This is a genomic window from Paraburkholderia silvatlantica, from assembly GCF_003096715.1.
GTDB classification, from domain to species: Bacteria; Pseudomonadota; Gammaproteobacteria; order Burkholderiales; family Burkholderiaceae; genus Paraburkholderia; species Paraburkholderia silvatlantica.
This window is the reverse complement of record NZ_QEOL01000023.1, coordinates 57672-115342: the sequence shown is the minus strand read 5'-3', so window position 1 is coordinate 115342 and position 57671 is coordinate 57672. Positions and strand designations below refer to the sequence as shown.

The window sequence follows — 57671 nt, the reverse complement described above, 5'->3', positions numbered from 1 at the left end:
GCGCGCACGACGCCGCAAGCCTGCCGACCGTGATGACCGCTTGCTCGATTTCCGGCGACCATGGCGTACTGTAGTTGAGCCGTATGAAGTTGCGATAGTTGTCCGACACGGAAAACATATAACCGGGCCCAATCGTGATACCGCGCGCCAGAGCGAGTTGGTAGAGCTTCATCGAATCCGCCTTCTCCGGCAACTCGATCCATAGCACGTACCCGCCCATCGGAGTCGACGTGCGCGTGCCTGCCGGAAAAAACCGCGTGACCATCGACTTCATCAAATTGGCCTGTTGTGCGTAATTCTTGCGAATACGCCTCAAGTGATGCTCGTAGCCATCGCGCTCGAGGTATTCGGCAATGGCCAGTTGAGGAATCACCGAAGTCGTCAGCGTGTTCAGAAACTTCAGCTTTTCCACCTCGTCGCGATAGCGTCCCGGCAACGCCCAGCCGATGCGATACGCCGCGGTCAGACTCTTCGAAAACGAACCGCAGTGCAGCACCATGCCTTTCTGGTCATACGATTTGAGCGTGGTGGGATGCGAATCGCCGAAATACAGTTCGTTATAAACGCCGTTTTCGATTACCGGAATCCCGGCCTTCGCGAGCAGGTCAACGAGTTCGCGCTTGCGCTCATCGGGCATCTGAAATCCGAGTGGATTCTGAAAATTCGGCATCACCATGCAAGCGGCAATCGGCCCTGATTCGATGATCTTCGCAAGCGCTTCGACTTCGATACCGTACTCGGGATGCGTCGCGACTTCGATCGCCTTCATGCCCGAGCGCTCGATAGCGTGCAGCATCGCGTAGAACGTGGGCGACTCCACGGCGATCACGTCGCCCGGTTTGGCGACTGCCTGCAAACACAGATTGATCGCCTCCGTCGCACCCACTGTCACGATGATCTCGTTGGGGTCCACGGCCATGCCGTTCTCGAGGTAGCGCCGGGCAATCTGGCGAACCAGTTCCGGGGTGCCCGGCGGCAACGCGTTGGTCACGCCCCACAGCGCCTTTCTGCGGCCCGCGGCCGCTGCATAGCGGTTGAGCTTTTCGTAAGGAAAAAACTGGGGGTCGGGATACGGCGAACCGAGTGGCACGGCGTCGTCGGTGCCAATGGAGCGCAAGGTAGACAGCACGAGGCGACTCACGTCCACCGTTGCCGAGACGGCGATCGGCCGGCTCGTGCGCAGTTCTTCCGACCGCACGTTGCCTGCACCCACGCGCACGCTCACGAAATAGCCGGACTGCGGGCGGCTCTCCAGCACCCCGCGGCTTTCCAGCAGCAAATACGCCCGAATGACGGTGGTAATGCTGATGCGGTGTTGCTGGCTGGCCTGTCGCACGGACGGCACGCGGTCGCCTGGGCGGTAGACACCCTTACGAATCAGCGTCTCGATGTCGTCCGCGAGCTTTTCATAAAGTTTCATTGTCTTCCCCCCGGTTACCGCTCACAGCACAGTTGATGCAGTGTACTGCGGCGCGCGAAACTGTACCCCAGGTTGCCGGCGGATTCGCCGCTGCCGCATGAAGGATGAGTAACCGATAGCTAATATCGGATCGCCGATAGTTCACGGCAACGCGCCGCATCCCTAGAATGAGGGGCAGAATTTTCGAACCACCTCAATTCGCTCTTCGTCTCAATGGCCTTTACGGGAATGCGCATACTTAAAATCGGAGATCGACATATTCTGATATACATAACGAAAAAATAAAAATTCGAACTTGAAAATTTAATTCTTGTTCAGCATTCGCGATTGCCTAGAATCAACCGTGACACGCCAGACAGAAGTCCTCAGACCCGTGCAGTCCCGGTGCAGCGTTGCTCCGGCCTTGCGTTGCACGCGTAGAAAACCCAATGGAGTTTCCCATGACGAAACTACGTGATGTGCCCGGCGTCCATCCCTACACCGGCCCCGCCGGCGGATGGGGCGCGCTCAAAGCCACCGCGCAGGCGATTCACGATCAAATGGAAAGCATCGAGGCGCCCATTACGTTGATGCGGACCAATCAACCCGACGGTTTCGATTGCCCCGGCTGCGCGTGGCCTGACAAGGAGCATCGTTCCACCTTCCAGTTCTGCGAGAACGGTGCGAAGGCCGTGACCTGGGAAGCCACAACGAAGCGTGTGACACCGGAATTCTTCGCGGCAAACACGGTCGCCTCGCTCCTGCAGAAGACGGACTATGAGCTCGAAGATTTGGGACGGCTCACGCATCCGCTCGTATACGACCGCGCCAGCGACAAGTTTCGCGCCGTCGATTGGGAGGACGCGTTTGCGCGCATCGGCGAAATCCTGCGCTCGCTCTCACCGGATCAGGTCGAGTTCTACACCTCGGGGCGCGCATCCAACGAAGCTGCGTTTTTGTATCAACTTTTCGCGCGCGAGTACGGAACGAACAATTTCCCCGATTGCTCGAACATGTGCCACGAGCCGACCAGTGTCGGTCTGCCGCAATCGATCGGTATCGGGAAAGGCACCGTCTCGCTCGAAGATTTCGATTCGACTGAGCTGATTATTTCCATTGGCCACAACCCGGGCACGAATCATCCGCGCATGATGGGCACATTGCACGAAGCTTCGCGACGCAACGTGCCCATCATCGTCTTCAATCCATTGCGCGAGCGAGCGCTCGAACGCTTTGCCGATCCGCAGAGCATGATTGAAATGGCGACGTTCGGTTCGACCCGTATCGCCTCCACCTACTTCCAGCTGGACGCAGGTGGCGACGCGGCCGCGCTCAAGGGCGTCATGAAAGCGTTGCTGCAAATGGAGGCGGAGCAAGGCGGCGTACTCGACAACGCATTCATCGCGCAGCATACCGAAGGCTTCGACGCTTTCGCCGCGGATCTCGAAGCGACGTCATGGGAAGACATCGAGAAAGCCAGCGGCCTCACGCGCCCCGACCTCGAGCATGTGGCGATCGCCTACGCGAAATCGAATGCAACGATCGTCACGTACGGCATGGGCGTCACCCAGCACAATAAAGGCACGGCCAACGTGCGCCTGATCGCCGATCTGCTGTTGCTGCGTGGAAATTTCGGCAAGCCCGGCGCCGGCATTTGTCCGTTGCGCGGGCATTCGAACGTTCAGGGCAATCGCACCGTTGGCATCACCGAGAAGCCGTCGAAGGCGTTCCTCAAGCTCATCGAAAATGCCTGCGGATTCACGCCGCCGGACGCACACGGTCACGATGCGGTGCAAGCCATGCAAGCGATGATCGACGGCAACGCCAAGGCGCTGCTCTGCCTGGGAGGCAATTTCGCGGTTGCGCTTCCCGACTCCGGGCAGTCGTTTCCCGCGATGGCTGCGCTCGACTTGAGCGTCCACATCGGCACGAAGCTCAATCGTACGCATCTGCTCGTTTCAAAGGAAACGTATCTTTTTCCGTGCCTCGGCCGCACGGAACTCGACATGCAGAGCAGCGGACGCCAATCCATCACGGTGGAGGATTCGATGTCCATGGTTCATGCATCGGCCGGCAAGCTCACGCCCGCTTCAGACCAGCTGCGCTCCGAACCCGCTATCGTTGCAGGCATCGCGCGCGCCACGCTGCCCGATACAAAAGTGTCGTGGATGGAGCTCGTCGCCGACTACGACAAGATTCGCGATCTGATCGAGCAGACCGTACCCGGCTTCGAGGACTTCAACCGGCGCATTCGTGTTCCGGGCGGATTCCGTTTGCCGCTTCCGCCAACCGAGCGCCAATGGCACACGCCATCGGGCAAGGCCGAATTCTCCGTCTATGGGGGCGTGAAGGAAGACGCCGACGTGTTGGGCGCAGAGAACGTGCTGCGGCTCATCACGATTCGCAGCCACGACCAGTACAACACGACAATTTACGCGATGGATGACCGCTACCGCGGCGTGTTTGGCCGGCGCGACGTGCTCTTCATGAACGCGGACGACATGGCCGCGTATGGTATCGAGCACGGCGATCTTGTCGATATTGAAACGGTCGTGTCAGGCCGTACGCTGCGCCTGAAAAACATCACCGCAATCGTGTACAGCATCGCACGCGGTTCCGTAGCGGCTTATTACCCGGAAGCCAACGTGCTTGTTCCGCTCGACTATATCGACAAGGAGAGTGGCACACCCTCATACAAGTCCGTGCCCGTGCGCGTGGTGCGCGCAGCGGGGACATAGGGCCTGGTCGTATGCAATTTCGGTAGTCCGGCCGGGCGCGCCCCGCCTTCCCGGCCGGCATGTCTCTGGTGTGCAAATGCAGTCGTCACCCAGGAGCGCAAAAGAATCATGGACATCTTCGACGCATTTCATCTGGCCAGGCTGCAGTTCGCATTTACCGTCTCGTTTCATATCGTGTTTCCGGCGATCAGCATCGGCATGGCGAGCTTTCTCGCCGTACTCGAATGGCGTCTTCTGCTCACGGGCGATGCGGCCTACAAGGACATGTACCGCTTCTGGTCGAAAATCTTCGCGGTGGGATTCGGCATGGGCGTGGTCTCGGGCGTCGTCATGGCGTACGAGTTCGGCACCAACTGGAGCGGATTCTCGACGATTGCAGGCAATATCACGGGTCCGCTGCTGACTTATGAAGTCCTGACTGCGTTCTTCCTCGAGGCGGGTTTTCTCGGCGTCATGCTGTTCGGCTGGACTCGCGTGAGCCCGAAAGCCCACTTCTTCGCCACGCTCATGGTCGCGGTCGGCACGCTCATCTCGACATTCTGGATTCTCTCGTCGAACAGCTTCATGCAAACACCGCAGGGTTACGCGATCCAGAACGGCCGCATCGTACCCGTGGACTGGTTCAAGGTGATCTTCAATCCCTCGTTCCCGTTCCGTCTCGCACACATGACCATCGCGGCCTTTATCGTCGCCGCCTTTATCGTGGCCGCCTGCGGCGCGTGGCATTTGCTCCACGGTCGGCGCGACGTGCCGGTAAAACGCAGCTTTTCGATGGCGTTGTGGATACTGCTCGTTCTCGCGCCCATCCAGATTCTGGTCGGTGATGCGCACGGTCTCAATACGCGCGAGTACCAGCCGGCGAAAATCGCCGCCATTGAAGGACTCTGGGAAACCGAGCGTGGCGGCACCGCGCTCAATCTGGTCGGCTTTCCCGACATGAATGCGGAAGTGACACGTTACGCGATCAGGGTACCGCATCTCGGCAGCCTGATTCTCACACATAGCTGGAACGGCGAAATTCGCGGACTCAAGGAGTTTCCACCTGGGGATCGCCCATTCTCGCCAATTGTGTTCTGGACGTTCCGGATCATGGCCGGCCTTGGCATGCTGATGTTGTTGACCGCCGTGATCGGACTCCTGCTTCGGCGCGGCGGCCGGCTTTATGAAGCACGCTGGTTTCAGTGGTTCGTATTCTGCATGGGGCCATCGGGCATTCTGGCACTCCTGGCAGGCTGGATCACGACCGAGGTGGGCAGGCAACCGTGGACCGTGTACGGCATCGTACGTACCGTCGACTCGGTGTCACCCATCGGAGCACAACAGGCTGGCGTTTCGTTGCTCATCTTCGTGATTGTCTATTTTCTCGTCTTTGGAACAGGCGTCTATTACATGCTCAAGATGATGAAAAAAGGTCCGGCGATGGGCGTCGAAAGTGTCGAATCGCTCAAGTATCCCGGATTGCACAATCGTGCGCTCGACGCCGTCGTGGGGGACTGAGGCCATGCAAATCGATCTTCCCGTGATCTGGGCCGCCATCATCGGACTCGGCGTTTTTATCTACGTGATGCTCGACGGCTTCGATCTGGGCATCGGCCTGCTGTTTCCGTTCTTCGAAGAAAAAGCCGAACGCGAGGTGATGCTCAATACCGTCGCACCGGTGTGGGACGGGAACGAAACATTTCTCGTGCTGGGCGGCGCCGGTCTTTATGGCGCCTTTCCCGTGGTCTACTCGACGCTGCTGCCCGCCAACTACATGCCGCTTATTCTCATGGTAGTCGGCCTGATTTTTCGCGGCGCGGCCTTCGAGTTGCGCGCGAAGGCCACGCGTACGCAACATGCCTGGGATCTCGCGTTCATTGGCGGCTCGGCGCTCGCCGCAATGTGCCAGGGCATCACGCTCGGATCGCTCTTGCAGGGCATCAAGATTGTCGACGACAAGTTCGCGGGCGACCCCTTCGACTGGTTCTCGCCGTTTAGCGTGTTCTGCGGTTTCGGCGTATTGCTCACGTATGCGACGCTCGGTTGCGGCTGGCTGATTCTGAAGACCGACGGCGAACTGCAGCGCAAGATGCGCCAGATCATGCGTCCGCTCCTTGCTGTGCTGCTTCTGGCGATCGCCATCGTTAGCCTGTGGACCGTGTTAGGCCTGCCCGCCGTGCGACAGCGCTGGTTCTTCAGCGGCAATCTCGGCTGGTTCCTGCCAGTGCCGATTCTCGTGGTGCTGTGCACGCTGGGTATCTACCGCTCGCTGAACCGCAGCCACGAAGCGATGCCCTTCCTGCTCTCGCTCGCAATCTGCTTTCTCGGCTATACCGGACTGATCATCAGCATCTGGCCATACATCGTGCCACCGTCGCTCACGATCTGGGACGCGTCGTCCAGCCGTTCGAGCCAGCTGTTCGCTCTCGTCGGCACGGTCATCGTGCTGCCGGTCATTATCGTCTACAACGCCATGCAATATCGCGTGTTCCGGGGCAAGGTACGCGAAGGAGACCACGGCTATCACTGAAGCGCAGCGAGAAAACACGAACTGAACACGCACGCTTTACGAGCTGGCGACAGTACTTCAATACTCCAGATAATAAAAGGCCATCATGATCGTCCGGCCGCGGGAAAACTGGTTCCGGCTGTTGTTCGTCTGGAACGGATCGGTTCTGTCATCAATCATTCCCCAACTGTGCTTCATGGCAGTTGTGAGTACGCTCGCGGTCTTCACGCACGGGCGAGTGTTTGGCGAAAAGATTCCGCTCAACACCGCGCCCTTCACCCTGTTCGGCGTCGCACTGGCAATCTTCCTCGCATTTCGAAACAACGCCAGTTATGAGCGATTCAACGAAGCGCGGCATCTCTGGGGCAATTTGCTGATCGCTTCGCGCACGCTGACTTCGCAGATGCTTTGCTACATTCCGGAGCGCGCGGATACCTTGCGCATTGCACAGCAGATAATCGCATTCGTTTACGCCCTCAAGCACGAGTTGCGTGGCACCGATCCCACGAAAGACCTTCAGCGTCTTGTTGGCCGCGAGCAGGCCGAGATGGTATGCAGCCAGATATATAGACCGATGTCCGTTCTCAACGAAATACGACGCGAACTCTCGATCCCGAAGCAGCGTGTTCATACATCCGATACGAAGCTGTGGATGCTGGACACACAACTCGACGAGCTGGGCAAGGCATTGGGCGGCTGCGAGCGTATCGCCTCGACGCCGATTCCGTTTGCCTATAATGTGCTGCTGCATCGTACCGTCTATGCCTATTGCGTTTTGCTGCCTTTTGGGCTTGTCGATTCCACGGAGTTCTTTACACCGCTGCTGTGCGTTTTCATTGCCTATACGCTGATCGCGCTCGAAGCGATCGCGAGTGAAGTCGCCGATCCGTTCAGCGTAGCACCCAACGCGCTCGCACTCGACGCAATGTCGCGCAATATTGAACGCTCCGTTCTCGAGCTATGTGGATGCCCCGTTCCCGACCCCGTTGCGCCCGCTCGCCCCTATCAGCTTACTTGAGCTGCCGCTCGCGCCCGACTGATTTCCCGCGTCGTTTTGTGCCCGGCCTGGCTTCCATAACAGTTCGGCTCTCGCCTGAGCGCCAACTGTTATCTATATTCTCCCGCAGTTCTTGCCCCAGCAAAACTGTACTCTACTCAGTGAGCGCGATTTGTGCGCTCCGCGCATGAGTCAGCCCTCTTACTCTTGTTCCATCGCCACGTCGCCTCTTCGAGACGCGACGCAAGAATCGGAGTGATAGAAATGAGAGGAATCGTATGTCAACGCCACTTACTGAAGGACGCACCGCGAATATCGCTGGCCACGGCAAGGAACGTAATGTGAACCTTTTGGAGGCCATGCGGATATACGTGAGAGTAGTCGAAAGAGGCAGCATCTCGGGCGCGGCAAGAGATCTGGACATCGGGCAGCCGGCCGTGAGTGAGCGCATCGAGCGGCTCGAGAAGTACCTCGGATGTCGCCTGCTGCAGCGCAACGCACGCGCCTTCAAATGCACACCTGAGGGAATCATCTTCCACGAGCGCAGCAAAGCTGTTCTGGGCGCCGTGGAGCAAGCCGTGGCCGAAGTTTCGAATGACGAACAGGCCGTGAAGGGCTCGATCCGCATTGCTGCGCCGCACTGTTTCGGTGAAACACTTCTGCCGGAGGGGGTGAAGCGGATCCGTGAAAGCTATCCGCGCATCGACATCGAACTCGTGCTCAATGACAAGGTCACCGATCTTGTGACCGAGGGCGTCGACATCTCGTTTCGTCTCGGACAGTTAGGCGACGGTGCGTACATCGCCTGGCCGCTGGGGGAGATCGGACGCGTGCTCGTAGCGGCGCCGGATTATCTGAAACGGCACGAGGCAATCGACAATCTGGCGGACCTCGCAAGACACAATCTGATTCGCGTGAAAGGTTCCTTCGACGCGGACCTGCTACCCCTCTCGCGAGATGGCGCACTCATCGACAGCGTTCCGATTCGGACGATCATCAAGACTACGCACTGGCGACCGATGTATGAAATGGTTCTGGCGGGACTCGGGCTCGGTGTGCTCGAAACACCCGCCGTAAAGGACGCTCTCGAAACGGGCGACCTGGTGCGGGTACTCCCGCAGCATGAAGTGCCTGCGCTCGCGCTGAGTCTGCTTATCCAGCCGCAACGTCCAATTCCCCTGAGGGTTCGAAAAATTGTCGACACGCTCAGGAGTTACCTCTCCGAGGCGTTGTCCCAATAGCCAATATCGGAGCACCGATCTCAGCTTCCTGCGTGCATTCAAGTCTGAAGAACCAGCGCTCAGCGTGCTCGCGAACAGCAACCCACGAGCGATCCTGAAGGTCATTCCTGACACGGCCGATGAACTTGCAGCCTCGCTCCAGACCATCACGATTGGCCTCTGCCTCCGCAGCCATTCCGGCTGCACGGTGTCCGGGCTACAGGTCGCAAACAAACGGCCATCGTGACGGATCTCCACGTGCGCGATCCAGCCGCCCCGCTCATTGTCTCGGGATTGCGTCGTTATCTGAAACCCGAAGCAAGTCACACCGTCGGTTCGAGCCATCCACTGTCTCCATTAACATTCAGGTTGATGGCCGTGAATCCCCCGCCGCGGAGCCCTGTCCGGTCGTCGAGCCTTGCCTTTCCAGCACGGCGCGATGGATTGCCTCCGTCAGCGCATTGTTGACTTCAATGAGCCTGCGCATTTCGTCCTGCAACTTCAGGAGCGTTTCGGCGTCTTTATAGGTTTGCAGCGCCTGTTTATCGGATGACGCGGCCGCCACCTTCTGGCCGACCATGATTACGGAAAGCAAGACGAGCTGCAAAAACGTCTGTGCGATCCACGCAACGAGAGTTGAAACACCACCTTGAATAGCCGACGGTAAGCTCACAAGCGCAATGGCTGCAAAAACGTAGGCACACCACATGGTGCCGACGACATTGGTGATAGCCACAGCAATCTTGCCGTTGAGCCCCACGTGCTCATGCGTGGTCAGGTGCGGCCCGGTCTTTTTGCGTTCTTCAACACGCACACTGGCATCGTTATTCATGTTCATTATTGAACCCGATAGAAAAAACGATTTTATCCGCGGCGGATATCGACGATCGCATTATCGTCTCCCAACACCGTGTTGAGCAACAATTGCGCGCCGCGATATCGCACACACCATAAGATCGATCCGCCACTCCCCGATATAAAGTATCGGATGGTCAGAGGTTCACATCCGCTGAATCCAACCATAGAATTCAGTCGTCAAATTGTCCCTTTTTGGCTTCCATCGCGCTCTCGTCTAATGTCTGCGGTGCTTGCGCACAGCACAACCCAAACGGTTAGAGGTGCTTCGATCATGCCTACACTCTGTGATATTTGCCACGCTCGTCCCGCTGTCGCGCGAGCCGTTGTGACCGAAAACGGCGAACGCAAGTCGCTGTCGATCTGCGACTATCACTATCGACAGTTGATGCGCCATCAAAGCATGCTCAACCCATTCGATTCGCTGCTCGGCGGTGGAGGCGGCCTCCCGGGTTTGCTCGGGGATTTCGGCGACGAATCCGCAATGAGTGCAAGCGTGCCTCGGGAGTCTGTCGACGCCACTGATGCGTTCGGCGAGCAAACCATGGAGCTGCTGCAACGCGCCGCCGAGAAGGCTCACGAATTGCACCGCACCGAGCTCGACACCGAGCATCTGCTCTACGTGCTTGCGGATACCGACGTATGTGCAGCACTACTCAAAGAGTTGAAGCTCTCGCCTCAGGATATCAAGGGCTATATCGACGAGCACGCAAAGCACGGCACGGCCAGCGACGACGAATCGCTCGAGAGAATGACCGTATCGCCGCGGCTGAAAAAGGCTTTTCAGTTCGCATTCCAGGCGTCTCGCGATCTCGGCCATTCGTACGTTGGTCCAGAGCATCTGCTAGTTGGCCTCGCCGCCGTGCCGGAAAGCCTGGCTGGCACGCTGCTAAAGAAGTATGGCGTGACGCCCGAGGCACTGCGCCAGAAAGTGGTAAAGGTTGTCGGCAAGGGCGCGGAAGACGGGCGCGTCGAAACGCCCACGGGTACGCCGAACCTCGACAAGTTCGGCCGGGACCTCACTGCGCTCGCGCGCCAAGGCAAGCTCGACCCGGTGCTCGGCCGTGCGCAGGAAATCGAAAGCACGATTGAGGTACTGGCGCGCCGCAAGAAGAACAACCCTGTGCTCATCGGCGAACCGGGTGTGGGCAAGACCGCGATTGTTGAAGGACTCGCGCAGCGCGTGGTCAACGGTGATGTCCCTGAGGTGTTGCGCGGCAAACGCCTGGTCGAAGTCAATATCAATTCGATGGTCGCCGGCGCGAAGTATCGCGGTGAATTCGAGGAACGCGCAAAGCAGTTGATCGACGAGGTGACGGCCAGGCAGGATGAACTCATCTTGTTCATCGACGAACTGCATACGATCGTTGGCGCCGGGCAAGGTGGCGGCGAGGGCGGACTCGACATAGCGAATGTGCTAAAACCCGCACTCGCGCGCGGCGAGCTGAGTCTTATCGGCGCGACGACACTGAACGAGTATCAGAAGTACATCGAAAAAGATGCGGCGCTGGAGCGTCGTTTCCAGCCCGTGCTCGTTCCCGAGCCAAGCGTCGAGCAAACCATCGTTATCCTGCGCGGCCTGCGCGACAAACTCGAAGCGCACCATCAGGTAACGTTTTCCGATGATGCATTCGTCGCCGCTGCAGAATTCGCCGACCGCTATATCACCTCGCGTTTTCTTCCGGATAAGGCCATCGACCTGATCGACCAGGCTGCCGCGCGCGTGCGCATCGGCGCTACGTCGCGGCCAGCCGACATCCAGGAGCTGGAGGCGGAAGTTGCCCAGCTCAAGCGTGAGCAGGACTACGCATCCTCGCGCAAGCGTTACGACGAAGCGAAGGCTTTTGAGGAACGCATCAACGAGAAGCAGAAGCAGCTCGATGAGAAGATGGAGGCATGGCAACGCAAGACCGGCACGGAAACGCTGGAAGTGACAGTGGCTTCCGTCGCAGAGGTCGTCTCGCGCCTGACCGGCATTCCTGTTGCCGAGCTCACGCAGGAAGAGCGCCAAAAGCTGCTAAAGATGGAGGACAAGCTGAGGGAGCGCGTGGTTGGCCAGGACGATGCCGTTATCGCCGTGAGCGATGCCGTGCGTTTGTCGCGCGCAGGCCTCGGCCAGGAGCACCGGCCCATTGCGAATTTCCTGTTCCTCGGACCGACGGGTGTTGGAAAAACCGAACTCGCGAAGGCGCTTGCGGAAAGCGTCTTTGGAGACGAACAGGCGATCATCCGGATCGACATGAGCGAGTATATGGAGCGCCATGCCGTCGCGCGGCTGATCGGCGCGCCGCCGGGATACGTGGGTTATGACGAAGGCGGACAGCTCACCGAGCGCGTGCGGCGGCGCCCGTACAGCGTGATCCTCCTCGACGAGATCGAGAAAGCGCACCCGGACGTCTACAACGTGCTCCTGCAGGTGTTCGACGACGGGCGTCTCACCGATGGCAAGGGCCGCGTCGTCGATTTCAGCAATACGATCATCATCGCCACGAGCAATCTTGGCGCTTCGATCATCATGGAGAACCTCGAACAGCCAGAGGCGAAGCGCAAGAGCGAAAACGCAGTGCGCGACGAGTTAATGAAGGTACTCAAGAGTCACTTCCGGCCAGAGTTTCTCAACCGCATCGACGATATCATCGTGTTCCACTCCCTATCAAAGGAAAATATCCGCGCGATCGTACAGATTCAGCTCGATCGTGTCGTTCGGACTGCGGCCGCGCAGGACATCACGCTGAAGGTAGGCGAGTCGCTGGTCGACCATCTGGTCGAAGTCGGTTATCAACCGGAGTTCGGCGCTCGCGAGCTGAAACGGCAAATCCGCCAGGAAGTGGAAACCCGCCTTGCGAAGGAAATACTCGGCGACGCGCTCAAATCCGGCGATAGCGTGGAAATCGACTATGACAAGAAAAATGAGGAAGTGAAATTCAACAAGGTGCAGTCCTCCGCCACAGCCGAATCGGCGAAAGGCAATGGCGCGGACGCCAGAACAGACGCCGGGACAACCGCGCCTTCGGGGGGAACCGTGACTGGCAAGGGACGCAAAAAGCGCAGTGAAAACGAGCCTCGTCCGAACGCCAGCTAAATCGTTCGGATCGAAGCGGCGCCCTGAGGTAATTAAGCCGATATTTTTAATCCGTGGCGCCGCGAACGTTTATTTCCATCCAAAAGTCACGCTCACGCTCTTGCTACGCGTCGTCTTTCCGGCTTTCTTTCATCCAGTTGACCATTTCAAGCCGCTGCCCGCGTTTGCCTACGCCTCGATAACTCGAACATGCAATACATCAACAATCGACCGGCTTGCGGAGGCCGCCTGTGAATTTGCTGGAGGCCATGCGCATTTACACCCTCGCAGTCGAACGTGGAAGCATCTCCGGTGCGGCAAGAGACGCCAATATCGGCCAGCCGGCAGCCAGCGAGCGGATCGAACGGCTCGAAAAATACCTCGGTTGCCGCCTCCTGCTACGCAACGCGCGCACCTTCAAGTGCACGCCGGAAGGTGAAATATTCTATGCGCGCAGCAGGAAAATCCTTGCCGCCGCTGAACAGGCCGTTGCCGAGGTGCGAAGCGATGGACATACCCTCAGGGGAACCATTCGCATCGGGGCGCCGCATTGCCTTGGCGAAGTGCTCCTGCCCTCCGCGTTGGGGTTCGTGCGCGAGGCATACCCGCAGTTGGACATCGACCTCGCGCTGAATGACAGGATCGTCGACCTCTTCGCCGAGGGAATCGACATCTCGTTTCGTCAAGGCCCGGTGGATGAGGGTACGTTTCACGCGTACCACCTCGGCCAGGTCAAACGTCTTCTTGTTGCTTCGTCGGAATATCTCGCGCAGCATGCACCGATAGCGGAGCCCTCGGACCTCGTCGAGCATGCATTCATCCGCATCAGGTCGATGTTCGCCACCGGTCACCTGCCGCTCGTCGACGAGTCCGCAAAGCGCGATAACGTCGCTATCCGTACCACCATTACGACGAATCACTGGAACGCAATGTATCAGATGATCAAGGATGGACTCGGGATCGGAGTGGTCGAAGCCTTCGCATGTGTCGACGCGATCGCCAGCGGAGAACTCGTGCCACTGCTGTCACAACACTGCGTTCCATCCCAGGATCTGCATCTGCTGGTTCGAGCACATCGGCCGACTCCGATGCGCGTGCGCACAGTCACCGAGATCATGAAACAGTGTGTGCCAGAGTTGCTTGGCACATTGACAGTGAATGGCTCCGATCGGGAATCGCATCCTTGATATGGAAAATCGTTTCACCGCGAGCGCCCGCCCCATGCCACGCCTTCAATGTGCGAACATCGCAGCTTGTCTCGCGCACACCATTCACCCATGCCGAAGAACCGAAAAACACGCGCCACGTTGTTATGCATCACACTCGCCGCGGGCAGCGCCGTAGCGCAACCCGCGCAGAAGCCGCCGGGGCCGGCCATGATGGTCCATTTCGATTACTACCCGAAAGACCGCCCACAAATTCATGCGCTCGAACAGCGGCTGGCCAGCGCCATCAAGCGCGCGAACGCTGGCGAACTCGGCGAAACCGAAATCCACATCGACGGCAACGACGGCTATCTCTACCTGTACGGGCCCGACCCGGACCGCCTGTATCGCGTCACGAGCCCTATCCTGAAGTCCTCCCGGCTGACCGCCCATTCCGAAGTCACGAAATGGTATGGGCCGCGCAGGGAGACATTGGTGATTCGCTGAAGGCGAGCGCCTCAAAGCTTCGGATGGCACTCGAAGCGGATCGTGGAACCTTGCTGCTGAAGCGCCTCGATACCGTCCATTTGTTCGATGCCGAGGCTCGCCTGCATGCCGCGGCTCTCGCAATAGTCCGATGCCGCGGATACGGCGCGCTTGTGAGCGCGCGCCCAGGCGAGGCGTCCGCCGGATGCGGAGGCCGAAACAACGAACGTATCCTGCCGGTCCGCCGCGGTGACATTGCCAGCCGACGCGCACCCGGCCAGCACCGTGCAGGCGGCGGCAAGTGAAACGAACGCCCCGGACAACGAGTGGGGGATGCCCGGCAACTTCATGAGGCCGCCAGACCGTTTCGACGCGTTCATGAACACAGGACCTTCGCGCCGCGCTGCGCCGCCGTCTTGCGGGACTCCATCGCCGTACGCAACTTCGCATGCTGCACGAGCTTCTGCGTCGTCACGCGCCCGGCCGAGCGAAGCACCCGCTTCGCCGCGCGCGGCAGACGACGCTCGACGCTGCCGCTGTGCGCCCAGGCGCGCGCTGCGAACCAGCCAACGATCGTCCAGCCGAGCAGGATATTGACGATCGTGATCGCAAACGCATCCTTGTGCCCGCGCGCGTCGGCTTCAATGGACGGAATCAGATACAGGCTCACGGCCGCAATGACCGAGGCACCTTCGAGAATTTGCAGCATCGCACCACCTCATGTTCGAGCGTCGAAACTGGGCGAAACGCCTGTGCGTCGCAGGGGCAAGATCGTGCGCGATCGCGCGCCGGATTGTCCATGTCCGCCAGCTTCAAAAGCTGTTTCGCTTTGCCTGCACCGCGGCCGTCGAGGCCGCCGTGACATGAGGTAGCAGTATAGGATCGTTCTATCGTAAGTAAATCCTAATAGAACGAATTCAGTGTTGCGGCTGCCTTAACAATCGCGAGAGAGAGTTGGTGGGTGGCAACCGACTGACACGCGGTCGAGAGCATCAACCGCTACTCGACGTTTTGCACAGTGAACAGCCGTCCGAACTGAGGTAGTTCATCCTTCACGCCTCCCAACCGCAAGGCATGCCAGGCCATTGCATGATTGCTGGACGTCACCGGCTTACCGAGCTCGCGCTCAATTGTGACGACCTGATCTGCCAGGCGCACAGAGGTGCAGGAGACAAACACCGCATCGATGTCGTCATTTCGCCCAAGCTCGAGAACCGCATTGCGAACTGACTGTGCGTCGATTCGCGCAACCTCGTTGTCGTCGGAGTGCTCAAACGAGCCCATTCGGATAATGTTCATGCCGCGAGCGGTCAGGTAGTCCTTCATGGACTCAGTAATCTCGCGCAGGTAAGGAGTGAGCAGCGCGACCCGCTTTGCGCCCAGCGAATTGAGCGCGACTCTGGCAGCAGTGATAGGTGTCGTGCATGCAGCATTGGGCCGGGACTCCCTGATTCGCGCCATGACGTGACCTTCGCCGAGCACCATCGATGCCGACGTGCACCCAAACGCTACGACGTCGAGCCTCTCTCCGGGACGGATGACGGCAACGCCCGGAGCAATCAGGCTATCCATCTCCCTGAGCGTCGTCGGCGTGATTTCTGCAGAATTCGAAATTCGACTTTCATAGAATCCCACGCCTTCGACGGCGAGCAGCTTGCGCCATTCGTATTCGATGGTGTGGTCGGTCGCGAGGACGACCAGGCCGATTGCGGCGCGATGTGAAATCCCATCGTCAAGGGTGAAGTTGAGCTTCACATAGCGCTCTGCTGTTTCAAGGGTTTCCATTCTGTACCTGCCCCTTCAACGTTGTCGGTTCATGCTGGCATCAAGTTAAATCGCGCTCACCGGCGCTTCGCTCATACACCCCAAATCAGACTGCTGCGATGACTCCGATTTCGACGGTGTATTGGGGAAACGCAAGCCTGGATTCAACGCAAGCGCGAGCAGGAGCCTCGCCCTCGGGCACCCACGCGTCCCACACTACATTCATGTCGTTAAACGTCGTGTAATCGGCAAGCCAGATGCTCGCGGTCAGAACCCGGGTTTTGTCCGAGCCGACCTGCTGGAGCAGGCGGTCAATCTTCGCGAGTATCTGCTCGGTCTGCCCCTTTACGTCCTGGCCCGGATCATCGGCGACCTGTCCTGCAAGAAATGCGAAACCACCGTAGACAACGGCCTGACTCATTCGCTTACCACTCTCGTAACGCTTGATTTGCATAAGTTCCTCCGTCTGGTCATGTGAAGCGCAGCACATAGATTAGCCCACATCACACACAATTGTCGACACTTTTATCGACACATATAGGTAGATTCTCCTGTAATCGATAGCTCTCGTTGCGTTTCTCTTTTGTTTGTAATATACATTTGTGTCGACACTTGGAGAGCGACAGGCGGCTCGACACGAAGTTATTCAACCTTTGAGATTGAGGGCATCATGAAGGTAATTGTGCTTGGCGGTGGCGTAGTCGGCGTTACCACCGCATACCAGTTGCAAGCGGATGGGCACGACGTGACAGTCATTGACAGGCAGCCAGTGGTCGCCGGCGAAACCAGCTGGGGTAATGCCGGAATGGTTGCGCCAGGCCACTCATTCGTGTGGTCCTCGCCGAAAGCGCCCATGATTCTGCTTAAGTCGCTAGTGCGCAAGGACCAGGCTCTGCGCTTCAAATTCTCCACCGACCCGAGGCTTTACAGCTGGTCATGGCTCTTTCTGATGGAATGCAACCCGGAAAAGGCACAGCGCAATACGCTGCTGAAACATCGGCTCGCCGCATATTCGCAGTCCGTTCTCCAGAACGTCATCAAGACTGAATCCGTGAGCTACGACCGCAACGACAAGGGCATCCTCTATTTCCATCGGAGTCAGGAGGCACTGGACCGTGGCGTGGCGCAGATGAAGCTTCTCGAGTCAGACGGCCAAATTATTAAGGTATTGACGCGCGAGGAAATCGTCGCTCTTGACCCTTCGCTCTCGTCGGCTCAGGACGGCATCGTCGGCGCGATTCATTGCCCGACAGACGAAACGGGCGACCCGGCGAAATTCACTCGCGCATTGGCTGATATCGCGACCTCCCGGGGCGCCACGATTCTGAACAGCACGAACATCGAAGCGCTTGAGGTGTCAGGCGGGGAGATTTCCGGAGTGCGCACGGACCGCGGCACTGTGAAAGGCGATGCGTACGTGCTGGCCCTGGGCAGCTACAGCCCGATTCTTGCGCGTCGGATTGGTATAAATCTGCCTATCTACCCGGTCAAGGGATACTCGCTTACTATCCCGATTGAAGGGCATGCTCAACCGCCCAATGTGGCGGCTGTCGACGAACACAACCTGGTCGCCATTTCGAGATTTGGAGACCGGATTCGCGTCACGGCCACCGCGGAGTTTGCTGGGTACGACACCGCACACAAGCCGTCGGACTTCGAGTTCATGAAGCGAGTCACGCAGGAACTCTATCCCGACGGGGGGAACTACGAGCGTGCGGAGATGTGGGCAGGCCTGCGACCAATGACTCCCAACAACCTGCCCTTCTTTGGTCAACGCAAATATAGGAATCTCTACCTCAACACCGGTCACGGTCACATCGGCTGGACGATGTCTCATGGCTCGGCGCGCATCACTGCTGACCTGATTGCGGGACGTGCGCCGGAAATCCCGATGGAGGGTCTTGCCTCTTGATTTCCCTTCGCATCTCAAATGGCTCACGCGCAAGTAAATCGTGTGTCGCCGACATTGCGGTGTTGGATGGGTTGGTGGCGCGCCCCTCCATTCATTCATCGAATCACACCACGGGGGTCAACAACACGGATAGTGCCGCGTTGCGTCGTCCATCTGCCAGACGGAAACGTGCGGGGACAGAGAGACTGCCGGGCGGCTCACACCCGCCCAGTAACGATACGAGGCGATGGGTGTTGTAGAATACAGTATTGCCTACACTTTCAGTCCGCAAAGACGGGAGACGTCTGAGTCGCACCTCTCGAGCAACCCACATGCGTAAGTCCCCAACGAAGGCGCGTGCCTCCCCGTAAAACGCATATCGGGTGATGAAAGACCGTCGAGGGCGAGGGGCTCTTAAAGAGAATTACAAATAGCGTAATGCATTAGAAAGGAACAACCAATGGCAGGCTACACTTCGCTCATTCGTGATTCTAAACCGCGCGTTCGGGAGACGAGCGCTCCAAAGCGGGCCGGACTCACGGTCAATGACCTTTATGAGCATTTGAAGCAGATGGCCGTCCTGTACACGATTCGGCCAGGCGAGCGGGTAAACGAACTCGAACTCTCAGAGAAGTTCGATGTGAGTCGCACTCCCCTTCGAGAGGCGCTCAACCGACTTGTTGCCGAAAACCTGCTGAACTTTGTCCCCAACCGTGGGTTCTTCATCCGGGAGCTGAATCGTCAGGACATCTTTGACCTGTTCGAACTCCGGCGCAGCATCGAAGCATCGGCCGTTCAGCTCGCAGTCGAGCGCGCAGACGCCAAGGACGTGCGCGCCTTGCGCAAGTTCTGGAAAGACGTGATGAAGAACAAGGCCGCGCAGGCGCCCGCAGCTCAACTGGTCGCGCGAGACGAAGAATTTCATGTACGGCTAGTGGCGCTATCTGGAAATAACGAAATGGTTCGCGCGCTCTATAACATCAACGCGCGCATCCATTTCGTACGTTGGGTCGACCTTGAACAACGCGGCCACGATGCATTCGCGGAACACCTGGACATCCTCGACGCCATTGAGGCTCGCGACGCGCGGCGTTGCCGGGAGTTAACCGAGAAGCACATCACCTGGCGTATGGAGGAAATTGCCAAGGTTGTGGATGCCGGCGTTGTGAAGCTTTACTCACAATAGGCAAAGCATGCAAGCCGGTTCCCTCGCAGCACACCGCCTGTTTCAAGGCTTCGATGACGGAATCGCATAACATGCCAGATTCCGTCATCGCCGCCAGTTGCGGTCTTCGCGCCTTTCAAGCGACCTGCCTGACTTCAATCACGGTGGGCTTCGACAGCTGAGCAACGGCGTTCGTCCATTCGACGTCCACGGACTTCAGGTTGCGCTCCTTGACGTGTCCATACCCACGGATCTTCTCCACCATGCCCGCTGCACGCACAGCGGTTTGATAATTGCGCGCGGTGCCATGACGGAGAATCTCGTCGACCGTTTGCTCGTAGCGATATATCAGGCCTCGCTCCAACCGACGCTCGACCGTATAGCCAAACACGTCGAATGCGGTTCCCCGCAGCACCTTCATCTTTGCGAGCATGCGGAACGCGGGCAAAATCCAGGCCCCATATTCCTTCTTGCGCGGCTCGCCGCTCAACTCGTCCTTGCGCGCGAAAAGGGGTGGGGCCAGATTGAATGCGATACGGAAGTCGCCCTCAAACTGCTGTTTGATGCTCTCGACGAACTCGGGCGAAGCGTGGAGCCTTGCTACCTCATACTCATCCTTATAGGCGAGGACCTTAAAATAGCCGCTTGCTACAGTACGGGTGACGGTCTCCTGACGCGGCATAACGGTGCGCTCCCAGTCGCGAACCTTGCCAACGAGCCTGCGGAAGCGTTCACCGTATGCGGCATTCTGATAGGCGGTCAGGAATTTGACCTTGCGTTCGATAAACTCGTCGAGCGATGACGAAATACGGACGGACTCGTTCACCGGCTTTGCCGCGGCGAGTACCCGCTCGGCCGAAGCGGGCGATTGAGCCGCACGGCGCCCCCACAGAAACGCTTCCTTGTTCATCTTGACGCCCGCGCCATTGAGCTCGATGGCGGCATTGATTGCCTCCGAGCCAATCGGGATGAGACCGCGCTGGTAGGCATAGCCAAGCATGAACATATTGCCCGCAATCGTGTCACCGAAGATGTTGAGGGCGTACTTCGTCGCATCGACAAACTCGACACGGTCCCTGCCGACGGCATCTGCGATGCCCTTGCGCAGTTCCGGCGCTGGGAACGTAAGGTCGGGGTGTCGCGTGAACTCACCCGTCATAACCTCATGCGTGTTGATGAGCATGCGCGTTGCGCCCTTTCGCGTCGCAGCGAGCGTCTTTCGGCTCGCGGCCACGACCATGTCGCAGCCCAGTACTGCATCGGCACCGCCAACAGCGATACGGATGGCCTTGATAGCGCTCGGGCTCTTGCCGAACCGCAGATGTGACCATACCGAGCCGCCCTTTTGAGCAAGACCGGCCATGTCAAGAATTCCGCAACCTTTGCCTTCAAGATGAGCCGCCATGCCGAGAATGGCTCCGATGGTCACAACTCCGGTGCCGCCAACACCCGTCACGATGATGGAATAGACCCCGTTCTCGACCGAGGGCAGTTCAGGTTCGACCAGTGCCGGGAACAACTCGATGTTCGGTCTGATGGTTCCAGCCTTTCGCAGACTCCCGCCGAGTACCGTGACAAAGCTCGGACAAAAGCCGTTGTTGCACGAAAAGTCCTTGTTGCATGCCGACTGGTCGATGGCGCGTTTGCGCCCATGCTCCGTCTCGAGCGGCACAAGCGAAACGCAGTTTGACTTCACGCCGCAGTCGCCACAGCCTTCACAGACGAGGTCGTTGATGACAAGGCGCTTCGCTGGGTCGGGAAACTGGTTGCGCTTGCGACGACGACGGTTTTCGGCCGCGCAAGTCTGGTCGTAAACCAGTACCGTGACCCCCGGAACGTCGCGAAGCTGCTCCTGAACCTTTTGCAACTCGGAGCGATGATGGATCGTAACGCCCCGTGCCCAGCCGGCATCTGCCGGGTACTTCGACGGGTCGTCCGAAACGACGGCGATGCGGCTAACGCCTTCAGAATGCACCTGCGTCGTGATGGTCATCGGACTAAGTTGACCATCGTGCCGTTGGCCACCGGTCATCGCCACGGCGTCGTTGTACAGAATCTTGAACGTGATGTTGGTCCTGGCAGCGACCGCCGCACGCACGGCTAGCAGGCCCGAATGAAAGTAGGTACCGTCGCCCATGTTCTGGAACATGTGCCCGCGCCTGGAGAAAGGCGCCTCGCCAACCCATGCCATCCCCTCGGCGCCCATTTGCGTGTAACCCATCGTGTTGCGGTCCATCGTCTGCGCCATCCAGCTGCAACCGATTCCGGCGTAGGCTTTGCTTCCTTCCGGGATGACCGTCGAGGAGTTATGCGGGCAGCCACTGCAGAAGTAGAAGCTGCGCAGCATCGCTTCGGGGGCAAATTCAACCTTGCCCAGTTCCATCAGCAACTCGAGACGTTCTGCGATGCCTTTGCCGTCTGCGTGCTGCACCAGACGCTGGCCCAACGCGATAGCAATCTGGAGTGAATTCAGCGACATCTCGACGGCGAAGAGCTTCTTGCCGCTCTCGTCATGCTTCCCGATGACCACTGGCGCGTGCGGCTCGCGATACAGAATGTCCTTAATCTGGGACTCAAGCAGACTCCGCTTCTCCTCAACGACCATGAGAAGGTCAAGCCCGGAAGCGAACGCCTGGATGCCCTGAGGCTCGAGTGGCCATGTGCACGCAACCTTGTAGATGGCTACACCCACGGACTCCAGGTCTGCTTCGGTGACGTTCAGGTCGTCGATAGCCTGCAAAAGGTCCAGATAGCTCTTGCCGTGCGTAACGATGCCGAGTCGCGCACCAGGTTTGCCCAGCGTGACCCGGTCGAGCCCGTTGACCCGAACGAAGGCGCGCACTGCATCAAGCTTGTAGTTGTGAAGCCGGAATTCCTGCTCCTGTGGCGTGTCAGGATGCCGGAGGTTGAGTCCGCCCGCAGGCATTTCCATGCTGGTGGGAAGTTGCGGTGTAACGCGGTCGAGGTCGACATCGATTGCCGCCGATGCATCGGCGGTGTCTTTCACACACTTGAGACCGACCCAGCATCCCGAGTACCGCGACATCGCCCAACCGTACAGACCGTAGTCAATAATTTCCTGCACGCCACTCGGGCTCAGGATGGGAATCGACGCGTCGACCAACGCAAATTCCGACTGATGGCAAGTGGTTGACGACTCGCACGTATGGTCATCGCCCATGAGCAAAAGCACGCCGCCTTGCTTCGAGCTCCCGGCAAGATTGGCGTGACGAAAGGCGTCGCCGCTTCGGTCGACGCCTGGACCTTTGCCATACCAAATGGAGAAAACGCCGTCGTACTTCCCTTCTCCGCCTACTTCGGCCTGCTGCGTGCCCCAAACTGCCGTGGCCGCCAGATCCTCATTGACACCCGGTACGAATACGACATTCGCCGCCTTGAGAAACTTGCTTGCCTTACCCAACTCGGCGTCGTAAGTGCCGAGAGGGGACCCTCGGTAGCCTGAAACGTAGCCGGCTGTATTCAGGCCGTTGGCCTTGTCACGCCGATGCTGCATCAATGGAAGGCGAACGAGCGCCTGCACACCGGTCAGGAAAATACGCCCGCTGTCGAGGGTGTACTTGTCGTCGAGAGTTACGGTTCGTAGCGTCATGGTCACTCCTTCGAAGCGGCATGTTCAGCGGGATGGGACATCCAGTCCCACAATTCGCTCCCACTGAACCAGCATTCCTGCCACCGTTTATTCTACACAAGTGTCGACAATCAAATATCAGTGTTGGCGTCCCTTTTTCATTGGAACGCTTGCCGTCATGGCAAACGCAGAGCACCCGCTTGCTGACGCACAGCCGGTATGTCTTGCCGACCTGGAGGATGCCCGCAGGGTCGTTTATCGCGCCAACATGCCGATTCGCCGCCTGCTCGAGCGCGAGTTCCACGAAGCCGGCCTCCGGCCGCCGCTGCATCTCGTCGAAACCACGTCGGCCTTCACGACGATGTCACGCTTGCAGAAAGACCCTCAATACGTTGCGATGTTGCCAGTCGCGGTTGTGGACTTCTGCACGAGTCAAGGTTGGGCCAGGAAACGCGCACTCCATGTTGCGTCCCGCAGCGAGCCGTACGAACTCGTGACGCGCCGTGGAGCGCCTCTATCTCCTGGCGCGGGTGCTGATTAGCGCATTGACGACTGAACGCCATGCCGGTCTGCCTTCATCTGCTGGCCAGGGCCTGTTCACATTCATAACGGGCTTGCGAGCGCACCTTGCCGGTCGCAGTGCAAGGAGCGCCAGCAGCATGCTCAACGCGGGAACGAATTATCAGTGTGGTCGACCTCCCAGGTAGAGACGACGCATCTCATCGCTTTCGAGCAGGTCGGAGGATTTTCCCTCCAGGGCGACCTGCCCCATCGAAAGAACATAGGTTCGGTCGGAAATGCGTAACGCCTCCGTGGCATTCTGTTCCACCATCAAGACGCCGATACGCTCGGTGTTACGTAGCTCGATGATTGCATCGAACACCTCGCCGAGCATTTTGGGCGACAATCCCGCCGAAGGCTCGTCAAGCAAAAGGAAGCGAGGCCTTGGCATCAATGCACGTGCGAGAGACAGAATCTGCCGTTCGCCACCTGACAAACTCGACGCCCGTGCCCGAAGTTTCCGTTTGAGCACCGCGTAAGCGTCGCACAAAGCGTCGAGCCTTTCCCTCCTGTCGTTTTCCCGCATGAACTGCCCGCCGAGCATGAGGTTTTCCCAGACGGACAACGCCCCGAACACATTGTCCGTCTGGGGCACGAAACCGATTTCGTGCTTTCTGACCTTTCCATGTACGGGTACCTGCCCGATGTCTGCATCGCCTAATGTAACCGTACCTCGCCGGGGCAGAAGAAACCCGGCGACCGTCTTCAGCAGCGTCGACTTACCGCAACCATTGGGGCCCAGGATGGTCACAATCTCCAGTTGACGCGCGTTGATAGAGATATCGCGAAGAATGTCGACTTCGCGCGTGTAGCCAGCGACGACGTTGTTGACCGATATCATGCGACTGCTCCCGCGACCTGGTATTGCCTGCCGGGCTTCTTGCCGAGGTAGGCCTCGACGACGCTCTCGTGGGTTTCAAGTTCCGAGGGAAGACAGTCAGCAACCGTCCTGCCCTTGTCGAGTACGATACAGCGGCTGCACGTTTCGGAAATGAAGTGCATATCGTGCTCGATGATGACCAGCGTAATACCCTGACTGTTTATTCGCTTTAGCGTAGTGACGAGTTCTGCGCGCAGGTTCGGGTGAACGCCAGCCATAGGCTCGTCGAGCAGCAACAGCAAGGGCTGTTCCATCATTGCGCAAGCAATGCCAAGGAGTTTCTTCTGCCCACCAGAAATGGACGCAGCGGGAAGATGTGCGACCTTTGTGAGCAGTAACTCTTCGAGAAGTTGACGCGCGCGTTCACGCGTCTCCTGCTCAAGTCGCCTTACTTTGGCGGACCGCCAAAGTGTGCTGAATAGACCGTGACTTCGCGTTGACGCAGCCATCACGACTTCTTCCACCGTCATTCGGCCTGGCATAGACGGCAACTGGAAAGTGCGTCGCACACTTTTTGCAGCAATCTGGTGCGCAGCCAGACCACTCACGCGCTCTCCACGGACCTCCACCGCACCGCGGTCTATGGAGCAGTATCCCGTTATAACGTTCAACACGGTACTCTTTCCGCAACCATTCGGCCCAAGCAGACCAACGATTTCGCCCTGGCGCACGTTGAAATTGAGGCCGGTCAATACGTGGTTCCCACCAAAGGCCTTATAGACGTCTTGCAGACGAAGTATCGTGCTCATCATGCGCTCCGAATTCTTTCGGGGACCAAGCCACCCGGGCGGGCCAGGAGGCACGCGAGCAAGATGACGCCGATTGCTCCGAGCCGAACCGCACCAGCGATGTCGCTACTGATGTCGAGGTAGTCTTTGACGAATGGGACGGCGCTGTAGATTGCTTCGACGAGTACTGCACCAAGTACGACTCCAAGGTTGTTGCCTAGCCCGCCAATCATGACCATCGTCCAGATGACGAAGGTCTCCGACGCCAGCATGTAGTCCGGCCCAACGAAGCTCATATAGTGAGCGAGCAGTGAACCGCCCACAGACGCAATTGCAGCACCCGTGACCGTAGCCTTCACCTTGAGCGGTACAAGCTGGTATCCAAGGCTGGTCGCCAATGCCGGTTCTTCACGCATCAAACGGATTGCCCGGCCGAACCGACCACGCGTGAGCCGCATACAAGCAAGAAACGCAATCACCACCATCGCCAGAGCAAGCGCAAAAAACGCAAGATCGCTCTCCACGCTCGCAGCGGTTCGGAAGAGTTCCGGGACTCCGCTGATTCCCTGTGCACCTCCTGTGAGCCAGGTCTCATTTAGCGCCACAGTTCTGATGAGCTCAGCGATCGCGAGAGTCGCAATCGCCCAGTAGTCCGATGCGAGATTCCGTCCTAGTCGTGCCATGGCGAAACCCACAAACAATGCGGCCACAACGCCGACCAAAATTCCGACGGGAGCGGGATATCCGAGCGATGCCGTGATGGCAGACGCATAGGCGCCCACTCCGGCGAACGCGATAAAGCCGAAATTCAGGAGCCCAGCAAATCCCGCCTGAAGGTTCAGCCCTAGCGCGAGAAGCGCGTAAATGCAACTGAGCGTCGCTACGTGCAAAAGAAAGCTATACACGGCGCACCTCCCGGTCAAAGATGCCGTATGGCTTGAACAGCAGTGCGATAAGGAGTATCAGGAACGACGCAGCGCCAATATAGGTAATCGGAACATAGACATCAGACGTCCCGAACAGCCAGCCGAAGTCCAGGTTCGTGACGAGTGTTTCCGCGATTGATATCAGCAGCGCGCCAGCTGCTGCACCAAGTGGATTTCCCAGTCCGCCAAGAATCGCTGCGGCGAAGACGGGCAGTAGCAGATTCGTGCCAAGTCCAACGTGGACTGTCTCGGTCAGACCGAGCATGGTTCCGCCAAGCGCAGCAAGCGCTCCGCTAAGGAAGGTAATCCCGTTCACCACTCGAGTACCGTCAACGCCAGTCGCGGCGGCGAGAGCCGGATTCGAAGACATCGCGCGCATTGAACGTCCAACGCCTGTCTTGAAGAGCAACACGGCCAACAGCGCTACGCAGCCAAAACCACATCCAATCGACACAAGCTGGTCAATCGAGATGGTTGTCGACCCCAGTGAGATGGGGCGGGGAAGCCCCGACGAGTAGCGGAACGGGCGAGACCCAGCGACGCCCAGGACGACCGCAATGATAATCATCGAGATGGCAAGCGAGCCAATCATCGCGATTGAACTGCCTGAGCGGAGTAACCGCTTGAATACCAGCACGTTAAGCAACACGGCAAGCATGCCCATCCCAACGCAGGAGCCGAATAGTGCGAGCGGAAGCGGCATGCCCACGCGAGTCAGCCCAAGCGTACCGAACGCGCCTAGCATGGCGTACTGCACATGTGCGATGTTGGGGAACTTGACCAGCGAGTACACGACGCTGAGCCCCACAGCAACCAGCATGATGTCCGACGTGCGTATCAGGGCGTCGACGATAAATTGCAGCATGGAACTCTCCAAGGGCTTCCGCGCTGCGAGGCAGCGCGGCGAAGCTTATCGGGAAACGACCTTGCTATCGAACTTCACCTTGTCGTATGGCTGCTCCTTGCGCTGACCGCCATCATCAAACGCTACCGTCCCCGTAGCGCCGCTGTAAGGTGGCATCGCCCTCATCGCAGCGCGGATTTTGGCGGGGTCGGCACTGCCCGCCTTATTGATGGCGGCCGCAGCGACCATTACGCCGTCGTACGCATAGCTACCGAAAGAGGACTTGGGCGCCTCCTTGTACTTCGCCCGATACGCCAGCTCGTACGCCTTGCCGCCATCGCCAATCGACGCGACTTCCAGACCTTCCTGCCCCTGTGCAGCTTGCGGCGCGGTATCGCTCGTGCACATCGTCAAATAGATGCCGTACCACTTCTGCTTGTTCAGCCCGAGTTCGTAGGCCTCGCGATTGATAGTTGCCGCCTCCTGCCCATAAGCGCTGTACACATAAGCCTGAGGCGACGACCGGGACATCTGCTGCAACTCGCGACGGTAGGTCGATTGCCCCTCGCTGTAGAGCACCACGGAGGACACCTTGCCTCCGAGCGATTCGAAGCGCTTCTTGAATTCGTTCGCAACCCCTTGTCCATACGAATTGTTAGGCGCGATGAACGCAACGTCCTTCAGGTTTTGCCCAAAAACATCTCCCGCCGCGAAACGCGCCGACAGGTCGTCCAGTCCGATAACGCTAAACGAGCCGCTCCCAATCTTGCGAATCTGCGGACTGGACGAGCCGATGTTGATATGAACGTCACCCTGCTGGACCACGTATTCCCCGACGGGAATCGTAATTCCTGACGAGAACTCGCCGAGCACCACTGGAACCTTGTTGACCGACACCAACTTGCGAGCAGAACTCAACGCTGTTGCCGCAGCACCGCCTGAATCCTCAACGATAACTTGCAGCTTTTTCCCGAGCACACCGTTGTGCGCATTGATCTGTTCGACGGCAAGCTCAATCCCCCGCCGCTGGTCATCGCCGACCGAAGCACTCGCTCCCGTCAAGGGCAGCACTGCGCCAAGCGACACAGTCTGCGCGAGCGCCCCGCCCGCCATGGAAAATAACGCACACGCGGCAACGCCGATGGACAAATCTTTCGCAAACTTCATGGTGCCACCCCTTTAGTCGATGAGGATGTTAGACTACACAAGTGTCGACACTATATTGCAAAAAAAATGGCGTCAATAACAGCATCGACACCTGGAAACAACATCGCGGCGAACCCGAAATCTACGCACACTCCGCGTTCAGAAAGCCATGAACTTTCGTTCCCGCCCGACTCGAACGCCGCTTCTCGCTGCTAGCGACTCGTGAAAGCAATCGCGCTTTCGCCACTCAAAGTGAAATCAGACTAGCGGATTGTCTACACTTTTGTATTCTAGTTTTCCCCAGTTTCTCTCGGCTTACTTCAACCAACGTTTGTGTCACTCCGGAGTACGGCACGGCTTCCCCACGGACGCAAGCGTCGCTTGACCTCCGACATGAGGCCCCCTCGCGAGGCCGTTGAGCCGTAGGGCAATAAACTCCGCCTGGCCGCTGCGCGCTTGCTCAGAAATTCTTCAACGAGTGAGCTAGCGAATGTCGCTCACCAACATGAAAAGCAACGCCGCCGTCACTCTCGCCGTATCAACCTGGCGGGCTTCCGCATTTCGGACTCTGCCTTCACTTTCAACCATCGCGCCGCTGCAAAGGTATGCGGTTGAAGAGGCCGCGGCTCATGGGCGAACTCTCAGAGTCACCTGAACCGGACGAGTAAAATTGGCCACACATCTGTCTACACTTTTACTCGAAAAAAAATGAATGTCAACACTGGCAATTCCTGGAACGCGCGCGGAGAGCGCCATAGCGCCCTGTGGTCCGAACAGGGTGTCACCGCGCCTCGCTCCTGGATGCTGCTTGAGGCTAACGGGCTAAGTGAAGGCTCGGTCAGTGGTCGACCAGCAACGAGGCCAAACGCCATTTAATCGCCGCGTTCGCCGACGAACCGCGCCATGTTGCACTGCTTGTCGTGCTCTACCAGCAGACTTATGCGCCGATGCCGCTGGGGCCGATCCCGGCCTCAGCGGATTGTGGCCATGGCACTGTCATGTGAAAGGCCAGGCGCCTTTTACCCCTCGCGCCCTAACGCTTGAATGCTCTCCATGCAGGACTGGAACCCGCGGTTGTCGTCCAGCTTCATCTGCTTGAGGTCCGCCAAAACTGCCTCGAATCGTTCTTTCCGACTGTCCCTCTTGATGTCAGCGATTTTCTCACGCATCTTCGAGAACTCCTTGAACGCTTCGTCCTCTGGAGGAGCCCTCTTGATGATTGCATCAACAGCGTCCTCGATGCGACCCAATTGCTGTCCATAGCTGACTTCGCTCACAATCGCCCGCTCGGCCGACGGATTCCTGGAATTCTTCTCATTGATGACAAACCCGTTAAACGTCCAGGGATTGATAGATTGCTGAAGGTGCCTGGGCGCGTAGCAAAAGGAATCAGCAACCTCCTTCATCCAAACAAGGAAAAACATAGGCCAGGCGGCTCCGTTCTCCGGCTTCATTGCAGTCATAAAACCTCCTGGGTCGTTGCAGAACCGAACATGTGTGCTTGCGAGCCGACGCGGTCCTCGGCCCGTAAGGAACCATAAGAGGCAGAGGCAGGTTTTCACGCCTGCTGCAGGCTTCGGCTATTTGAATCGGCTGAATAACCGGAAACCGTTCGGTACCGCACATTCAACTGGCGCCATTGGAATGCATTCACGCTTCCACGTTGAACGTAAACCAACGTTCCGGCGCCGTAACGCGACCTTAAAATACTCAGTCTGACCCGCGGCGTCCTTGACTCTTTAACGGTCCCTCCTCAAAGATACTTTCCCTTCGCCTCGCCGTAGAGCACTACAACTGCTTACAAAACTCACAATCCTCCGGTGCACCGCTATGTCGACTGCGGCGTTCTTGCTGACACACATCAACGGAGCGCGACATGAGCACCAACCTGACTTCCAGTTCATCCCCGCGTAGTCGCATTCACCCTTTGGTGGCGGGCGCAGCCGTGGCCGTCATCCTCGCGAGCGCCACGGGTATCGCGGCAATGACAGGCGTGCTTCCCACGTCCCGAGCCGTGACAGTTCCCCCGACGCAAGCTGCACCAGTCGCCGCACAAATTGCCAGCGCACCGGCCGCTTCGCCGCAACCGAACGTGGAGCAGCGCGTGACGCGGGAGGAAGCACCCGCCCAGCCGCGTGTCCGTCATCCTCATAGCGTGTCTGCCGGGCAGCCCCCGAGATATGCGAACAGCGGCGACGCATATCAATCGTCGGCACAACCCGCTCGGGGACCAGTCGCCGTTGACCCGAACGCCGGCGAAGTCGTTGCCGTCAATACGGTCCAGGAACCCGAGCCGACAACGGGTCTCGGAGCCGTAGGCGGGGCAGTCGCAGGTGGCCTGTTGGGAAATCAGATCGGCGGTGGGCGCGGTCGCGTTCTGGCAACGATTGCCGGCGCCGTTGGGGGTGGCCTTGCGGGCAACGGCATTGAGCATGCTGTACGCAAGGCGACGAGCTACCAGGTGCAGGTCAGGATGCAGGACGGTAGCTACCGAAATTTTAACTATTCGTCACAGCCGCCGGTCCAGGTCGGCGAGCGCGTTCATGTATCGGGCGACTCCCTGAGCGCGTCGTAATCAGCCTCCAAAACACGCGGGCCTTTAGCCGTTCTGTCAAAGAGGTACTAAGCTCCGGATACGGGTCGCACGCCCTGGTCTTTGACTGGGGCGTTTCCATGTTCGCGGAGAGATCTTCTTCAGGAGCCAGGCATGGCGGGAACCGAACAGACCGACAACGTTGCGCACGCTCCGAAGATGCAAGCGGTAGACGTGGTGCCTTTGAAAGCGCATTCATCTCCGCTCTCCATCATTTGATGGAGGCAAATCGCAATCCAGCACAATATAGTTGACGTGCGGCGGCAATGACTGCCGCCCCTCCTTTGCGGTAGTCGGAAACCCTCTCGCCGATACCCATACATCAATTGATCTTGGCCAAACGATAACCTGGCCTGCTTCGCGCGGTCGCTCGCCACGCCACCGACCGCGAATCAGCTTGATAACAAGAAACACACTGATTTCAGCGTTTACGTGAACAGCCGCCCGCATCCATCGGCGAGCCGCAGCCTTTCTGTCGTCCGGTCTCTTCGCTTAGGCCGTACCGCACCTACGGTCCGCGCGTACGCAGCACCACGCTAGATTCTCAGTAAGACTTGAACACGGAGAAGTCCCATGGTTACGCCAACTTCCATCTTCACGCGTTGGAGCTTGCCTTGCCGAAAGCCCTCGCCGATGCCTCTCCGCCGCTTTCGCTCTAGCCTGGTTTCAATACTGTTCAGCGTGGCGGCGATTTCGGTCAACCTATCCGCGCGTGCCCAAGAGCTATTTATCGGAGATGCCGGCAACAGCACCATCCAGGAGTTCAATGGTTCGAGTGGCGCATACCGTGGCACCTTTGTGACGTCAGGAAGTTCCGGGCTTAGCGGACCCGCCGGCATGATTTATACGGATGGCGAACTCGTGGTCGTCAACCAGAACGTGAACCTTCCGCTTTCCGGTGAGATTTTCCGGTTCGACGGAAAAACCGGAATGTTTCTTGGAAAACTCGTCTCGGCAAGTGACGTCAACGCCCCTTACGCGCCTCGCGGCATCGTGCGCGGAGGGCCGGACAACGTCTTCTATGTCGCCGATGTCGGCAGCGACTGCTCGAGCCAGGGCGACATCAAGCTATACAACGACGCAGGAGCATTTCTCGGCAATCTCGACCGGTCCAAATTTACTGGCGGGTTTTTCCCACGTGGCCTGGTGTTCGGACCAGACGGTCTCCTGTACGTTTCCGTATTTGGATGCCCCTACGCGGACAGCCCGAATAGACTTGTCGGCTACGTTTTGCGATTCAATGCAACTACGAAAGCTTTCGTTGATGTGTTCGCATCCAATCAATCGATTCCTGACTTGCATCGTCCAGAAGGACTGGTCTTTGACAAGGAAGGCAATCTTTGGGTTACGGGCTTCCGCGCGACTACCAGCGACAGCGACAAGGTTCTGAAACTTAACGGCAAAACCGGTGCTCTTCTCGATGAACTCGTGCTGTCCACGCCGCCCGCACCGCGAGCCTATGCGCAGGCAATCATCTTCGGGCCCGGGAACAGGCTGTACGTCCCGATTATGGGTGGAGATGCAACGACGGCGGGGGAACTGCGCCGCTGCAACGTCAAGACGAAAGTCTGTGACGTTGTGGCGCCGGCCGGTAATCCGCTTCAGGGTCCCTTCTACTTGATCTTCAAGAATTCCAATCCCGCAATGCTTGGCTATGGAGGGAGTGACTAGCTCAATGACACTATGGAACGAATCACCCGTTCCAGCGAAAAGTCCCAGGATTGCTGCCCGATTGCATAAAGCCAGGCTCACGCCGGCACACCCTCCATGGCGCGCCCGGAACGTCCCCACGCCACCACGACGCCGAGACCGAGCACCGCGAGACACACGATCGGCACGATCATCGGCCCGAACGCGGTGCCCGTGAGCTTGCCCGCGAGCGGCATGAGGTTCTGGCCGAAGAAGCCGCCGAGATTGCCGATCGAGTTGATCGCCGCGACGCTCGCCGCCGCCCGCGCGCCGGTGAAGTAGCGCGGCGGCATCGACCAGAAGCACGGGTACAGCAACGGGATGCACGCGCCGCCGAACACGAGCGCAACAAAACGCAGCGGCGTGGAAGGCAGCAGCAGACTCAGCAGGAAGCCCAGCGTGCCGAGCGCCGCGACGATCGCCATCGCACGCAAAATGCTTTTCGCGCGGCGCAGCTTCGAAGGCAGCCACAGCAGCAGCAGCACCGCCAGCGCCCACGGCAGCATGCTCAGCAGCCCGTTCACGCTGCTGGACACGCCAAACGACTTCACGAGCGTGGGCAGCCAGTAGGTTACACCGTAGAGCGACGTCGACATCAGCATATAGGTCGCCGCGAACAGCATCACGCGCGGATCGAGGAGCGCCTTCCAGGGCTGTGCGTGTTCGGCGTGCGCGGGCTTCTCGCGCTCGTGCGCGGCAGCCACGATCTGCTTTTCGCTCGCGCTCAGAAAGCGCGCTTCCTGGTACGACGCCGGCAGCAGCCTGAACACGGCGATGCCGACCAGCACGGCGGGCAGGCCCGTGGCGATGAACACCCACTGCCAGCCGGCGAGGCCCCATACGCCATTGAGGCTCAGCAGCCAGCCGCCCACGAGCGAGCCCAGCATGTTCGCAAGCGCGCTGCCCAGCGTGAAGATGCCGAGCACGCGCGCGCGGTAGCTTTGCGGAAACCACAGCGTGAGGTAGTAAATGACGCCCGGATAGAAGCCGGCTTCGGCCACTCCCAGCGCAAGGCGCAGGCCGCAGAACACCTGCATCGAGGTGGTGAAGCCCATCAGCACCGTAATCACGCCCCAGGTGAGCATGATGCGCGCGAGCCACACGCGCGCGCCGAAGCGATGCAGCGCAAGCGTGCTAGGCACTTCGAACAGCAGATAGCCGATGAAGAACAGCGAGGAAGCCAGACCGAACGCCGTTTCGGTCATGTTGAGGCTGTGCACCATCTGCAGTTTCGCGAAGCCGACGTTTTGCCTGTCGATGAACGAGATCAGAAACATCACGACGAGGATCGGCATGAGACGGCGCGCGATCTTCGACATGACATGCCGTTCTTCGGCGGACTGACGATCGACGGTTGAGTTTGTATTCACCAGGTTCTCCTACGTTTATTTGTATGTTGCCCATGCATGTACCTGCCTGCACGCACTATGGGTGAAAATCCGCGAGCATCGCCACGAACATGTCGGTCCATGTGCGCGGCTTCGCCTTGATCGTGCCCACCATGTACAGAAAGTCCACGTACTCCATCAACTGCTCGGGCCAGACCGAAAAGCGCGACTCCGGCGCGCGGAGCGTTTGCACCACATGCTCGCGCGACGCGCCGAAGCCCGACGAATCGACATAGATCTGCGCCGCGGCCGCTTTGTCCTGCGCGATCATCCGGTTCGCCTCGTCGAGCGCGTGAAGGAATGCTTTTGCCAGCGCCGGCTCGGTGTCGACGAGGCGCCTGGGCGCGAACACCACGTCGAGCGTGAGCGGCCCGAGCACGTCGACCGAATTGACCACGCGGTGGATGCCCGGCTGCTGCAATTCGAGCGTCGAAAATGGCGGCGACGCGAAATGCGCGGTGATGCCGCCCTCGCGCCGGATCAGCGACTGCATGGCCTGCGGATGCGGCAGGCCGACGGTGATCGAATCGAGCTGCGCGAAGTGCTGCGCTCCGAGCAGCTTGCTCGCCACCATCTGCAGCACCACGGCCGAAAGCGACGTGCGAATGCCCGGCACCGCAATCCGGTCGGCGCTCGTGAAATCGCGCAGCGTCGCAATCTCCGGCCGGTTCGTGTTGAGCGAGAGCGCCGTGGCCGAAAGACCGCTGACGCCGATTACCTCGACGTTCGGTATGCCGCGCGCCCGCGCCCACAGCTCGATGAAGCCGGGCGCGCCCACCGCGGCGAAGTCGAGCGTACCGGCCATCATGGCGTCGTCGACCGAATTGCCGCCGTCGAGCCTGACCCACTCCACGCTCACGTCCGCGAGCCCCTGGCGGGCCGCATGGCGCTCGAAGAGCCGCGCCTTTTCCATCACGAGCAGCGGCAGATACAGCAGGCCATAGCCCTTCGAAATGCGCACCGTGCGCGGCGTGGCCCGGACCCACGCAGGCGCGAGCGCCGCGGCAACAGCGGCCGCGCCCAGGCCCGCCGCAACGAGCGCGCGCCGCCGCGTTGAAGCCCGCGGCGACTTCACGCGCATCTTGCCGTCTCCGTTGGTTCGTGTCGTAATCACGTCTCTGCACCTTCCATGGTTCGCGAGATTACCGGGCGAGTCTGAGAAAATGCTGAGAAACACGCAGCGTCAACCTCGGGGAAAACCCGCAATCGCACCCATGAAGATTTTGGCAGGAACGGCACCATGCGCATTCTGGTGGTAGAGGACGACGCGGAAATCGGCGCGGCTGTCCGCAGCCGCCTCGCGCGCCTCGGTCACGCGGTGGACCTCGAAGCGAACGGCGCCACGGCGAACGGCCTGCTAGGCGTGGAGCGCTTCGATCTGGTCGTGCTCGACGTGATGCTGCCTGCCATGGACGGCTTCGAGATTCTGCGCCATCTGCGCGCGGCGGGCTCGACCACGCCGGTGCTGCTCCTCACCGCACGCTCGGCCATCGACGATCGCGTGAGCGGCCTTGGCCTCGGTGCCGACGACTACCTCGTCAAGCCGTTCGACTACCGCGAACTCGAAGCGCGCGTGCAGGCGCTCCTGCGCCGCAACAGCGGGCACGCGAACGACGTGGTGAGGCTGGGCGGTCTCGCCATCGACCGCAGCAGCCGGCTCGCCGAACTCGACGGCAAACCGCTTTCGCTCTCCCGCCAGGAATTCGCGCTGCTCGAAATCCTCGCCAGCCGTCCGCAGCGTATCTTCCCGAAGGAAGAGCTGCTGAATCAGTTGTTCAGCTACGGCAACGAACCGAGCGCGAACGCCGTCGAACAATATGTCACGCGCGTGCGCAAAAAGCTGCAGGGCAGTTCAGTCGAAATCCGCACGGCGCGCGGCATGGGATATCAAATTGCCGCGCTTTGACTGGTTCCCGAAAACGCTGCTCGGCCGCACGCTGCTCTTCATTGCGCTCGTCGTGGCGTCGGGTGCGGCGGCGCTCGCAGGCATCGCGCGCTATTACGCGGGCGTCGCATCCGAGCGCGCCTACGATCAGCTGCTTGCGGGCGCAACCATCCAGGTCGCCGAAAACCTCTACGTGCAGGGCGGCGTGCTCGCGCTCAATCCGCCGGTGGCCGCGCTCTCCACGCTCTCGCGATATGACGTCGTCTACTACAAGGTGGTCGACGCGCGCGGCCTCGTCGTCGCGGGCTATGGCGACCTTCCCGGTCCGGCCAATACGTTGAGCGCGATGCGCGCGCGCCAGGGTCCGACTTTCGCGAACGCCCGCTATCAGGGCGAGCGCGTGCGCACGGCGACCATCGGGCGCTACATGCCGGACGCGCGGCCGCCCGGCTGGGCCCTCGTCACGGTTGCGCAGACCACGCACGCGCGCCAGCAGCTCACGAACGACATGAGCATCAAGGTCTGGACGCTCATTTTGCTGATGAGCGTGCTCGCCATCGGCGCGAGCGGACTTGCGATCCGGCGCGGCCTGCGTCCGCTCGCGCAGATCGAGAGAATCATCGCCGCGCGCGACCCGGCCGACCTGCGGCCCGTGGCGCACGACACGCCGAGCGAAATCAATGCGCTGATCGGCGCCATCAACGGGCTGATCGGGCGCCTGGCCGAACGCATGACGGCCATGCAGCGTTTCATCGCCGACGCCGCGCATCAGATGCGCACGCCGATTGCGCGGCTCGACGCACAGATCGAGTTGCTCAGCACCGAGTCCGATCCCGTGCGTCACGCCGCTCGGCTCGAAGCGTTGCGGGCCACCTGCTCGGACGTGGGCCGGCTCACCGGCCAGTTGCTCAATCACGCGATGGTGATCCATCGCACCGAAGTGGTGCCGCTGCAGCGCGTGGAACTCGCGAAGCTCGCGAGAGAAGTGCTCGGCCGCACCATTCCGCTCGCCGACGAACGCGACGTGAAAGTGGCGTTCGAAAGCAGCGCGCCGCAGGTCTGGATCGCGGGCGACCCCGTGAGCCTGCAGGAAGCGCTGTCGAACGTGCTGCACAACGCGCTGCTGCACGGCAAGGCGGACGATATCGTCGTCACCGTGAACGCCTCGCATGAGGCCGTCACGCTGACCGTGACCGACAACGGACGAGGCATTGCACGCGAACACTGGGACGCCGCGCTGCGTCCGTTCGAGCGCATCGGCCAGCAAGGCGCGGAGCGCACGACGGGCTCGGGCCTTGGGCTCGCCATCGTGCAGGCGGTGATGAAGGCGCACGGCGGGCGCGTGAACTTTGCGTTTCCCGCCGGCGGCGGGTTTGCCGTGGTGCTGACGTTCCCTCCCCCTGAAGCCGGTACGCCTCCCGCTACGCCAATGTGAACACGACGCGAAAGGGCCGAAGCCCGAGTCCGGCGGCGCGCGCAGTCCATCAATGCTCAGCAGGATGCACCCGCGCGTACATGCGCAATGCGAACCAGCACACGCCAGCCGCGAGCCCCCCGACCACGCCGCCGAAGCTGCCGACCCACGACACGCCAAAGCCGCTGGCAATATGGTTGCCAAGCAGCGCACCCGCGCCGATCCCCACGTTATAGAGGCCGGAATAGATCGAGACCGCGAGGTCCGCGGCTTCGGGCGCGAGCTTGAGCACCCATGCCTGCATGGCAAGGCCAAAGGAAACGATCGCGCCGCCCCACACCAGCGTGTGAACCGACAACGTGACAATGGAGAGCGCGGCGGGAAACAGCACGAGCAGGCACACGCACACGGCAACCACAGCCGCTTGCAGGAATTGCGCCGGGTCGCGCGGGTAAACACGATTGAAGAACACGGCCGCGGGAATGCCGGCACTGCCGAACAGGATCAGGATATAGGTGATGCGTTGACTGCTTTCGTGGCCGACGGTGTGAATGAAGGGTTCGATATATGTATACGACGTGAAGTGCGCCGTAACGACGAGTATCGTGAGCAGATAAAGCGAGGCCAGCATCGGCTTTCTGAACAGCACGGGCACGCTGCTGAACGAGCCCGTTTGCTGGCTCGGCAATACGGGCAGCATCACGCGCAGCATGAGCAGCGCAAACGCCGCCGCGCCCGCGATGACGAAGAAGGTCTGCCGCCAGCCGAGCGTCTCGCCAATCACGCGCCCAAGCGGAATGCCCGCCACCATGGCGATCGAGGTGCCCATGCCGAGCATGGCGAGCGCCCGGCTCTTGTTGCCGGGCGGCGCGAGCCTCACCACCAGAGAAACGGAAATCGACCAGAAGACGGCGTGTGCAAAGGCAATGCCGATCCGGCCCACCATCAGCACCGTAAAGTTCCATGCCACGCCGGTCACGATATGGCTGACCACGAAGAGCGCGAATATCCAGGTCAGCAGCTTGCGGCGTTCGACGTTGCGCGTCAGCAGCATCAGGGGCAGCGACGCCACGGCCACCGTCCACGCGTAAATCGTCAGCATGAGGCCGACGTCGGTCGGCTTCATGTGCAGGCTGTCGCCAATGGCGCTCAGCAGCGCAACGGGCACGAATTCGGTCGTGTTGAAGATGAAGGCAGAGAGCGCCAATACGAGCACACCCCACCAGGCGTGCCCGGAAGAGTCCGGTTCAGGCGTCGACATACGAGAGAGGCGGGAATCGGCAAAGGCCGATTATCGCGTATCGCGCCGTATGCGATACCTGAACCGTGCAGCGCCTCTTCTGGCCCCCGCCGCGAGCAGCGCGGCGCTGACGAAATAGAGCCCTCGCGAATAGCCGCCGCTCAGGCCGTACACCTTCGAGTCATCGCTCAGGCGTTCTCTCTATACTGACCCGCGTGCCTCCTGCGGCTTTCCGTGACGCGCAGGTGCCGGCACGTTCCACCCGCATCGCCCATCCCTGGACGCCGCCACACAGCGCCGCGCGAAGCACGACCGCGCGCACCGATGCGCCGGCGCCTGCCTGCCTTGTGATGCTGTAAAAGAAACTGGAGCGTTTCCTATGAGCACCTTCACCACCCGCGATGGCACGTCGATCTATTACAAGGACTGGGGCAGCGGCAAGCCCGTCGTTTTCTCCCACGGCTGGCCGCTCACGGCCGACGCCTGGGACGCCCAAATGCTCTTTCTCGTGCAAAACGGCTTTCGCACGATCGCGCACGACCGCCGCGGCCACGGCCGCTCCGATCAGCCCGCCAAGGGCAACGACATGGACACCTGGGCCGACGACCTCGCCGACCTGCTCGACAAGCTCGACGTGCACGACGCTACGCTCGTTGGCCACTCCACGGGCGGCGGCGAAGTCGCGCGCTACATCGGCCGCCACGGCACGCAGCGCGTCTCGGGCGCTGTGCTGATCGGCGCGGTGCCGCCCATCATGATCAAGAGCGAGAAGAATCCGGGCGGCCTGCCCAAGGATGTGTTCGACGGCATCCGCAAGGGCGTGATCGACGACCGCTCGCAGTTCTTCAAGGACCTGGCCGTGCCGTTCTACGGTTACAACCGCAGCGGCGCGAAGGTCTCACAGGGCGTGATCGACTCGTTCTGGCAGCAGGGCATGTGGGGCGGCATCCTCGCGCTGCACGAGTGCGTGCACGAGTTCTCCGAAGTCGACTACACGGAAGACCTCAGGAAGATCGACGTGCCCACGCTGATCCTGCACGGCGACGACGACCAGATCGTGCCGATCGACGACGCCGGCAAGCTCTCCGCGAAGATCGTCAAGGACGCGACGCTCAAGATCTACCCGGGCGGCCCGCACGGCATGTGCACGACGATGGCCGGGCAGGTCAACGCCGACCTACTCGCGTTCCTGAACCGGAAGTAACGGAGTTACGCGCGGCGTGCCCGTTCAACGCGCGCACGCCGCGATCGCCTCGACGTATTGCGCCTGCCACGCCGGGTCTTGCGCGAACGCGGCAAGATCCGTGTGCAGATCGCTGGCGTAGGCCGCCATGCACGCGCGGTGGTTCGCTTCGACAGCGCGCGGCATCACGAAGATTGCCGCGACCACGCCGCCCACAGCCAGCGCGACGATTGCCACGCCGATCGCCCACCGCCAGGCTTCCTCCCCCGCCCCCTTTAGCGCCGCTTCGTTCATCGTTCTTCTCCTTATTGATTAGCAAGACAATCATTTAACTTTTAAAAAAGGGGGCAGGCGCCTTACGCGAGCCCCTTGCGTATCTTGCGCATGCCGGTGACCGTCGACTCGAACAGGTCCGGGCCCACCTGCACACGCAGGCGCCGCGCGACTTCGGCGCTCGCGCCGTTGATCGGGCCGTCGAGCGCCGTGCCGCCCGCCGTGGGAAAGAGTCCCCATTCGCGGCCATCGGCCTCGCCCTGGCGGCGCTCGAGCAAATCCTTCTCGCAGAGGTTGTCGACGAGACGCGTCGCAGTGGGCCGGGCGATGCCGAGCGTTTGCGCGACATCGCTCGACAGGCACCCAGGCTTCGCGAGCACCACGCGCAGCACGAAGCCTTGCGCGGGCGTGAGGCCGAACGGCGCATAGGCGGCGCTCCATTCGCGCTCGACGAGCCGCGCGAGTGCCGACGAATTGAAGTAAAGGCAGTGATCGAACATGGGGCCAATGAGACCACAAATTGATTAGCAAGGCAACTGTTTTAATGGTCTTCGATGAGCCTTGCTGGACAAAATTCTTATATAAGACTCCCCGATTCACTTCTGTTTTCACAAGGGTCTTTACCAGCTTGACACCCTATCGGAGGTGCGATCCACAAACCCCATGAACCGTGGCTGCATTACCGGCATCGCTCCGAAAAGCCTTACGGGACGGGGCTCCGGAGCGGAAACGTTTTCAGCGCGCGGCCCGCGGATCAAGGCAAACTCGCTGACTTTCTGGTCAATTAACATTGCGCAAGCGCTTTCCACGATATGAAATACCTGCGCGGTTGCGCCCCTGCCCGCTGCAAATTGAGGCAAAATTCAGGTGTTTCGCCGACTGCGCGCAGCCGGTGGTGTTATCACCCCGTTTTTGAACCCCGCCAAGAAGCCGATGAGTACCCAGCAACCCACCATCATCTATACCCTGACCGATGAAGCGCCGCTGCTCGCCACCAGCGCGTTTCTGCCGATCATCCGCACTTTCGCTGCGCCGGCCGGCGTGAACGTCGAGACCAGCGATATCTCCGTTGCGGCCCGTATCCTCGGCGAGTTCCCGGAATTCCTCACGGAAGAACAGCGCGTGCCGGACAATCTGGCCGAACTGGGCCGTCTCACGCAGTTGCCGGAAACGAACATCATCAAGCTGCCGAACATCAGCGCATCGGTGCCGCAGCTCGTCGCCGCGATCAAGGAGCTCCAGGGCAAGGGCTACAAGGTCCCTGACTTCCCCGAAGATCCGAAGACCGACGAAGAAAAGGCGATCCAGAAGCGCTATTCGAAGTGCCTCGGTTCCGCCGTGAACCCGGTGCTGCGCGAAGGCAACTCGGACCGCCGCGCACCGCTCGCGGTCAAGAATTTCGCGAAGAAGCACCCGCACAGCATGGGCGAGTGGAGCATGGCGTCGCGCACTCACGTCGCGCACATGAAGCACGGCGACTTCTACCACGGCGAAAAGTCGATTACGAACGACAAGGACCGTGAAGTCCGCATGGAGCTCGTGACGAAGGCCGGCGAAACCATCGTGCTCAAGCCGAAGGTCAAGCTGCTGGCCGGCGAGATCGTCGACAGCATGTTCATGAGCAAGAAGGCGCTGCTCGCCTTCTACGAAGACCAGATGGAAGACGCGCGCAAGACCGGCATCATGCTCTCGCTGCACGTGAAGGCGACCATGATGAAGGTTTCGCACCCCATCGTGTTCGGCCACGCCGTGCGCGTGTTCTACAAGGACGCGTTCGCCAAGCACGCGAAGCTTTTCGAAGAACTCGGCGTGAACGTGAACAACGGCCTCGTCGACCTGTACACGAAAATCGAAAAGCTGCCGGAATCGCAGCGCGAAGAAGTCATCCGCGACATGCACGCGTGCCACGAGCACCGTCCGGCGCTCGCCATGGTCGACTCGGCCAAGGGCATCTCGAACCTGCACGCACCGAACGACGTGATCGTCGACGCTTCGATGCCGGCCATGATCCGCGCAGGCGGCAAGATGTGGGGCGCCGACGGCCGCCCGGCCGACACGAAGTGCCTGATTCCGGAAAGCACGTTCGCGCGCATCTACCAGGAAATCATCAACTTCTGCAAGACCAACGGCGCATTCGACCCGCGCACGATGGGCACGGTGCCGAACGTCGGCCTGATGGCGCAGAAGGCTGAAGAGTACGGTTCGCACGACAAGACGTACGAAATCACGCAGGACGGCACGGCGCGCATCGTCGACAACGCCACGGGCGAAGTGCTCGAAGCGCTCACCCAGCAAGTCGAGCAAGGCGACATCTGGCGTATGTGCCTCGTGAAGGACGAGCCGATCCGCGACTGGGTCAAGCTCGCCGTCACGCGCGCGAAGAACTCGGGCACGCCGGCCGTGTTCTGGCTCGACCCGTACCGTCCGCACGAAAACGAGCTGATCAAGAAGGTCGAAGCCTACCTCAAGGACTACGACCTGACCGGCCTCGACATCCAGATCATGTCGCAGGTGCGCGCCATGCGCTACACGCTCGAGCGCGTGATCCGCGGTCTGGACACGATCTCGGTCACGGGCAACATCCTGCGCGACTACCTCACCGACCTGTTCCCGATCATGGAACTGGGCACCTCGGCGAAGATGCTCTCGATCGTTCCGCTGATGGCCGGCGGCGGCATGTACGAAACGGGCGCAGGCGGTTCGGCGCCGAAGCACGTGCAGCAGCTGGTGCAGGAAGACCACCTGCGCTGGGACTCGCTCGGCGAATTCCTCGCGCTGGCCGTCTCGCTCGAAGACCTCGGCATCAAGACGAACAACGCGCGCGCCAAGCTGCTCGCGAAGACGCTCGACGCCGCCACGGGCAAACTGCTCGACAACGCCAAGGGTCCGTCGCCGAAGACCGGCGAGCTGGACAACCGCGGCAGCCAGTTCTACCTCGCGATGTACTGGGCGCAGGAACTGGCCGCGCAGAAGGAAGACGCGGAACTCGCCGCTCACTTCGCGCCGCTCGCGAAGACGCTGGCCGAGAACGAGCAGAAGATCGTGGGCGAGCTGGCCGCGGTCCAGGGCAAGCCGGTCGACATCGGCGGCTACTACAAGCCGGACTTCGCGAAGCTCGCTGAAGTCATGCGCCCGAGCGCGACGTTCAACGCCGCACTGGCAGCCGCTGCGAAGTAACGGTGAAGCCCGCCCCCGTGCGCTCGCGCGGGGGACGTTCCACCCAACGAATCGAGCCTCCCACGTCGCCGTGGGAGGCTCGATTTTTTTGCCCTGCTTGTTGTGTTTGAGGCGAGGCGAGCCGCGCGGCCCGCCTCGTCCTTGAAAGGCTCAGTCGTCGAGCAGCGAGAGATCGCGCACGGCGCCCTTGTCGGCCGACATCACGAGCCTGGCGTAGGCCTTCAAAGCCGCCGACACCTTGCGGGCACGCGCCTTCGCCGGCTTCCAGCCACGGGCGTTCTGCTCTTCGCGGCGGCGCGCGAGTTCCTCGTCCGAGACCAGCACGTCGATCGTGCGGTTCGGAATGTCGATGCGGATCTTGTCGCCGTCGCGCACGAGGCCGATTGCGCCGCCCGCCGCCGCTTCCGGCGAGCAGTGGCCGATCGAGAGGCCCGAGGTGCCGCCCGAGAAGCGGCCGTCGGTCAGGAGCGCGCACGCCTTGCCGAGGCCCTTTGACTTGATGTAGCTCGTCGGGTAGAGCATTTCCTGCATGCCGGGGCCGCCCTTCGGGCCTTCATAGCGCACGATCACCACGTCGCCGGCCTTGACCTTGTCGGCGAGGATGTTTTCCACCGCTTCGTCCTGCGATTCGGTCACGTGAGCCGTGCCTTCGAACACGAGGATGCTGTCGTCCACGCCTGCGGTCTTCACCACGCAGCCGTCGAGCGCGATGTTGCCGGTCAGCACGGCGAGGCCGCCTTCCTTCGAGAACGCGTGCTCGTACGAGCGGATGCAGCCTTCGGCGCGGTCCGTGTCGAGGCTCGGCCAGCGCGTGTTCTGGCTGAACGCGACCTGCGTCGGAACGCCGGCGGGGCCGGCCATGTAGAACGTCTTGACCGCTTCGTCCTGCGTGCGCCTGATGTCCCATTGCGCGAGCGCGTCGCCGAGCGTCGGCGCGTGCACGGTCGGCACGTCGGTGTGCAGCCTGCCGGCGCGCTCCAGTTCGCCGAGGATCGCCATGATGCCGCCAGCGCGGTGCACGTCTTCGATATGGTACTTATTCGTGTTCGGCGCGACCTTGCACAGTTGCGGCACGACGCGCGAAAGTCGGTCGATGTCGGCCATGCCGAACTCGATGCCCGCTTCCTGCGCAACGGCCAGCAAGTGGAGGATGGTGTTGGTCGAGCCGCCCATGGCGATGTCGAGCGTCATGGCGTTTTCAAACGCCTTGACGCCTACCGAGCGCGGCAGCACGCGCTCGTCTTCCTGCTCGTAGTACTGGCGCGCGAGTTCGACGATGCGGCGGCCGGCGCGCTTGAAGAGCTGTTCGCGGTCCGCGTGCGTGGCGACCACGGTGCCGTTGCCCGGCAGCGAGAGGCCCAGCGCCTCGGTCAGGCAGTTCATGGAGTTGGCCGTGAACATGCCCGAGCACGAACCGCAGGTCGGGCAGGCGGAGCGCTCGACTTCGGCCACATCGGCGTCGGAGTACTTGGTGTCGGCCGCGATCACCATCGCGTCGATCAGGTCGAGCTTCTTGACCTCGATGGCCTTCGTGACGGGGTTCGCGAGGCGCGTCTTGCCCGCTTCCATCGGGCCGCCCGAGACGAAGATCACGGGAATGTTCAGGCGCATGGCGGCCATGAGCATGCCCGGGGTGATCTTGTCGCAGTTCGAGATGCAGACCATGGCGTCGGCGCAGTGCGCGTTGACCATGTATTCGACCGAATCCGCGATGATGTCGCGGCTCGGCAGCGAATACAGCATGCCGTCGTGGCCCATGGCGATGCCGTCGTCGACGGCGATCGTGTTGAATTCCTTGGCCACGCCGCCCGCGGCTTCGATTTCGCGCGCAACGAGCTGGCCGAGGTCTTTCAGGTGCACGTGGCCGGGAACGAACTGGGTGAACGAATTGACGACCGCGATGATCGGCTTGGCGAAGTCTTCGTCTTTCATGCCGGTGGCGCGCCACAGGGAGCGCGCACCTGCCATGTTGCGGCCGGCGGTGGAGGTTTTGGAACGGTATGCGGGCATTGTGGCTGTAGGAGAAAAATCGCAGAAAGGAAGCGGGCCACGGGAATAAAGGCCCCACGCACGCCCTTGCGAACAACCTCTTGAGCTGCGCTCTGGGCAAACCTGGCGATTATCCCACACGCATGGGCGCCCCGCCGGATCGGCCGGCGGCGGTCGCGGCGGTCGCGGCTGTCGCGGCGGTCGCGGCGGTCGCGGCGGTCGCGGCGTGCCGGTTGTGGCGTGCAGTCGGTACGCCCGAAGCACCGGCCGTTTTCTCAAGGTTGCCGAACCTTGCCGAATCCGCACGCCTGCACCACTATTCTGCGTCAGACCCGCGTGACGGAGAGCCCCCATGTCCATGCAGAACATCAAGCACGTCGTTGTCGTGATGTTCGAAAACCGTTCGTTCGATACGATGCTCGGCGGCTTGTACGCGAACGGCAGCAGCCCCACGCATTTCCTGCCCGCCGCCAGCGCGGAACGGCCATTCGACGGCCTCAGGGCGGGCCTGAGCAACCCGACGAAGGCAGGCGGCACCATCGCCGCAACCACACCGGCCTCCACGGCCACGCTGCCCGACCCCGATCCGCAGGAGACGTTCGCAAACGTGCGCGTGCAACTGCTCGGCAACGGGACAGGTGCGATGCCCATGTCCGGCTTCGTGCAAGACTACGAAACGACCGCGACGACGGACGCAAGCCAGGTCATGCAATGCCACAGCCCCGATCAGCTGAAGGTGCTCTCGGCGCTCGCGCGCGAATACGCCGTCTGCGACGCCTGGTTCGCGCCCGTGCCGAGCCAGACCTGGCCGAACCGCGCCTTCGCCCACGCGGGCACGTCGAACGGCCACGTCGACAACGGCTCGCCGCCCGACCCCTTCGAGTGGCAAGTGCGCACCATCTTCAACGTGCTGGGCGACATGGGCGCGAGCTGGGCCGTGTACAGCGCGGCGCTCGTCGCCCCCTCGCTCACGCTCACCATGTTCCCAACGCTATGGGATCCGAAATATAAGGCCAACTTCCAGCGCTTCAGCAACTTCGTCTCCGCTTGCCAGAACAACACACTGCCACAGTATTCGTTCATTGAGCCGCGCTTTCTGCTCGACCCGAACGACCAGCACCCGCCACACGATGTCTATGCGGGCGAGAGCTTTCTCTACGACATCTGGCACGCGTTGAGCACATCGCCCGCATGGCCCGAAACGCTGCTCGTGATTACCTACGACGAGCACGGCGGCACCTACGACCACGTATTGCCGCCCGCCAACGCGGTGGCGCCCGATGCCGCGAGCAACCCCGGCGACCAGAACTTCGCCTTCGACAGCTTTGGCGTGCGCGTCCCTGCGGTCGTGGTGTCGCCGTATATCGCGCCGGGCACCGTGTTCCGCTCACCGGGCGCCACACCCTACGACCACACGTCGATTCTCGCCACCCTGCGCGACTGGCTCGGCATCGCACCCGCCGACATGCTCGCGAGCCGGCGCGTGGCGGCCGCGCCCACGCTCGCTGCACTGCTCACGCTGGACGCGCCCCGCACCGACCTGCCGGCTATCGCCGCGCCGCCCGCTTCCGGATTCATCGCCACCAATCTCGCGCGCCCGCTCAACGACCTGCAAAAGAGTCTCGTGAGCGGCACGGCGCGGCGCTCGGGGCTCGACCCAACCGCCACGCTCGGGAGCGTGCCCACCCGTCAGCACGCGGTGGACTTCTTCCACAACCTGCTTTCGTCCGGGCAACCCTGAGCTAACGAAAAGACCAAAGGGCATGCGGGGCCGCCTCAGGCCTCGCCCCGCCCTTCGCGCGAAATCAGCGCGAGCAGCCCCTCCGAAAACGCGTTGGAATTGGATTGCGGCGTCACGCGCGGAATCAACTGGTGCGCGCGGAAGTAGGCATCGGCGAGGCGTCGCACCACGAAGTCGGGGCTCAATAGCGCATGCGGCATCGTCGCGAGGTGCCCGGCCGTCACCCCCGCACGGCGGCGCGCCAGCGGATGGCGCGTGGCCACGAGCAGCGCCCCTTCAATAGACGTCGCGCAGGTAGCGCTTGTTCCGTCCGAGCGCACTGACGTAGTCGTGCGCGGCCTCGGCGCTCATGCCGCCATGGCCCGCCACCACCTCCCTGAGCGCCGCATCCACGTCCTTCGCCATGCGGCTCGCATCGCCGCACACATAGAGGTGCGCCCCTTCCTGCAGCCACGCCCATAGCTGCGCGCCCTGCTCGCGCATGCGGTCCTGCACGTAGACCTTTTCGCTCTGGTCGCGCGAAAACGCGAGGTCGAGCCGCTCGAGATGGCCGTCCTTGCGCATTTGCTCCAGTTCGTCGCGATAGTAGAAGTCGGTGGCCGCGTGCTGCTCGCCGAAGAAGAGCCAGTTGCGGCCCGTGTCGCCGCGGGCCTGCCGCTCGTGCAGGAAGGCGCGGAAGGGGGCGACGCCCGTGCCGGGACCGACCATGATCATCGGCACGTCGCCGTTACGCGGCGGCCGGAAATGCGTGCTCTTCTGCACGAACACGGGGACACTGCCTTCCTGCGCACGGTCGGCGAGGAAGGTCGAGGCCACGCCCTTGCGCTCGCGGCGGCCGTTGTTGTAGCGCACCGCCGAAACGGTCAGATGCACTTCGCCCGCATGGGCCTTCGGGCTCGACGAAATCGAATAGAGCCGCGGCTGCAGGCGCTTGAGCATGGCGAGCAGTTCAGGCGCGCTCAGGTCGACGGGATATTCGTGGAGCACGTCGGCGAGCTGCTGGCCCCAGAGCCAGTTGCGCAGATCGCCCTTGCGCGATTCGTCGAGCATCTCGGCGAGGCCCCGGGAACGCGTGCGCGACGCAATGAACGCGAGCGCATCGGGGCTTGGGCGCGCGATCTCGTAGTACTTGCCGAGCGCCTCGCCAAGGCGCATCTCGCCGTGGCCGCTCACGGCGACCGGCGTGTCGGCGGCGAGGCGAGTGAGGCCCAGCAACTCCTCGACGAGCGCGGGACAGTTGGTGGGCCACACCCCGAGCGCGTCGCCCGCTTCGTAGTCAAGGCCCGCCTCGCCCGTTGCGAGCGAGAAGTAGCGCGTGTCCTTCGTCGCGCCCTTCATGTTCAGGCGCACGTTCTTCAGCAGCTTCGAGGCAGCCGGTCGTGCCTTCGTCGCCGCGCAGCCGGGCAGCACCTCGGGAATCGAACCGCCGGCGGGCACCGCGTGCAGCGCCGCGTCCTCCTGCTTGATGCGCACGACGATGCGGGCGAGCCACGCGTCGGCGGCACGCTGGTATTCGCTGTCGCAATCCACGCGCTCCATGAGACGCGTGGCACCCAGCGCTTCGAGGCGCGCGTCGAGTTTGCGCCCGTGGCCGCAGAACGCGTCGTAGTTGCGGTCGCCGAAGGCCAGCACGGAGAAGCGCAGCGAGGCGAGGCGAGGCGCGTTTTCTGCTGCAAGTGCGCTCCAGAAGGCCGCGCCGTTATCAGGCGCGTCGCCGTCACCGAACGTGCTCGTCATCAAGAGGACGTATTGCGCCTTTGCGAGGTTCGCGAGCGGGTAGTCGGCCATGCAGGCCGTGCGAATCTCGAAGCCCGATTCCATCAGTTGCGTCGCGTATTGCTCGACGAGCGATTCGATGTTGCCCGTCTGCGAGGCCCACAGCAGCACGACCTTCGGGCGCGTATGGGCGATGCGCACGCCCTGCGGTTTTTCTTCGGGCGGGCCCGCCACGGCGAGCGCCTCCGTGCGCGCGGCGGGCTCGGCGCGGTTGAACAGGCCCGCCAGCAGGCCGTCCAGCCATACGCGCGTGGCGGCGGGAAACGGCGCGTGCACGGGCAGCATGGGCACGCCAACGGGCTCGGCCGCCCGCAACGAGCGCAGGCCGCCGACGAAGCCCGCGAGATACCGGCGCTCTGCGTCGCCCAGTTGCGGCGCGGGGACGTCGTCGAGACCGAGTAGCGTCGAAAAGGCATCGATGCGGGACATGTCGAATTCCTGAGGCGGGTTGGCGGCTTGCGGCGCGCTGGCGTCGAACGTGGCCGATGCAACGGCGGCATCGGCCGCATCCGGCATGCGCGTGGTCTCGCGCGGCGCGGATGGCGGGCCGACGCGCGAGAGCGCAACCGCGCAGAATTTCAGTTCGGGCTGCTGGGAAATCGGGTCGATCGCATCGCTCGTGACCGCGTTCGCGCAAAGCTCCTCGCCGTACACGTCGTTCCAGTGCATAGGCGCGAAGCAGTTGCCGGGACGCACGCGCTCGGTCACCACGGCGGGCAGCACCACGCGGCCGCGGCGCGAGCGCACTTCCACGCGATCCTTCGCGGCAATGCCGAGCGCGGCGGCGTCCTCGGGATGAATCTCGACGAAGGGACCCGGGTTGAGCTTGTTGAGCATCGGCACCTTGCCGGTCTTCGTCATGGTGTGCCACTGATGCTGCAGGCGTCCCGTGTTGAACACGACCGGGAATGTGCCGTCGGGCAATTCGGCAGGCGCAACATGGGGACGCGCGAAGAACACGCCCTTGCCGTGCGTCGTGGCGAACGCGATGCGAGGACGCGTGCCGTCGGCGTCTTCCTTGAGTGTCTGGCTCACGCCGTCGTTCAGATAGCGCAGCGGGTTGCGATCGCTCGCGGCATCCGGCGCGACGGGCCATTGCAGCGGCGTTTCGCGCAGCTTCGCGTGGCTCGCCCCGCGCAGGTCGTAGCCCGTCTGCGGGTTCGCGAAGCGCGTGATTTCGTCGAACACCTCGGCGGCGCTTGCGTAGCTGAACGCCTGGGCAAAACCCATTTCGCAGGCCACGCGTGCGATGATCTGCCAGTCGGGCAGCGCCTCGCCCGGCGGCTCGACGGCCTGCTGCATGAGCGTCATGTTGCGCTCGGAGTTGATCATCACGCCCTCGGCCTCGGCCCAGAGCGCGCCGGGCAGCAGCACGTCGGCGTACTGATTCGTTTCGGTGTCCAGAAAAGCGTCCTGGGCGATCACCAGCTCGGCGGCCCTCAGGCCCGCGACCACCGTTTGCCGGTTCGCCACGCTCGCCACCGGGTTCGTACAGATGATCCAGCATGCCTTGATTTCGCCCGCGGCCATGCGCGAAAACATGTCGATGGTGCCGCTGCCCACTTTCACGGGCAGCGTGCCGGGCGCCACGCCCCACGCCGCTTCGACGAACGCGCGGTCATCTTCCGCGAGCACCGTGCGCTGCCCGGGCAGGCCCGCCCCCATGTAGCCCACCTCGCGCCCGCCCATGGCATTGGGCTGCCCGGTGAGCGAGAACGGCCCGCTGCCGGGACGGCAAATCTTGCCCGTCGCGAGATGCAGGTTGCAGATCGCGTTCGTGCTCCACGTGCCGTGCGTGCTCTGGTTCAGCCCCATGGTCCAGCAGCTCATCCACTCGGGCGCCTCGCCTATCATCTGCGCGGCGCGGCGAATGTCGTCGACGGCCAGCCCCGTAATTTCAGCGACCTTTTCCGGCGTGTAGTCTGCGAGGAACGCGGGCATCGCGTCCCATCCTTCGGTGTACTGTGCAATGAAGTCCGCGTCGGCATGGCCGTTCTTGTGCAGCAGGTGCAGCAGGCCATTGAGCAGCGCCAGATCGGTGCCCGGTGCAATCTGCAGGAACAGCGACGCCTTCCCGGCGGTCGCCGTGCGGCGCGGGTCCACGACGATGAGCTTTGCGCCCGCCTTCACGCGGTCCATCATGCGCAGGAACAGGATCGGATGGCAGTCCGCCATGTTTGCGCCGATCACGAAGAAGAGGTCTGCGCGGTCGAAGTCCTGATAGGAACCCGGCGGGCCGTCCGCGCCGAGCGAAAGCTTGTAGCCGCTGCCCGCGCTTGCCATGCACAGGCGCGAGTTCGACTCGATGTTGTTGGTGCGCACAAAGCCCTTGGCGAGCTTGTTCACGAGGTACTGCGCCTCGATCGACATCTGCCCGGAAACGTAGAACGAGAGCGCGTCGGGGCCATGCGCGTCGAGCGTCGAGCGCAGGCGGCGCGCCGTATCGGCGATGGCCTGCGCGAGCGGCAGCGGCGCCGGGTCCTCGCCGCGCGCGTGGCGCACGAACGCGCGCTCGAGGCGTCCCGACTTGCGCAGCGCCACGTGCGCCGACGAGCCCTTCGTGCAGAGGCGGCCGAAGTTGGCCGGATGCTCGGCGTCGCCGGAGATCTTCGCGACCTGGCCGTCCTCGACGTGCAGGATCATCCCGCAGCCTACGCCGCAGTAAGGGCAAACGCTCTTTACGCTTTCGCTGCTCATGCGCTCGATCGATATCAGCTTGAAACAGATTCGGGGCGCGCGGCGCATCCTGCGCGCCGTGCGTTTGTCATTTCAATCGGCACATCAGGCGGCAATCCACACCTGACCGTTTTCCACACGCGCGGGGAAGGCATTGACCGAATGCTGCGGCGCTTCGATGCACTCGCCGGTGGACAGATCGAAGTGATGCTTGTAGATCGGCGAGGCGACCACGATGCGCTCGCCTAAGCTGCCCACGAGCCCGCGCGAGAGCACGGCTGCGTGCGAGTTCGGATCGTAGTTGCCGATGGCGTACACGCGCGCGTCGCCGTCGTCGACATGGAACACGGCGACCTGTTCGCCCTTCACGAGCGCGCACACGCCGGTGTTCGGCACGATGTCGTCGAGCGTGCAGACGGGAACCCAGTTGCCTTCAACAGGTTCGCTTTTTGCTTCGCTATTCATTTCGCACTCCTCGGTTCGATGAAAGGGAATCAGACGGTTTCGACGACTACGGGAATGCCGGACAGCGCTTCATGCCGCCTGAAATGCGACGCCGCTTGCGGGACCTGCGTGCGCTCCGCGGGCGTAGCCGGGCGAATCTGGCCGCGCTCTTCAATGAAGGTGACGTGCTGGTCGCCTGCATCGCTATTGACGAAGTGGCGGAAGCGGCGGCGCGTTTCGGGATCGGTCACGGCCTTCTTCCACTCGCACTCGTAGGTGTCCACCACGAGCTGCATCTCCGCTTCGAGTTCGGCGCCAAGACCGAGCTTGTCGTGCACGACCACGTCGATCAGATAGTCGAGGCCGCCTTCGAGGTTGTCGCGCCATACGCTCGTGCGCTGCAGGCGGTCGGCCGTGCGCACGTAGAACATGAGGAAGCGGTCGACGTAGCGCACCAGCGTGGCCTGATCGAGATCGGCAGCGAGCAGTTCCGCATGGCGCGGCTTCATGCCGCCGTTGCCGCACACGTAGAGGTTCCAGCCCTTCTCGGTGGCGATAATGCCGATGTCCTTGCCTTGCGCCTCCGCGCATTCGCGCGTGCAGCCCGAGACACCGAACTTGATCTTGTGCGGCGCGCGCAGACCCTTGTATCGGTTCTCGAGTTCGATCGCGAAGCCTACCGAGTCCCCCACGCCGTAGCGGCACCACGTCGAGCCCACGCACGACTTCACGGTGCGCAGCGCCTTGCCGTATGCGTGCCCCGATTCGAAGCCCGCGGCGATCAGCTCTTCCCAGACGAAAGGCAACTGCTCGACGCGCGCACCAAAAAGGTCCACACGCTGACCACCCGTGATCTTCGTGTACAGGCCGTACTTCTTCGCCACCTGCCCAACGGCGATAAGGCCTTCCGGCGTGACCTCGCCGCCCGGCATGCGCGGCACCACCGAATACGTGCCGTCGCGCTGAATGTTGGCGAGGTAGTAGTCGTTCGAATCCTGCAGGCTCGCGTGCTCCTTCTTCAGCACGAATTCGTTCCAGCAGGACGCCAGAATCCCGCCCACGGCCGGCTTGCAGATATCGCAGCCCAGTCCTTTGCCATGCTTCGCGAGCAGTTCGCCGAAGGTCTTGATGCCCTCCACGCGCACGATGTGATAAAGCTCCTGGCGCGAATAATGGAAGTGCTCGCAAAGGTGATTATTGACGGCGAGCCCCTGGCGCTTCATCTCCGACTTCATGATCTGCGTGACGAGCGGCACGCAGCCGCCGCACGACGTGCCGGCGTTGCACGCCCCCTTCACCGCGGCGATGGTCGTCGCACCTTGCTGGACTGCAGCGCAGATTTGCGCCTTCGAAACGTTGTTGCACGAGCAGATCTGTGCGGCGTCGGGCAGCGCCTGCACGCCGAGCGCGGGCCTGGCCTTGCCGTCGGCCTGCGGCAGGATCATGAATTCGGGCGACTCGGGCAGCTCGATGCCGTTGAGCATCATCTGCAGCAGCGTGCCGTATTCGCTCGCGTCGCCCACCATCACCGCGCCGAGCAGCTTCTTGCCGCAATCGGACACCACGATCTTCTTGTAGACCTGGCGGCGCTCGTCGGCGTAGCGGTAGGAACGGCTGCCGGGCGTCTTGCCGTGTGCGTCGCCGATGCTCGCCACGTCCACGCCCATCAGCTTGAGCTTGGTGCTCATGTCGGCGCCCGCGAAGCTCGACGCCTCGCCCGCCAGCGCCCTGGCCACAATGCGCGCCATGTCATAACCGGGCGCGACGAGGCCGAATATCTGGCCTTGCCACAGCGCGCATTCGCCGATGGCGTAGATGTTCGCGTCGCTCGTGCGGCACTGGTCGTCGATCACGATGCCCCCGCGCGCGCCGATTTCAAGGCCGCAGGCGCGGGCGATCTCGTCGCGCGGGCGAATGCCGGCCGAGAACACGATCATGTCGGCGTCGAGGTGCGTGCCATCGGCGAACTGCATGCGGTTGGCGGCCGTCGCGCCGTCCACCGTTTTGCCGTCCACGATAGCCAGTGTGTTCTTGTGCGTGTGCACGCTCACACCGAGCTCTTCGATCTTGCCGCGCAGCATGCGGCCGCCGTCGTCGTCCACCTGCACGGCCATGAGGCGCGGCGCGAACTCCACCACGTGCGTCTCGAGGCCCAGGTCGCGCAGGGCTTTCGCGCATTCGAGACCGAGCAGGCCCCCGCCCACCACCACGCCCGACTTCGCATGCGCGCCGCGCGCCTGCATCGCTTCGAGATCGTCAATGGTCCGGTAGACGAAGCAATCGGGGCGATCATTGCCCGCGATGGGCGGCACGAACGCCGAGGAGCCGGTGGCCAGCACGAGCTTGTCGTACGCAAGCGTCTCGCCGTTGGACACCTGAACGGTGCGCGCTTCGCGATCGATCGACACCGCCCTGGCGTTCAGCACGAGACGCACGTTCTCGCGATCGAAGAAGCCGGGTGCCACGAGCGAGAGATGGTCCGCCGACTTGCCCGCGAAGAATTCGGAGAGATGCACGCGGTCGTAGGCGGGACGCGGCTCCTCGCAGAGCACCGTCACACGCATGTCGGGCGCGCCGTCCGCGAGGATGCACTCGAGAAATTTGTGGCCCACCATGCCATGGCCGACGACGACGATCTCCATCGCTGCCGAGCTGTTCACTTCGTTCGTTGCTTGCACCATGCTGAGCCCCTGCCAATAAAAAAGGCGTCCCGCGATTCCAGCTTCTCGCGAAGCCAGATTCGGGGGACGCCGTTGCCCTGAATACGAAACCCTTGTGCGCCGCGCTATTGCTTGCGGCCGAATCCCCATTGATTCGCGTGGCACTTGCTGCGAAGCATCATGCAAACGCTGTGCCAGTCTGCGTGCATCCCGCGCAATGCCTCGCCCGGTGGACTTCGGTGGCCGGCGAGCGGAGCGTCCGGCACTTCGCCGGGGCGCGCATCGTGATGCAGGCCGGCACAAGATTGGTGCCGTGCAGCACACTCGCTGTGCGCCCTGGGCGTGCAGGTTGCGGCGTTGTTAATTGGGGGGCAGCCGGCGAGGTGCGGCCGGCCAGGTGCAGTCGGCCAGGGGCGCGCCGCCAGCGCGGCGGGCAGCGCGAGCGCGCGCAGGTTGGTCTGGAATTTGCGTGAGTCCGGGTGCCCGGCAGCGTTGCCGGGCATGCAACCTTGGGGCCGCGCTTCGCGCACCGCTCGCCGCGCGCCTCGACTCGAACACACCGGACAATGGCGTCCCCTCGTCGCAAGCGGCGAGCGGACGCCATTTGTTTTATGGCGCTCCCCCACGCGGGTGCGCGCAATCCAAAGGAAGACGACGATGACGACGGGCAACGAAGGTAAGGTCACGCTGGTGAGCGCAGGTCCGGGCGATCTCGACCTGCTAACCCTGAAGGCGGCGAAGGTGCTCGCGAGCGCCGACGTCGTGCTGCTCGACGATCTCGTGAATCCGGAAATCGTCACGCTCGCACCGCAGGCCCGGGTGATCCGCGTGGGCAAGCGAGGCGGCTGCCGCTCCACGCCGCAGGCCTTCATCGAGCGACTGATGCAGCGCTACGCGCGCCACGGCTTGCACGTGGTACGCGTGAAAGGCGGCGACGCATTGCTCTTTGGCCGCGCTGGGGAAGAACTCGCGGCGTTGCGCCGTGCGGGCGTAAGCGTAGATATCGTGAACGGCGTGTCTTCGGCGTTCGCGGCGGCGGCGGGGCTCGGCGTGTCGCTCACGCATCGCGACCATTGCCAGGGTGTGATCTTCGTGACCGCGCATCTGCGCGATCATAGTGAACCGGACTGGCAGGCGCTCGCCGCAACGGGCATGACGCTCGCCATCTATATGGGCATGAGCCGGATCGAATCGCTGTGCGCAACGCTCGTGGGCGCGCTCCCCGCGGCGACGCCCGCCGCCGTCGTGCAGTGGGCCGGCAGCGCGAACGAGCGGCGCGTCACGGGCACGCTCGGCTCGATCGCGGCGCATGCTCGTGCAGCGGGCCTTGGCAGCCCCGCCATCATTCTCGTGGGCAACGCGATCGGCGAGGCGGCTTCGTTCGCCAATTCGCCTGCCTCGTTCGGCGTTCATTCGGGCATAGCGAGTATCGAGGACCTGCGTCGCCGCGCGTGAGCGCGCGAACGGCCCGCCGCTCGCGCACTGGCTGCATCCTGCTCTCTACCCGGGTCTCAGTTGCCTGCGCTCGCCTGAGCACCATGCACGACAGCTGGGGCCATCGCCGGCTCGTGGGGCAGCGCCCATTCGAGCCAGCGTGCACGATGCAGCACCACGAGTCCAAATGCAGCCGCCGCGATCACGCCGAACGTCGCGAAGCCCATCTGGTAGCTGCCGGTGCTCTCCTTGGCAATGCCCATGATGACCGGCAGATAGAAGCCGCCGATTCCCCCCGCCGCGCCGATGATGCCCGACATCAGCCCGGTGCGGCCTTGCCAGCGGCGCGGTACGAGCTGGAACGTCGCGCCGTTGCCGAGACCGAAGCACACGTAGGTGAACGCCAGCAGCGCAATGCCGGCGGCGAACGGCGGCATCCACAGCGCGAACGCGAAATCGCACACCGAGATCGCGGCAAGCAGCACCACGAGTGCGCGTACGCCCGAAATGCGATCCGCGATCAGGCCGCCAAGCGGGCGTACCATCGCGCCGGTCAGCGCGAGCAGCGACATCACCACGCCGGCTTCGAGCTTCGGCACCTGGTAGAGCGAAATAAGCAGCGTCGAGACATAGGACGACATGCCGACGAAGCCGCCAAACGTGATGCTGTACACGAGCATCACGACCCACGTGTCGCCTTCGGTGAGTACCACGCGATAGTGGCGCGGCAACACGGCAATGGCGAGCAGCGCGCCCAGCACCGGCAGCAGCAGCACACCGGTCTTGCCCGCGCCGAACACGCCTGCATGCACGGCAAGCACCAGCGCGATCAAGCCGGCAAGCGTGATGCCGAACGACCGCAATGCCCGCGGCGCGCTCCCGGACTTCTGGCCGAGATCGCGGGCCCAGAAGGTCACGGCCGTTGCGGTAAGCGCGAGCAGCGGCAGCGCCGCGCCCGTGGCGCGCGCCCATCCATAGTGGCTGGCGAGGCCGGGAAAGAGGAAGCCGTCGAGCACCGCGCCAATATTGCCGGCCGCGGCGAGGCCGAGCACGAGGCCCTGCACCTTCGGCGGATAGTTGCTGCCCGCCATCGGCAGCGCCACGGCGAAGCTCGCGCCGCCCACGCCAAGCAGCACGCCGAGTACGAGCAGCAATGTGTAGGACGGCGTGCCCGGCATCATCAACAGCACCGCGGCGGGGATGGCGGAAAGTGCGATGCCCATCAGCGCGGCGCGGCGGCCGTCGCAGGCCTGATAGAGATTGCCGAGCGTCACGCGCAGAATCGCCGCGCCGAGCACGGGCACGGCCACGAGCAGACCCAGTTCGCCCGGCGTCATCGCAATGTCCTTCTGGATGAACGGCGCGAGCGGGCCGAACATCACCCACACCGTGAAGCCGGTGTCGAAATACAGGAAACACGCGATCAGCGCGCGCCAGTTACCGCTCTTGAGCGAACTTACCAGGTCTTTCACGAGGTTCTCCAATAGTGGATCTCAACCCGCCACGCGGGCATGCATCCGTTGATTTCGGAATCCGGAATGTCTTTCAGGCGCGCTGCTGCGCGTCCCGGGCTTGCCGACTACGCCCTGCACGAGCCTGTCCATTTCGCCTATCACGTGCGCCAGTTCCGCCGTGATCACCGCGAATTCGCGGCCGAACTGGCCGGCGCGGGCGGCAGCCACCCGTGCATTGAGCGCGACGATGTTCGCGCGCAGGGAAATGGCGGCGAGTTCATCGACGATGCCGGCCTGGCGCTTCGCCGCCGCGGCTTCCACGCTGCGCAATTCGTCCTGGTATGCCTGGGTCAGCGCTTGCAGCAGTTCGAGCAGCGGCGTGGCGGCAGCGGTGAGTTCCGTCACGGCAGCCTCGCACCCGCTATCGGCCGCCGCCGCATGGGCTGAGCGCTCGAGGCACGCGCACGCGTGCGCGGCGAGCTTCATGAACGCACGAATGCGCTCGTCGGCCTTGCGTGCGCCGAAGTAGAGTTCGTGCAACGCCGTCGAGAACACGCCGGGAAAATGATCGTCACCCTCGACCAGCCGCGCGTGCGAAGCCGCAAACGTGTCGAGGCAATCACGCGCGATGACGAGGGCGGCCGCGTCGCCGCGCAAGCCGAGCAGCGCATGCAGGACCACGCGCTGCGAGAGCATGCGCTGGCGCCCGGCCAGATTGATCAGTTCGCCGACGATTTCCGCAGAGATGTCTGGTGTCGTTTCCCGCATGTTC

General features: G+C 61.8%; 44 protein-coding genes and 1 pseudogene (1 of these 45 only partly in view). 19 read left to right on the top strand and 26 right to left on the bottom strand.

What is annotated here, in order from left to right; genetic code table 11:
• A protein-coding gene (locus C7411_RS26920) for an aminotransferase-like domain-containing protein (RefSeq protein ID WP_110387058.1) crosses the window boundary here: on the bottom strand, nt 1–1420 show its 5' portion. 26 nt of this gene lie to the left of the window's left edge; the window shows 1420 of its 1446 coding nt (coding positions 1–1420); its start codon is at nt 1418–1420; the stop codon falls past the left edge of the window.
• Nucleotides 1421–1860: 440 nt separating this feature from the next.
• Between C7411_RS26920 and C7411_RS26915 the strand changes: the two genes are divergently transcribed.
• The 5 genes from C7411_RS26915 (at nt 1861) to C7411_RS26895 (ending at nt 8863) form a co-directional block, all read left to right on the top strand.
• Complete coding sequence (locus tag C7411_RS26915; protein WP_110387057.1) at nt 1861–4137, top strand: FdhF/YdeP family oxidoreductase; 2277 nt, start codon at nt 1861–1863, stop codon at nt 4135–4137.
• A gap of 108 nt (nt 4138–4245) precedes the next feature.
• Nucleotides 4246–5634 carry a cytochrome ubiquinol oxidase subunit I gene (locus C7411_RS26910; protein ID WP_110387056.1) on the top strand — a complete coding sequence of 463 codons (1389 nt, stop codon included), beginning with the start codon at nt 4246–4248 and terminating at the stop codon, nt 5632–5634.
• 4 nt (nt 5635–5638) lie between these two features.
• The gene (cydB, locus tag C7411_RS26905; RefSeq protein WP_110387055.1) at nt 5639–6646 is read left to right on the top strand and encodes a cytochrome d ubiquinol oxidase subunit II; all 1008 of its coding nucleotides are present in this window, start codon (nt 5639–5641) and stop codon (nt 6644–6646) included.
• 85 nt (nt 6647–6731) lie between these two features.
• Complete coding sequence (locus C7411_RS26900; RefSeq protein WP_110387054.1) at nt 6732–7643, top strand: bestrophin family protein; 912 nt, start codon at nt 6732–6734, stop codon at nt 7641–7643.
• A gap of 320 nt (nt 7644–7963) precedes the next feature.
• Complete coding sequence (locus C7411_RS26895; protein ID WP_110387053.1) at nt 7964–8863, top strand: LysR family transcriptional regulator; 900 nt, start codon at nt 7964–7966, stop codon at nt 8861–8863.
• A 174-nt stretch (nt 8864–9037) separates the two neighbouring features.
• Here C7411_RS26895 and C7411_RS39020 read toward each other — a convergent pair.
• Nucleotides 9038–9187 (bottom strand): annotated as a pseudogene (locus C7411_RS39020) (DUF6566 family protein); the annotation flags it as partial.
• Between the two features lie 19 nt (nt 9188–9206).
• Nucleotides 9207–9680 carry a hypothetical protein gene (locus tag C7411_RS26890; protein WP_133253709.1) on the bottom strand — a complete coding sequence of 158 codons (474 nt, stop codon included), beginning with the start codon at nt 9678–9680 and terminating at the stop codon, nt 9207–9209.
• Nucleotides 9681–9971: 291 nt separating this feature from the next.
• Between C7411_RS26890 and C7411_RS26885 the strand changes: the two genes are divergently transcribed.
• The 3 genes from C7411_RS26885 (at nt 9972) to C7411_RS26875 (ending at nt 14410) form a co-directional block, all read left to right on the top strand.
• Nucleotides 9972–12779: an ATP-dependent Clp protease ATP-binding subunit gene (locus C7411_RS26885; protein ID WP_110387051.1), complete on the top strand. Its 2808-nt coding sequence runs from the start codon at nt 9972–9974 to the stop codon at nt 12777–12779.
• 230 nt (nt 12780–13009) lie between these two features.
• A complete protein-coding gene (locus C7411_RS26880) occupies nt 13010–13945 on the top strand; it encodes a LysR family transcriptional regulator (RefSeq protein WP_110387050.1) in 936 nt (311 codons plus the stop codon).
• Nucleotides 13946–14134: 189 nt separating this feature from the next.
• Nucleotides 14135–14410: a hypothetical protein gene (locus C7411_RS26875; protein WP_110387104.1), complete on the top strand. Its 276-nt coding sequence runs from the start codon at nt 14135–14137 to the stop codon at nt 14408–14410.
• An 11-nt stretch (nt 14411–14421) separates the two neighbouring features.
• On the opposite strand, the gene C7411_RS26870 is transcribed toward C7411_RS26875, so the two are convergent.
• From C7411_RS26870 to C7411_RS26855, 4 genes are all read right to left on the bottom strand, one after another.
• Nucleotides 14422–14739, bottom strand: a complete 318-nt coding sequence (locus C7411_RS26870; RefSeq protein WP_110387049.1) for a hypothetical protein — start codon at nt 14737–14739, stop codon at nt 14422–14424.
• A 26-nt stretch (nt 14740–14765) separates the two neighbouring features.
• Nucleotides 14766–15098 (bottom strand): superinfection immunity protein, encoded by a 333-nt coding sequence (locus C7411_RS26865; protein ID WP_110387048.1) that lies wholly within the window; start codon nt 15096–15098, stop codon nt 14766–14768.
• A 290-nt stretch (nt 15099–15388) separates the two neighbouring features.
• Entirely contained in the window at nt 15389–16174 is a 786-nt protein-coding gene (locus C7411_RS26860) for a maleate cis-trans isomerase family protein (protein WP_110387047.1), read from the bottom strand.
• Nucleotides 16175–16259: 85 nt separating this feature from the next.
• Nucleotides 16260–16607 (bottom strand): RidA family protein, encoded by a 348-nt coding sequence (locus tag C7411_RS26855; RefSeq protein ID WP_110387046.1) that lies wholly within the window; start codon nt 16605–16607, stop codon nt 16260–16262.
• 216 nt (nt 16608–16823) lie between these two features.
• Between C7411_RS26855 and C7411_RS26850 the strand changes: the two genes are divergently transcribed.
• A complete protein-coding gene (locus C7411_RS26850) occupies nt 16824–18065 on the top strand; it encodes a D-amino acid dehydrogenase (protein ID WP_110387045.1) in 1242 nt (413 codons plus the stop codon).
• Between the two features lie 439 nt (nt 18066–18504).
• Nucleotides 18505–19230, top strand: coding sequence for a GntR family transcriptional regulator (locus C7411_RS26845; protein ID WP_110387044.1), 726 nt, complete (start codon nt 18505–18507; stop codon nt 19228–19230).
• Between the two features lie 115 nt (nt 19231–19345).
• Here C7411_RS26845 and C7411_RS26840 read toward each other — a convergent pair whose 3' ends face one another.
• Nucleotides 19346–22819: an indolepyruvate ferredoxin oxidoreductase family protein gene (locus tag C7411_RS26840; RefSeq protein ID WP_110387043.1), complete on the bottom strand. Its 3474-nt coding sequence runs from the start codon at nt 22817–22819 to the stop codon at nt 19346–19348.
• A gap of 157 nt (nt 22820–22976) precedes the next feature.
• On the opposite strand from C7411_RS26840, the gene C7411_RS26835 reads away from it, so the two are divergent.
• Nucleotides 22977–23339, top strand: coding sequence for a LysR substrate-binding domain-containing protein (locus C7411_RS26835; RefSeq protein WP_110387042.1), 363 nt, complete (start codon nt 22977–22979; stop codon nt 23337–23339).
• Nucleotides 23340–23480: 141 nt separating this feature from the next.
• Here C7411_RS26835 and C7411_RS26830 read toward each other — a convergent pair whose 3' ends face one another.
• From C7411_RS26830 to C7411_RS26805, 6 genes are all read right to left on the bottom strand, one after another.
• Nucleotides 23481–24200: an ABC transporter ATP-binding protein gene (locus C7411_RS26830; RefSeq protein ID WP_110387041.1), complete on the bottom strand. Its 720-nt coding sequence runs from the start codon at nt 24198–24200 to the stop codon at nt 23481–23483.
• On the bottom strand, nt 24197–24988 hold the full coding sequence (locus C7411_RS26825) for an ABC transporter ATP-binding protein (protein WP_110387040.1): 792 nt from the start codon (nt 24986–24988) through the stop codon (nt 24197–24199). Before C7411_RS26825 ends, C7411_RS26830 begins: the two co-directional genes overlap by 4 nt.
• A complete protein-coding gene (locus C7411_RS26820; protein ID WP_110387039.1) occupies nt 24988–25872 on the bottom strand; it encodes a branched-chain amino acid ABC transporter permease in 885 nt (294 codons plus the stop codon). The genes C7411_RS26825 and C7411_RS26820 overlap by 1 nt, the downstream gene beginning before the upstream one ends.
• Entirely contained in the window at nt 25865–26758 is an 894-nt protein-coding gene (locus tag C7411_RS26815; protein WP_110387038.1) for a branched-chain amino acid ABC transporter permease, read from the bottom strand. The genes C7411_RS26820 and C7411_RS26815 overlap by 8 nt, the downstream gene beginning before the upstream one ends.
• A gap of 45 nt (nt 26759–26803) precedes the next feature.
• The gene (locus C7411_RS26810) at nt 26804–27904 is read right to left on the bottom strand and encodes an ABC transporter substrate-binding protein (RefSeq protein ID WP_110387037.1); all 1101 of its coding nucleotides are present in this window, start codon (nt 27902–27904) and stop codon (nt 26804–26806) included.
• A 998-nt stretch (nt 27905–28902) separates the two neighbouring features.
• Nucleotides 28903–29346, bottom strand: coding sequence for a hypothetical protein (locus C7411_RS26805; RefSeq protein WP_110387036.1), 444 nt, complete (start codon nt 29344–29346; stop codon nt 28903–28905).
• 413 nt (nt 29347–29759) lie between these two features.
• Between C7411_RS26805 and C7411_RS26800 the strand changes: the two genes are divergently transcribed.
• Together C7411_RS26800 and C7411_RS26790 are read left to right on the top strand one after the other, a co-directional pair.
• On the top strand, nt 29760–30458 hold the full coding sequence (locus C7411_RS26800) for a glycine zipper 2TM domain-containing protein (RefSeq protein WP_110387035.1): 699 nt from the start codon (nt 29760–29762) through the stop codon (nt 30456–30458).
• Between the two features lie 591 nt (nt 30459–31049).
• Entirely contained in the window at nt 31050–32147 is a 1098-nt protein-coding gene (locus C7411_RS26790) for an NHL repeat-containing protein (protein ID WP_133253708.1), read from the top strand.
• Between the two features lie 77 nt (nt 32148–32224).
• On the opposite strand, the gene C7411_RS26785 is transcribed toward C7411_RS26790, so the two are convergent.
• Nucleotides 32225–33484: an MFS transporter gene (locus C7411_RS26785; RefSeq protein ID WP_221207130.1), complete on the bottom strand. Its 1260-nt coding sequence runs from the start codon at nt 33482–33484 to the stop codon at nt 32225–32227.
• A gap of 106 nt (nt 33485–33590) precedes the next feature.
• Entirely contained in the window at nt 33591–34634 is a 1044-nt protein-coding gene (locus C7411_RS26780) for an ABC transporter substrate-binding protein (RefSeq protein WP_110387031.1), read from the bottom strand.
• Between the two features lie 159 nt (nt 34635–34793).
• On the opposite strand from C7411_RS26780, the gene C7411_RS26775 reads away from it, so the two are divergent.
• Entirely contained in the window at nt 34794–35459 is a 666-nt protein-coding gene (locus tag C7411_RS26775) for a response regulator transcription factor (RefSeq protein ID WP_110387030.1), read from the top strand.
• Nucleotides 35446–36873, top strand: a complete 1428-nt coding sequence (locus C7411_RS26770; protein ID WP_110387029.1) for a sensor histidine kinase — start codon at nt 35446–35448, stop codon at nt 36871–36873. The genes C7411_RS26775 and C7411_RS26770 overlap by 14 nt, the downstream gene beginning before the upstream one ends.
• Before the next feature lie 49 nt (nt 36874–36922).
• Here the strand turns inward: C7411_RS26770 and C7411_RS26765 are convergent, their stop codons facing one another.
• Nucleotides 36923–38113, bottom strand: coding sequence for a sugar transporter (locus C7411_RS26765; RefSeq protein WP_110387028.1), 1191 nt, complete (start codon nt 38111–38113; stop codon nt 36923–36925).
• A gap of 358 nt (nt 38114–38471) precedes the next feature.
• Between C7411_RS26765 and C7411_RS26760 the strand changes: the two genes are divergently transcribed.
• Nucleotides 38472–39296: an alpha/beta fold hydrolase gene (locus C7411_RS26760; RefSeq protein WP_110387027.1), complete on the top strand. Its 825-nt coding sequence runs from the start codon at nt 38472–38474 to the stop codon at nt 39294–39296.
• A gap of 24 nt (nt 39297–39320) precedes the next feature.
• On the opposite strand, the gene C7411_RS26755 is transcribed toward C7411_RS26760, so the two are convergent.
• The gene (locus tag C7411_RS26755; RefSeq protein ID WP_110387026.1) at nt 39321–39569 is read right to left on the bottom strand and encodes a hypothetical protein; all 249 of its coding nucleotides are present in this window, start codon (nt 39567–39569) and stop codon (nt 39321–39323) included.
• Nucleotides 39570–39631: 62 nt separating this feature from the next.
• Nucleotides 39632–40048: a MarR family winged helix-turn-helix transcriptional regulator gene (locus tag C7411_RS26750; protein ID WP_110387025.1), complete on the bottom strand. Its 417-nt coding sequence runs from the start codon at nt 40046–40048 to the stop codon at nt 39632–39634.
• 433 nt (nt 40049–40481) lie between these two features.
• On the opposite strand from C7411_RS26750, the gene C7411_RS26745 reads away from it, so the two are divergent.
• A complete protein-coding gene (locus C7411_RS26745) occupies nt 40482–42725 on the top strand; it encodes an NADP-dependent isocitrate dehydrogenase (protein ID WP_110387024.1) in 2244 nt (747 codons plus the stop codon).
• Between the two features lie 150 nt (nt 42726–42875).
• On the opposite strand, the gene ilvD is transcribed toward C7411_RS26745, so the two are convergent.
• Nucleotides 42876–44735 (bottom strand): dihydroxy-acid dehydratase, encoded by a 1860-nt coding sequence (gene ilvD / locus C7411_RS26740; RefSeq protein WP_110387023.1) that lies wholly within the window; start codon nt 44733–44735, stop codon nt 42876–42878.
• Between the two features lie 331 nt (nt 44736–45066).
• On the opposite strand from ilvD, the gene C7411_RS26735 reads away from it, so the two are divergent.
• Nucleotides 45067–46455: an alkaline phosphatase family protein gene (locus C7411_RS26735; RefSeq protein ID WP_110387022.1), complete on the top strand. Its 1389-nt coding sequence runs from the start codon at nt 45067–45069 to the stop codon at nt 46453–46455.
• 35 nt (nt 46456–46490) lie between these two features.
• Here the strand turns inward: C7411_RS26735 and C7411_RS26730 are convergent, their stop codons facing one another.
• The 4 genes from C7411_RS26730 to nirB form a co-directional block, all read right to left on the bottom strand.
• On the bottom strand, nt 46491–46775 hold the full coding sequence (locus C7411_RS26730; protein ID WP_110387021.1) for a LysR substrate-binding domain-containing protein: 285 nt from the start codon (nt 46773–46775) through the stop codon (nt 46491–46493).
• On the bottom strand, nt 46732–50928 hold the full coding sequence (locus C7411_RS26725; protein WP_110387103.1) for a bifunctional nitrate reductase/sulfite reductase flavoprotein subunit alpha: 4197 nt from the start codon (nt 50926–50928) through the stop codon (nt 46732–46734). Before C7411_RS26725 ends, C7411_RS26730 begins: the two co-directional genes overlap by 44 nt.
• Before the next feature lie 84 nt (nt 50929–51012).
• A complete protein-coding gene (gene nirD / locus C7411_RS26720; protein ID WP_110387020.1) occupies nt 51013–51372 on the bottom strand; it encodes a nitrite reductase small subunit NirD in 360 nt (119 codons plus the stop codon).
• 29 nt (nt 51373–51401) lie between these two features.
• On the bottom strand, nt 51402–53993 hold the full coding sequence (gene nirB / locus C7411_RS26715; protein WP_110387102.1) for a nitrite reductase large subunit NirB: 2592 nt from the start codon (nt 53991–53993) through the stop codon (nt 51402–51404).
• A 675-nt stretch (nt 53994–54668) separates the two neighbouring features.
• Between nirB and cobA the strand changes: the two genes are divergently transcribed.
• On the top strand, nt 54669–55466 hold the full coding sequence (cobA, locus tag C7411_RS26710; RefSeq protein WP_110387019.1) for a uroporphyrinogen-III C-methyltransferase: 798 nt from the start codon (nt 54669–54671) through the stop codon (nt 55464–55466).
• A 56-nt stretch (nt 55467–55522) separates the two neighbouring features.
• On the opposite strand, the gene C7411_RS26705 is transcribed toward cobA, so the two are convergent.
• Together C7411_RS26705 and C7411_RS26700 are read right to left on the bottom strand one after the other, a co-directional pair.
• Nucleotides 55523–56917 carry an MFS transporter gene (locus C7411_RS26705; protein ID WP_110387101.1) on the bottom strand — a complete coding sequence of 465 codons (1395 nt, stop codon included), beginning with the start codon at nt 56915–56917 and terminating at the stop codon, nt 55523–55525.
• A 21-nt stretch (nt 56918–56938) separates the two neighbouring features.
• Nucleotides 56939–57667: a type IV pili methyl-accepting chemotaxis transducer N-terminal domain-containing protein gene (locus C7411_RS26700; protein ID WP_243413363.1), complete on the bottom strand. Its 729-nt coding sequence runs from the start codon at nt 57665–57667 to the stop codon at nt 56939–56941.
• Nucleotides 57668–57671 lie beyond the last annotated feature (4 nt).

Excerpts from the sequence above, each read along its gene's own strand:
- C7411_RS26915 (WP_110387057.1), top strand. The coding sequence starts at position 1,861 with ATGACGAAACTACGTGATGTGCCCGGCGTCCATCCCTACACCGGCCCC.
- C7411_RS26910 (WP_110387056.1), top strand. The coding sequence starts at position 4,246 with ATGGACATCTTCGACGCATTTCATCTGGCCAGGCTGCAGTTCGCATTT.
- cydB (WP_110387055.1), top strand. The coding sequence starts at position 5,639 with ATGCAAATCGATCTTCCCGTGATCTGGGCCGCCATCATCGGACTCGGC.
- C7411_RS26900 (WP_110387054.1), top strand. The coding sequence starts at position 6,732 with ATGATCGTCCGGCCGCGGGAAAACTGGTTCCGGCTGTTGTTCGTCTGG.
- C7411_RS26890 (WP_133253709.1), bottom strand. The coding sequence starts at position 9,680 with ATGAACATGAATAACGATGCCAGTGTGCGTGTTGAAGAACGCAAAAAG.
- C7411_RS26885 (WP_110387051.1), top strand. The coding sequence starts at position 9,972 with ATGCCTACACTCTGTGATATTTGCCACGCTCGTCCCGCTGTCGCGCGA.
- C7411_RS26875 (WP_110387104.1), top strand. The coding sequence starts at position 14,135 with ATGATGGTCCATTTCGATTACTACCCGAAAGACCGCCCACAAATTCAT.
- C7411_RS26870 (WP_110387049.1), bottom strand. The coding sequence starts at position 14,739 with ATGAAGTTGCCGGGCATCCCCCACTCGTTGTCCGGGGCGTTCGTTTCA.
- C7411_RS26865 (WP_110387048.1), bottom strand. The coding sequence starts at position 15,098 with ATGCTGCAAATTCTCGAAGGTGCCTCGGTCATTGCGGCCGTGAGCCTG.
- C7411_RS26860 (WP_110387047.1), bottom strand. The coding sequence starts at position 16,174 with ATGGAAACCCTTGAAACAGCAGAGCGCTATGTGAAGCTCAACTTCACC.
- C7411_RS26855 (WP_110387046.1), bottom strand. The coding sequence starts at position 16,607 with ATGCAAATCAAGCGTTACGAGAGTGGTAAGCGAATGAGTCAGGCCGTT.
- C7411_RS26850 (WP_110387045.1), top strand. The coding sequence starts at position 16,824 with ATGAAGGTAATTGTGCTTGGCGGTGGCGTAGTCGGCGTTACCACCGCA.
- C7411_RS26845 (WP_110387044.1), top strand. The coding sequence starts at position 18,505 with ATGGCAGGCTACACTTCGCTCATTCGTGATTCTAAACCGCGCGTTCGG.
- C7411_RS26840 (WP_110387043.1), bottom strand. The coding sequence starts at position 22,819 with ATGACGCTACGAACCGTAACTCTCGACGACAAGTACACCCTCGACAGC.
- C7411_RS26835 (WP_110387042.1), top strand. The coding sequence starts at position 22,977 with ATGGCAAACGCAGAGCACCCGCTTGCTGACGCACAGCCGGTATGTCTT.
- C7411_RS26830 (WP_110387041.1), bottom strand. The coding sequence starts at position 24,200 with ATGATATCGGTCAACAACGTCGTCGCTGGCTACACGCGCGAAGTCGAC.
- C7411_RS26825 (WP_110387040.1), bottom strand. The coding sequence starts at position 24,988 with ATGAGCACGATACTTCGTCTGCAAGACGTCTATAAGGCCTTTGGTGGG.
- C7411_RS26815 (WP_110387038.1), bottom strand. The coding sequence starts at position 26,758 with ATGCTGCAATTTATCGTCGACGCCCTGATACGCACGTCGGACATCATG.
- C7411_RS26810 (WP_110387037.1), bottom strand. The coding sequence starts at position 27,904 with ATGAAGTTTGCGAAAGATTTGTCCATCGGCGTTGCCGCGTGTGCGTTA.
- C7411_RS26805 (WP_110387036.1), bottom strand. The coding sequence starts at position 29,346 with ATGACTGCAATGAAGCCGGAGAACGGAGCCGCCTGGCCTATGTTTTTC.
- C7411_RS26800 (WP_110387035.1), top strand. The coding sequence starts at position 29,760 with ATGAGCACCAACCTGACTTCCAGTTCATCCCCGCGTAGTCGCATTCAC.
- C7411_RS26790 (WP_133253708.1), top strand. The coding sequence starts at position 31,050 with ATGGTTACGCCAACTTCCATCTTCACGCGTTGGAGCTTGCCTTGCCGA.
- C7411_RS26785 (WP_221207130.1), bottom strand. The coding sequence starts at position 33,484 with ATGTCGAAGATCGCGCGCCGTCTCATGCCGATCCTCGTCGTGATGTTT.
- C7411_RS26780 (WP_110387031.1), bottom strand. The coding sequence starts at position 34,634 with ATGCGCGTGAAGTCGCCGCGGGCTTCAACGCGGCGGCGCGCGCTCGTT.
- C7411_RS26775 (WP_110387030.1), top strand. The coding sequence starts at position 34,794 with ATGCGCATTCTGGTGGTAGAGGACGACGCGGAAATCGGCGCGGCTGTC.
- C7411_RS26765 (WP_110387028.1), bottom strand. The coding sequence starts at position 38,113 with ATGTCGACGCCTGAACCGGACTCTTCCGGGCACGCCTGGTGGGGTGTG.
- C7411_RS26760 (WP_110387027.1), top strand. The coding sequence starts at position 38,472 with ATGAGCACCTTCACCACCCGCGATGGCACGTCGATCTATTACAAGGAC.
- C7411_RS26755 (WP_110387026.1), bottom strand. The coding sequence starts at position 39,569 with ATGAACGAAGCGGCGCTAAAGGGGGCGGGGGAGGAAGCCTGGCGGTGG.
- C7411_RS26750 (WP_110387025.1), bottom strand. The coding sequence starts at position 40,048 with ATGTTCGATCACTGCCTTTACTTCAATTCGTCGGCACTCGCGCGGCTC.
- C7411_RS26745 (WP_110387024.1), top strand. The coding sequence starts at position 40,482 with ATGAGTACCCAGCAACCCACCATCATCTATACCCTGACCGATGAAGCG.
- ilvD (WP_110387023.1), bottom strand. The coding sequence starts at position 44,735 with ATGCCCGCATACCGTTCCAAAACCTCCACCGCCGGCCGCAACATGGCA.
- C7411_RS26735 (WP_110387022.1), top strand. The coding sequence starts at position 45,067 with ATGTCCATGCAGAACATCAAGCACGTCGTTGTCGTGATGTTCGAAAAC.
- C7411_RS26725 (WP_110387103.1), bottom strand. The coding sequence starts at position 50,928 with ATGAGCAGCGAAAGCGTAAAGAGCGTTTGCCCTTACTGCGGCGTAGGC.
- nirD (WP_110387020.1), bottom strand. The coding sequence starts at position 51,372 with ATGAATAGCGAAGCAAAAAGCGAACCTGTTGAAGGCAACTGGGTTCCC.
- nirB (WP_110387102.1), bottom strand. The coding sequence starts at position 53,993 with ATGGAGATCGTCGTCGTCGGCCATGGCATGGTGGGCCACAAATTTCTC.
- cobA (WP_110387019.1), top strand. The coding sequence starts at position 54,669 with ATGACGACGGGCAACGAAGGTAAGGTCACGCTGGTGAGCGCAGGTCCG.
- C7411_RS26700 (WP_243413363.1), bottom strand. The coding sequence starts at position 57,667 with ATGCGGGAAACGACACCAGACATCTCTGCGGAAATCGTCGGCGAACTG.